This window comes from Sinorhizobium alkalisoli, from assembly GCF_008932245.1.
Taxonomy (GTDB): domain Bacteria; phylum Pseudomonadota; class Alphaproteobacteria; order Rhizobiales; family Rhizobiaceae; genus Sinorhizobium; species Sinorhizobium alkalisoli.
This window is the reverse complement of sequence record NZ_CP034910.1, coordinates 625169-682005: the sequence shown is the minus strand read 5'-3', so window position 1 is coordinate 682005 and position 56837 is coordinate 625169. Positions and strand designations below refer to the sequence as shown.

General features: G+C 62.5%; 49 protein-coding genes and 2 pseudogenes (1 of these 51 cut by a window edge). 23 read left to right on the top strand and 28 right to left on the bottom strand.

Annotated features, from left to right (window positions below; all coding sequences use genetic code 11):
* Positions 1 to 60: 60 nt before the first annotated feature.
* From csgH to bglB (EKH55_RS20785), 10 genes are all read right to left on the bottom strand, one after another.
* Positions 61 to 462 carry a curli-like amyloid fiber formation chaperone CsgH gene (csgH, locus tag EKH55_RS20830; protein WP_151612952.1) on the bottom strand — a complete coding sequence of 134 codons (402 nt, stop codon included), beginning with the start codon at positions 460 to 462 and terminating at the stop codon, positions 61 to 63.
* A gap of 11 nt (positions 463 to 473) precedes the next feature.
* Positions 474 to 908 (bottom strand): curlin, encoded by a 435-nt coding sequence (locus EKH55_RS20825; RefSeq protein WP_069457220.1) that lies wholly within the window; start codon positions 906 to 908, stop codon positions 474 to 476.
* Positions 909 to 1208: 300 nt separating this feature from the next.
* A complete protein-coding gene (gene kduD, locus EKH55_RS20820; RefSeq protein ID WP_069457221.1) occupies positions 1209 to 1985 on the bottom strand; it encodes a 2-dehydro-3-deoxy-D-gluconate 5-dehydrogenase KduD in 777 nt (258 codons plus the stop codon).
* On the bottom strand, positions 1951 to 3033 hold the full coding sequence (locus EKH55_RS20815; protein WP_069457222.1) for an ABC transporter ATP-binding protein: 1083 nt from the start codon (positions 3031 to 3033) through the stop codon (positions 1951 to 1953). The genes kduD and EKH55_RS20815 overlap by 35 nt, the downstream gene beginning before the upstream one ends.
* An 8-nt stretch (positions 3034 to 3041) precedes the next feature.
* Positions 3042 to 4094, bottom strand: a complete 1053-nt coding sequence (locus EKH55_RS20810; protein WP_151612950.1) for a carbohydrate ABC transporter permease — start codon at positions 4092 to 4094, stop codon at positions 3042 to 3044.
* Positions 4091 to 5104: a carbohydrate ABC transporter permease gene (locus tag EKH55_RS20805; RefSeq protein WP_425353218.1), complete on the bottom strand. Its 1014-nt coding sequence runs from the start codon at positions 5102 to 5104 to the stop codon at positions 4091 to 4093. The genes EKH55_RS20810 and EKH55_RS20805 overlap by 4 nt, the downstream gene beginning before the upstream one ends.
* 130 nt (positions 5105 to 5234) lie before the next feature.
* Positions 5235 to 6503 carry an ABC transporter substrate-binding protein gene (locus EKH55_RS20800; protein ID WP_151612948.1) on the bottom strand — a complete coding sequence of 423 codons (1269 nt, stop codon included), beginning with the start codon at positions 6501 to 6503 and terminating at the stop codon, positions 5235 to 5237.
* Positions 6504 to 6581: 78 nt separating this feature from the next.
* On the bottom strand, positions 6582 to 9065 hold the full coding sequence (locus EKH55_RS20795) for a hypothetical protein (RefSeq protein ID WP_069457226.1): 2484 nt from the start codon (positions 9063 to 9065) through the stop codon (positions 6582 to 6584).
* Positions 9062 to 9898 carry a 5-dehydro-4-deoxy-D-glucuronate isomerase gene (gene kduI, locus EKH55_RS20790; protein ID WP_151612946.1) on the bottom strand — a complete coding sequence of 279 codons (837 nt, stop codon included), beginning with the start codon at positions 9896 to 9898 and terminating at the stop codon, positions 9062 to 9064. The genes EKH55_RS20795 and kduI overlap by 4 nt, the downstream gene beginning before the upstream one ends.
* The gene (gene bglB / locus EKH55_RS20785; protein WP_151612944.1) at positions 9895 to 10995 is read right to left on the bottom strand and encodes a beta-galactosidase BglB; all 1101 of its coding nucleotides are present in this window, start codon (positions 10993 to 10995) and stop codon (positions 9895 to 9897) included. The genes kduI and bglB (EKH55_RS20785) overlap by 4 nt, the downstream gene beginning before the upstream one ends.
* Before the next feature lie 116 nt (positions 10996 to 11111).
* On the opposite strand from bglB (EKH55_RS20785), the gene EKH55_RS20780 reads away from it, so the two are divergent.
* The gene (locus EKH55_RS20780; RefSeq protein WP_151612942.1) at positions 11112 to 12161 is read left to right on the top strand and encodes a LacI family DNA-binding transcriptional regulator; all 1050 of its coding nucleotides are present in this window, start codon (positions 11112 to 11114) and stop codon (positions 12159 to 12161) included.
* A 169-nt stretch (positions 12162 to 12330) separates the two neighbouring features.
* Here the strand turns inward: EKH55_RS20780 and EKH55_RS20775 are convergent, their stop codons facing one another.
* The 5 genes from EKH55_RS20775 to EKH55_RS20755 form a co-directional block, all read right to left on the bottom strand.
* Positions 12331 to 13407: an ABC transporter ATP-binding protein gene (locus EKH55_RS20775; RefSeq protein WP_151612940.1), complete on the bottom strand. Its 1077-nt coding sequence runs from the start codon at positions 13405 to 13407 to the stop codon at positions 12331 to 12333.
* Positions 13404 to 15662, bottom strand: coding sequence for a glycoside hydrolase family 2 protein (locus tag EKH55_RS20770; RefSeq protein ID WP_151613900.1), 2259 nt, complete (start codon positions 15660 to 15662; stop codon positions 13404 to 13406). The genes EKH55_RS20775 and EKH55_RS20770 overlap by 4 nt, the downstream gene beginning before the upstream one ends.
* An 8-nt stretch (positions 15663 to 15670) precedes the next feature.
* The gene (locus tag EKH55_RS20765) at positions 15671 to 16492 is read right to left on the bottom strand and encodes a carbohydrate ABC transporter permease (protein ID WP_151612938.1); all 822 of its coding nucleotides are present in this window, start codon (positions 16490 to 16492) and stop codon (positions 15671 to 15673) included.
* A complete protein-coding gene (locus EKH55_RS20760; protein WP_069457231.1) occupies positions 16489 to 17388 on the bottom strand; it encodes a carbohydrate ABC transporter permease in 900 nt (299 codons plus the stop codon). Before EKH55_RS20760 ends, EKH55_RS20765 begins: the two co-directional genes overlap by 4 nt.
* Positions 17389 to 17469: 81 nt before the next feature.
* Positions 17470 to 18744 (bottom strand): ABC transporter substrate-binding protein, encoded by a 1275-nt coding sequence (locus EKH55_RS20755; RefSeq protein WP_151612936.1) that lies wholly within the window; start codon positions 18742 to 18744, stop codon positions 17470 to 17472.
* 323 nt (positions 18745 to 19067) lie between these two features.
* Between EKH55_RS20755 and EKH55_RS20750 the strand changes: the two genes are divergently transcribed.
* Positions 19068 to 19856 carry a pseudouridine synthase gene (locus EKH55_RS20750; protein ID WP_246231966.1) on the top strand — a complete coding sequence of 263 codons (789 nt, stop codon included), beginning with the start codon at positions 19068 to 19070 and terminating at the stop codon, positions 19854 to 19856.
* Between the two features lie 74 nt (positions 19857 to 19930).
* Here the strand turns inward: EKH55_RS20750 and EKH55_RS20745 are convergent, their stop codons facing one another.
* Positions 19931 to 21349: an aminotransferase-like domain-containing protein gene (locus tag EKH55_RS20745; RefSeq protein WP_192803855.1), complete on the bottom strand. Its 1419-nt coding sequence runs from the start codon at positions 21347 to 21349 to the stop codon at positions 19931 to 19933.
* A gap of 83 nt (positions 21350 to 21432) precedes the next feature.
* On the opposite strand from EKH55_RS20745, the gene EKH55_RS20740 reads away from it, so the two are divergent.
* Positions 21433 to 22296: a DMT family transporter gene (locus EKH55_RS20740; protein ID WP_069457235.1), complete on the top strand. Its 864-nt coding sequence runs from the start codon at positions 21433 to 21435 to the stop codon at positions 22294 to 22296.
* 274 nt (positions 22297 to 22570) lie between these two features.
* Positions 22571 to 23071 (top strand): hypothetical protein, encoded by a 501-nt coding sequence (locus EKH55_RS20735; RefSeq protein ID WP_151612930.1) that lies wholly within the window; start codon positions 22571 to 22573, stop codon positions 23069 to 23071.
* Positions 23072 to 23349: 278 nt separating this feature from the next.
* Here the strand turns inward: EKH55_RS20735 and EKH55_RS20725 are convergent, their stop codons facing one another.
* On the bottom strand, positions 23350 to 24621 hold the full coding sequence (locus EKH55_RS20725) for an ABC transporter substrate-binding protein (RefSeq protein WP_151612928.1): 1272 nt from the start codon (positions 24619 to 24621) through the stop codon (positions 23350 to 23352).
* Between the two features lie 190 nt (positions 24622 to 24811).
* Between EKH55_RS20725 and EKH55_RS20720 the strand changes: the two genes are divergently transcribed.
* From EKH55_RS20720 to EKH55_RS20695, 6 genes are read left to right on the top strand one after another with little or no spacing between them, the layout of a single operon-like run.
* Positions 24812 to 27334 (top strand): hypothetical protein, encoded by a 2523-nt coding sequence (locus tag EKH55_RS20720; protein WP_151612926.1) that lies wholly within the window; start codon positions 24812 to 24814, stop codon positions 27332 to 27334.
* 14 nt (positions 27335 to 27348) lie between these two features.
* Positions 27349 to 28440 carry a beta-galactosidase BglB gene (bglB, locus tag EKH55_RS20715; RefSeq protein ID WP_192803875.1) on the top strand — a complete coding sequence of 364 codons (1092 nt, stop codon included), beginning with the start codon at positions 27349 to 27351 and terminating at the stop codon, positions 28438 to 28440.
* Entirely contained in the window at positions 28440 to 29771 is a 1332-nt protein-coding gene (gene pglB / locus EKH55_RS20710) for a polygalacturonase PglB (RefSeq protein WP_151612922.1), read from the top strand. The genes bglB (EKH55_RS20715) and pglB overlap by 1 nt, the downstream gene beginning before the upstream one ends.
* Before the next feature lie 13 nt (positions 29772 to 29784).
* Positions 29785 to 30882: an ABC transporter ATP-binding protein gene (locus tag EKH55_RS20705; RefSeq protein WP_151612920.1), complete on the top strand. Its 1098-nt coding sequence runs from the start codon at positions 29785 to 29787 to the stop codon at positions 30880 to 30882.
* 1 nt (position 30883) lies between these two features.
* Positions 30884 to 31873 (top strand): carbohydrate ABC transporter permease, encoded by a 990-nt coding sequence (locus tag EKH55_RS20700; RefSeq protein WP_151612918.1) that lies wholly within the window; start codon positions 30884 to 30886, stop codon positions 31871 to 31873.
* A gap of 2 nt (positions 31874 to 31875) precedes the next feature.
* Complete coding sequence (locus EKH55_RS20695) at positions 31876 to 32934, top strand: carbohydrate ABC transporter permease (RefSeq protein WP_151612916.1); 1059 nt, start codon at positions 31876 to 31878, stop codon at positions 32932 to 32934.
* A gap of 3 nt (positions 32935 to 32937) precedes the next feature.
* Here EKH55_RS20695 and EKH55_RS20690 read toward each other — a convergent pair whose 3' ends face one another.
* A complete protein-coding gene (locus EKH55_RS20690; protein WP_151612914.1) occupies positions 32938 to 33978 on the bottom strand; it encodes a LacI family DNA-binding transcriptional regulator in 1041 nt (346 codons plus the stop codon).
* Between the two features lie 163 nt (positions 33979 to 34141).
* On the opposite strand from EKH55_RS20690, the gene EKH55_RS20685 reads away from it, so the two are divergent.
* The 6 genes from EKH55_RS20685 (at position 34142) to EKH55_RS20660 (ending at position 39972) form a co-directional block, all read left to right on the top strand.
* Positions 34142 to 34348 carry a hypothetical protein gene (locus tag EKH55_RS20685; protein ID WP_151612912.1) on the top strand — a complete coding sequence of 69 codons (207 nt, stop codon included), beginning with the start codon at positions 34142 to 34144 and terminating at the stop codon, positions 34346 to 34348.
* Positions 34349 to 34603: 255 nt separating this feature from the next.
* On the top strand, positions 34604 to 35662 hold the full coding sequence (locus EKH55_RS20680) for a homoserine dehydrogenase (RefSeq protein ID WP_192803853.1): 1059 nt from the start codon (positions 34604 to 34606) through the stop codon (positions 35660 to 35662).
* Positions 35662 to 37077, top strand: coding sequence for an aldehyde dehydrogenase family protein (locus tag EKH55_RS20675; protein ID WP_151612908.1), 1416 nt, complete (start codon positions 35662 to 35664; stop codon positions 37075 to 37077). The genes EKH55_RS20680 and EKH55_RS20675 overlap by 1 nt, the downstream gene beginning before the upstream one ends.
* A gap of 48 nt (positions 37078 to 37125) precedes the next feature.
* The gene (locus tag EKH55_RS20670) at positions 37126 to 37911 is read left to right on the top strand and encodes a phosphotransferase (RefSeq protein ID WP_151612906.1); all 786 of its coding nucleotides are present in this window, start codon (positions 37126 to 37128) and stop codon (positions 37909 to 37911) included.
* An 18-nt stretch (positions 37912 to 37929) separates the two neighbouring features.
* Positions 37930 to 38373 (top strand): Lrp/AsnC family transcriptional regulator, encoded by a 444-nt coding sequence (locus EKH55_RS20665; RefSeq protein ID WP_151612904.1) that lies wholly within the window; start codon positions 37930 to 37932, stop codon positions 38371 to 38373.
* A 171-nt stretch (positions 38374 to 38544) separates the two neighbouring features.
* Positions 38545 to 39972, top strand: a complete 1428-nt coding sequence (locus tag EKH55_RS20660; RefSeq protein ID WP_151613899.1) for an aldehyde dehydrogenase family protein — start codon at positions 38545 to 38547, stop codon at positions 39970 to 39972.
* Here EKH55_RS20660 and EKH55_RS20655 read toward each other — a convergent pair.
* Entirely contained in the window at positions 39956 to 40897 is a 942-nt protein-coding gene (locus EKH55_RS20655; protein ID WP_151612903.1) for a LysR family transcriptional regulator, read from the bottom strand. The two genes, EKH55_RS20660 and EKH55_RS20655, sit on opposite strands and share 17 nt — an antisense overlap.
* 92 nt (positions 40898 to 40989) lie before the next feature.
* Here EKH55_RS20655 and EKH55_RS20650 point away from each other — a divergent pair, with 92 nt between their 5' ends.
* The 5 genes from EKH55_RS20650 to EKH55_RS20630 all read left to right on the top strand — a co-directional run bounded on the left by EKH55_RS20650 (position 40990) and on the right by EKH55_RS20630 (position 45594).
* Positions 40990 to 42168, top strand: a complete 1179-nt coding sequence (locus tag EKH55_RS20650; protein ID WP_151612901.1) for a DSD1 family PLP-dependent enzyme — start codon at positions 40990 to 40992, stop codon at positions 42166 to 42168.
* Complete coding sequence (locus EKH55_RS20645) at positions 42168 to 42593, top strand: RidA family protein (protein ID WP_151612900.1); 426 nt, start codon at positions 42168 to 42170, stop codon at positions 42591 to 42593. Before EKH55_RS20650 ends, EKH55_RS20645 begins: the two co-directional genes overlap by 1 nt.
* A 29-nt stretch (positions 42594 to 42622) precedes the next feature.
* Positions 42623 to 43945 carry an NAD(P)/FAD-dependent oxidoreductase gene (locus tag EKH55_RS20640; protein ID WP_151612898.1) on the top strand — a complete coding sequence of 441 codons (1323 nt, stop codon included), beginning with the start codon at positions 42623 to 42625 and terminating at the stop codon, positions 43943 to 43945.
* A gap of 213 nt (positions 43946 to 44158) precedes the next feature.
* A complete protein-coding gene (locus tag EKH55_RS20635; RefSeq protein WP_151612896.1) occupies positions 44159 to 44512 on the top strand; it encodes a cupin domain-containing protein in 354 nt (117 codons plus the stop codon).
* 242 nt (positions 44513 to 44754) lie between these two features.
* Entirely contained in the window at positions 44755 to 45594 is an 840-nt protein-coding gene (locus EKH55_RS20630) for a GNAT family N-acetyltransferase (protein ID WP_192803852.1), read from the top strand.
* A gap of 193 nt (positions 45595 to 45787) precedes the next feature.
* Here EKH55_RS20630 and EKH55_RS20625 read toward each other — a convergent pair.
* The 4 genes and pseudogenes from EKH55_RS20625 to EKH55_RS20610 all read right to left on the bottom strand — a co-directional run bounded on the left by EKH55_RS20625 (position 45788) and on the right by EKH55_RS20610 (position 49844).
* A pseudogene (locus EKH55_RS20625) lies at positions 45788 to 46158 on the bottom strand (cupin domain-containing protein).
* Between the two features lie 73 nt (positions 46159 to 46231).
* Positions 46232 to 47221, bottom strand: coding sequence for a threonine dehydratase (locus EKH55_RS20620; protein WP_151612893.1), 990 nt, complete (start codon positions 47219 to 47221; stop codon positions 46232 to 46234).
* A 646-nt stretch (positions 47222 to 47867) separates the two neighbouring features.
* Positions 47868 to 48221, bottom strand: coding sequence for a cupin domain-containing protein (locus EKH55_RS20615; RefSeq protein ID WP_151612891.1), 354 nt, complete (start codon positions 48219 to 48221; stop codon positions 47868 to 47870).
* A 126-nt stretch (positions 48222 to 48347) separates the two neighbouring features.
* Positions 48348 to 49844: an NAD-dependent succinate-semialdehyde dehydrogenase gene (locus tag EKH55_RS20610; RefSeq protein WP_151612889.1), complete on the bottom strand. Its 1497-nt coding sequence runs from the start codon at positions 49842 to 49844 to the stop codon at positions 48348 to 48350.
* Between the two features lie 424 nt (positions 49845 to 50268).
* Between EKH55_RS20610 and ltaE the strand changes: the two genes are divergently transcribed.
* Entirely contained in the window at positions 50269 to 51228 is a 960-nt protein-coding gene (gene ltaE, locus EKH55_RS20605; RefSeq protein ID WP_246231964.1) for a low-specificity L-threonine aldolase, read from the top strand.
* A gap of 169 nt (positions 51229 to 51397) precedes the next feature.
* A pseudogene (locus tag EKH55_RS20595) lies at positions 51398 to 51831 on the top strand (Lrp/AsnC family transcriptional regulator).
* 129 nt (positions 51832 to 51960) lie between these two features.
* Here EKH55_RS20595 and EKH55_RS20590 read toward each other — a convergent pair.
* From EKH55_RS20590 to EKH55_RS20570, 5 genes are all read right to left on the bottom strand, one after another.
* A complete protein-coding gene (locus EKH55_RS20590) occupies positions 51961 to 52437 on the bottom strand; it encodes an Lrp/AsnC family transcriptional regulator (RefSeq protein ID WP_151612885.1) in 477 nt (158 codons plus the stop codon).
* 112 nt (positions 52438 to 52549) lie between these two features.
* Positions 52550 to 53884 carry an NAD(P)/FAD-dependent oxidoreductase gene (locus EKH55_RS20585; RefSeq protein WP_151612884.1) on the bottom strand — a complete coding sequence of 445 codons (1335 nt, stop codon included), beginning with the start codon at positions 53882 to 53884 and terminating at the stop codon, positions 52550 to 52552.
* Positions 53885 to 53968: 84 nt separating this feature from the next.
* On the bottom strand, positions 53969 to 55279 hold the full coding sequence (locus EKH55_RS20580; RefSeq protein ID WP_151612882.1) for an NAD(P)/FAD-dependent oxidoreductase: 1311 nt from the start codon (positions 55277 to 55279) through the stop codon (positions 53969 to 53971).
* 157 nt (positions 55280 to 55436) lie between these two features.
* Positions 55437 to 56315: an ABC transporter permease gene (locus tag EKH55_RS20575; RefSeq protein WP_151612880.1), complete on the bottom strand. Its 879-nt coding sequence runs from the start codon at positions 56313 to 56315 to the stop codon at positions 55437 to 55439.
* Positions 56316 to 56349: 34 nt separating this feature from the next.
* Positions 56350 to 56837, bottom strand: the 3' portion of a protein-coding gene (locus tag EKH55_RS20570) for an ABC transporter permease (RefSeq protein WP_151612878.1). Its footprint extends 463 nt past the window's final position; only the last 488 of its 951 coding nucleotides appear in the window; its start codon lies beyond the right edge, outside the window; its stop codon occupies positions 56350 to 56352.

Below are 56837 nucleotides of genomic sequence, written 5' to 3'. Positions count from 1 at the left end.
CTCCACCTCCCTGCGGCGCCGGCGCGTCTTGTCAGACGCGTGATGGCCGCTGTTTGAATTTCACTTCCTGCCTCCGACGCGCTCGGTGCAGCTGACATTGCTGCCACGGACGGTCACGTCGAGCGCCGCGTCATAGGCGGCACCGTTCGCACTGAGCGCGACGGTGCCGAGCACGGCGGGCCGGCCGGGCGCGGCATCGAAGGCGCCGCCCTGCTCGATATCAGTGCCGCCCATACGGCCGGCGCTTTTGACGCGGAAGGAATAGGTGCCGCTCACGTTCTTATCGGCGTGGACCAGCGCCTCCAGCGTCATCAGCGTGCCCTCGGGAGCGACACGGATCTCGCAGCGCACCGGCCCGTCGGCCTGACCGGCGGCTCCCATGGCCGCCAAGGCGACGGCCGGGAGCAGGACCAGAGCGAGTGCCGCCGTGGCACGGCGGGGATGATCGGCGATGCGGGGCATGGCTCGCCTCCTCACGGGCAGGTTTGGACGAAGGCGGCGACATTGCCACGGCCGCCCTGGCTGACATTGGCGTCGCAGCCACGGCCCACCTGCACGCCGGCAGCGACATTGCCGTTGCCGTCCTGGGTGAGGATCGCGTTGTGATTGGAGCCGAATTGGCCGACGCCGGCGACGTTGCGATTGCCGGTTTGATAGGTAGCGCCGTAGTTGCGATTGCCTTCCTGACCGATGGCGGACAGATTGCGGCGGCCGTCCTGCTGGCCGATCGCCGTGTTGTAGCGGCCGTTCTGATAGACGCGGATACGGTTTCTGTAGCCGCCCTGGGCGCCGCCGGCCGAGTTCGACCAGCCATATTGCTCGATGCGCACGTCGTTCGCCGACGCGGGAACAGCAGCGGCAATGCTGCCGAGAACGAAAAGGGCGGATGCGATGGATTTGCGGATCATGACAGCGTCTCCTTTGGCGGACGGGCCGCGTGTTGAACGGCTTCTTTGTAGATCACGCCGTTCGAACGGAGGCTGAAGACGCCGTTCAGTTGGGGTTCAGGTGATGATCGCGGCTGCTGCGCAATGCTGACCAGCCCTTTCAGCCTGTCCAGGACCCCGCCAGCGCAACAAAGGTGAGCGCCCATCCGGCAGAGTCGACGAGCTTGACCGGCAGAACGGCCGGCCGGCCTGCCGGACCAAGCTTGCCGCCGCCAGGTGTAGATCACCCCGGTCGAAACCTCGAAGGTTTTGGGATATTCACTACCGCACCATCCAACCGCCGTCGACCGGCAGCACGGTGCCGGTCACGTAGGACGAGGCGGGCGCCGCGAAGAACAGCACTGCGGTGGCCAGATCGTCTGGCGTCCCCCAGCGTCCTATCGGAATGCGCGCGGAAATCTGCGCGTTGCGATCGGGATCATGGCGCAGTGCCTCGGTATTGTCCGTTTCCATATAGCCTGGCGCAATGGCGTTGACGGTGATGCCGTGCGGTGCAAGCTCGTTTGCCATCGCCTTGGTCAGGCCTGCGATACCGTGCTTGGAGGCGGTATAGGCCGGCACGCGGATGCCGCCCTGGAAGGTCAACATAGAGGCCACGTTGACGATGCGGCCGGGCCGCTTCGTCGCGATCATGTGACGGGCGGCGGCCTGCGACAGCAGGAACACAGACTTCAGGTTGACGTCGAGAACGTCGTCCCAATCACTCTCCTTGTAGTCGAGCAGATCAGCGCGGCGGATGATGCCGGCATTGTTGACGAGGATGTCGATGCCGCCAAAGGCGCCAGCCACATTGCCGATGACGGCGGCCGCATCAAACGGTTTCGAGAGATCGACCTTCTGGACGTGGAAACGCCTGCCCGCGTCGCGGACAAGCGTTTCCGTCTCGGGCATTTCCGTGGAGCCGATCGCGGCGATGTCGGCGCCCGCTCGCGCCAGCGCGAGCGCCATTCCCCTGCCAAGGCCGGTTCTGGCGCCCGTCACGAGCGCGGTCTTGCCGGCAAGGTCAAAGAGCGTGGTCAAGGCGAAGCCCCTTGTCATCGAAGACATGGATGGGTGCCGCAGACAAGGACAGGCCGATGTCGGCGCCCGGCTCCAGATGATGCTGGCCGGGAGCGACGACGAGAACCTTCTGCCCGGCGACGTCAGCATGCAGTACGGTTTCCGCGCCGAGCGATTCTACCAGCCGGATCTTCGCGGGGATGCTGGCCTCGCCGCCGAGCGCGATGTGGTGCGGTCGCACGCCGAGAGCGATGCGCGCGCCCTTCGTCACCGCAGCGCTGCCAACCGGAACTTCCAGCCGATGGCCGCCGGCAAGCGTGGTGATTGCCCGCGACGAGTGAGTCGATTCCACGGTGCCTTCGAGGAAGTTCATGTGCGGCGAGCCGATGAAGCCGGCGACGAAGCGGTTGGCGGGACGATTGTAGAGTTCAAGCGGCGTGCCGACCTGCTCGATGCGCCCGGCGCGCAGCACGACGATGCGGTCGGCCAGCGTCATCGCCTCGACCTGATCGTGCGTCACGTAGATCATCGTCGCGGCAAGGCGCGCGTGAAGCGCGGCAAGCTCGGCGCGGGTGGAGCCGCGCAGTTCCGCGTCGAGATTCGACAGCGGCTCATCGAGCAGGAACGCGACGGGCCGACGCACGATGGCGCGGCCGATGGCGACGCGCTGGCGCTGACCGCCCGAAAGCTGGCCCGGGCGGCGGTCGAGATAGCTGTCGATCTCCAGCATGCGGGCCGCTTCGGCGATGCGTGCGGCGATCTCGTCCTTCGGCATGCGGGTGTTCTCGAGGCCGAAGGCGAGGTTCTGGCGCACGCTCATATGCGGATAAAGCGCATAGGACTGGAAGACCATGGCAAGTCCGCGGTCGGCGGCCGGCACGGTGTTGACCACCTTGCCGTCGATGGCAAGATCACCGCTCGACGGCCGGTCGAGGCCGGCGATCATGCGCAGCAGCGTGGACTTGCCACAGCCCGACGGGCCGACGAAGACGACGAACTCGCCGTCCTCGATCTCCAGATTGATGTCGTGGATGACGTCGACGGCGCCGAACGACTTCTTCACATTGGTGAGCTTGATATGGCCCATGATGCCCCCTATTTCAGTCCGGTGCCGGCGATGCCGGTGGTGATGAAGCGCTGCAGGAAGATGAAGACCAGCACGACCGGGATCATTGTCACGACGGTCATGGCGAGGATGAAGTGCCACTGCACGTTCAGCTCACCGGAATAGATGCTGAGACCGACCTGCAGCGTGTAGAGCTCCTTGCGGGATAGAACGATCAGCGGCCACAGGAAGTCGTTCCAGCGCCAGACGACGGAAAAAATCGCAAGCACGGCCAACGCTGGCGCCGTCAGCGGCAGGATGATGCGCCAGTAGATCTGCCATTCCGACGCCTTGTCCATGCGCGCGGCATCGACGAGCTCGTCCGGAATGGTCAGCATGTACTGGCGCAGGATGAAGACGCCGGTCGGCGTCGCTACCGTCGGGAGGATTACTCCCCAGAGATTGTTGAAGAGGCCGAGCGCCGAGACGATCGAATAAAGCGGTACCATGATGACGGAGAGCGGCACCATCAGCGTGGCGAGGATCACGAGCATCGCCACCGTTCGACCGCGGAACTCGTATTTGCTGAGCGCGAAGGCGGCCATGGAGTTGACGATGAGCGTGATTAGCGTCGCCGTTACCGTTACGAAGACGGAGTTCCAGAGGTAGCGCACGAAGTCGAAATGGGTGAAGGGTTCGGTGTAATTTGCCGTCGCGAAGGACATTTCACGCACCGGCGTGCGCTTGGCGATGTTGACCTTGATGATCTCGCCGGGCTTTGCCGGATCGACCATCTGGCTCGTCACGCCGATGCGGCGCACTTCGGCAAGTACCACCGTGCTGCCGTCCTCGAGCGTCGCCTCGTAGAGGTCGAGCGGCTTGTCGTAACCCTCCACCGTCACCTTCTGCGTGACATAGGGCAGGATCGTCGGCGGGAATTCGGCAAGCGCTGCCGGCGACTTGAAGGACGAGCCGACCAGCCAGACGGCCGGGCCGAACATGATGAGGAGACCGCCCACCAGCCAGGCCCAGGTGACGATATCGGTCCAGTGCCAGCCCTTGCCGCCCCGGCGGCGAGTGAGAAAGCGTACGATCGCGCTCATTTGCGGCCTCCCTTCTTTTCCGAGCGGCCGAGGCCGAGCTGAAGCAATGTGAGCACGACGAGCACGGCGCCCATGAGGATGGAGGCGGCGGCGGCAAGGCCGGGATTGCGCAGCTGCGCCGCGAAGCCGGTCTCGTAGATATATTGCGTGAGATAGAGCGTGCTGGTGCCAGGACCGCCGCCAGTCAGCACGTAGACCTCGTCGAAGATCTGCACCGCGCGGATGAGCACGAGCACGACGACGACGAGCAGGTTGGGCATGAGCAGCGGCAGGGTGATGCGCCAGAAGGCGCGCGCCGGGCGCGTACCGTCCATTTCCGCGGCCTCGTAGAGGTCCTTCGGGATTGCCTGAAGACCGGCAAGCAGGATCAGCGTGTAGAAGCCCATATGCGCCCAGATCGACACGCCGATGGTCGCGGCAAACGACCAGTTGCGGTCGTTGAGCCAGACATAGGGGTCAAAGCCGAGGCTATAAAGGCCGAAATTGAGGAGGCCCTGGCGCTGGAGTATCCACTTCCAGATGAGGCCGACAACGACCGGCGACAGGAGGACCGGGAAGAAGAAGACTGCACGCCAGAAGCTGCGCGCCATCAGCTCACGGTTGAGAATCAGCGCGGTGACGAGCGAGACGAGGATCATCAGCGTGACCTGGAGCACGACGAACCAGCCGGTGTTGCGCACCGCGGTCCAGAACGTGTCCTCCGCGCAGCTTCCAGGATCGATATAGCTTCCGCAGTCGAAGAGCCGCGCATACTGGTCCGCGCCGACGAAGCTGCGGTCCGGCAGGAAGAGGGCGGTGCCGCCGGTCATCGAATAGGCGAAGTTGATGAAGAATGGCAGCAGCACGAAGACGCCGAAGATCATCATGTTCGGCAGCAGGAAGAACGCCGCCATGCCATTGATGCCGGTAGCCCGCTGCAGCCAGCGCAACGGCGCATCCAGAACGCCCATAAGGAAGTGTATCGGCATCATGGCGATCTGGCCCAAACCGGATCTGCCGGATTCGTCCATTCTCATGTCGGTTTCCCTCCCAGGCCCGCCGATAGCGGCGGCGGGCGACCGTGACCGCATCCCGGTGCCGTCGGCAGCGTCATGCCGCCGGCGGATGTCCGAGGTTGGTTCGCCTCGCGGATCGGCCTGGTCAGAGGCCGGAGTCCTTCACCTTGGCCGCGATGTCCGCGTCGATGCGTGAGAAGGCTTCGTCGGCCGACATTTCCCCGGCAGCGGCCTGGCTGACACGGGTGACCATGGCGCCGTAGAAGGTATCGGACCAGAACCAGCCCGGCAGCTTCTGGGCGAGCTCGGACAGGGAGCCGGTTGAGGAGACAAAGACGTTGAGAGCTTCCTTCGCCTGGGCGTCATCGGTCTTGAAGTCGAGGCCCTTCGCCAGAAGACCCTTGTGCGCGGGCAGGAACAGCGTGCGCTCGGAAAACTCCTTCACGATGTCTTCGCGGGCGAGATAGTCCATCACCTTCGCGACTTCCTTCGGGTTCTTCGTGTACTTGATCGCGACGAGGCCTGCGCCGCCCGGCATGCCGGTGCAATTGACCGAGCCGCAGGGGCTGCCGGTCGCGACCCAGTCGAAGTTCGAGCCGATCTTCGTCGAGAAGTTCGGCACCTGCCACGACCCGGAATAATAGTAGACGAGCTGGCCGTTGATGAAGTCGTCGGCAGCCGCCCGGTAGGTGGAGCCCGCGGCCGAGACCCAGACGTCCTTGCTCATCGTCCCGTCTTCGATCCAGCCGATGAACTTGGTGAGGAAATCCTTGGAGCCCTGATCGAGCGGAGCGGGCTTGGCGTCCGCGCCGATGAAGTTCGCGCCGAAAGAGAGGACCGGACCGGTCAGGCGGTGGCCGGAGCGGTCGAGTGCCATCGCGAAGGGGACCTGCTGATTCTGCGCCACTTCGCTGGCAGCCTTCGCCCAGTCGTCCCAGGTCGCGTCCTTGCCCGGAATGGCGACGCCCGCTTGATCGAACAGGGTCTTGTTGGCAAAGCCGCCAGTCAGTGTAATCTGCGTCATGAAGCCGGAGATCTGGTTAGAGCCGTCCGGCCGCATCCAATCGGCCTGCGCGCCGAAGTTTTCATCCCAGTAGGCCGCATCGGCGACCAAAGGGCGCAGGTCGAGCCAATGCTGGCTCTGCGCCTTGAGGTTCGTCACGCGAGCGATATCCGGCCCGTCGCCGGCCTCGAGCTGCACCGGAAGCTGTTCGCGCACGACGCTGTAGGAGACGTTGTCGAGGATGACGTTGATCCCAGGATTCTCCTTCATGAAGCGATCGAGCAGGTCCTTCAGAACCTCACCTTCGACGCCGTCCGAATACCACATAATGCGAACGTCGCCCGCAAGGGCCGACGTGGATGCCAGAAGCCCGACGGCGAGCGCCGCCAGAATGGTCTTGGTCTTCGTCATGATCGTTCTCCTCCCTGAAGCGGGCCTCCCGCCCGCTGCGTTCAAAACCGCCTGCCCCATACAGGCGGCTCATGCCGGCTATGCTGCCGATAGCATCGTCGCCTCGCCGGCGACGGTGAATGCCTTCGGTACGATGATGCGTCCTTCCGCTTCTGCCGAGCCATCCGCTCGGAACCGCACCGGCCCATAATCGGGATCGTTGACGACAAGCGTTCCGTCGGCCTCTTCTTCCACGGAAAGAGCCGCGAAGCGTGCCTCGACCTCCGCAAGGCTTGATGATTCGCAGACGCGGACGATCCAGCGGGTCCTGCGGCCCCGTTGGCGCAGTTCGACATTGGCGGACGGGCCTACGGTCACGCTCTCGAACGGGGCGCTGCCCCTGAGAAGGACGGCACCGGACCCGCTGCGGGCAAGAGCGAGATTGCCTTTGACGCTGCTTTCGTCGAACTCCGCGACCGGGAACCAGGCATGGGTGAAGTCGGCCTGTTCGTCGACCGTCGTGAAGTCCAGCACCGCCAGACCGCGATATTGATGGGCGCGCGGCAGCGAGCCACAACCGCCCCAATAGGACGGACGGCCGTAGCCGAACTGGATCGTCTCGCCGGGGTGGTTGATCCAGACGGCGGCCTCCGGCCGCTCGCCGATGCGAAGATGCAGCACGGTCTCCTGGTATCCCCACTCGTTCCAGCGGTAGTGGGCGGCCGAGCCCATGGCGAAGGCGCGGCTCTTGTAGTGATAGAGCGCGGCAAAGCGGTTTTCGCCTTGAGAGAAGCACCATTCCTGATGCGCCTCGGCGCGATGGTTCGCGACGGCCTCGAAAGCTTCCGGAATCAGCAGGCCGTGGTCGCGCAGGCAGACGGCAAGCTGCGGCAGCGCGTGCACGCGCCGGCCGTACCAGCCCTTGCCCCAGAGCAGGCGGGCAACGCCCGAAAGCTCGAGCGACCGGCCGGCGCAGAGCGTGTGCTCATAGGAGCGCCCCTGCGCCGCCGTCACCATGCCGTGATGGGCGCAGCGCGCGACGATCTCGCAGAGCCGGACGATGCCTTTCTTGGCGCGCTCGGCAATGTCGGCATCAGGCGCCAGCGCGGCGAGCGCCGTCAGACCCTTGAGGTCGATCGGGAAATAAGGGGCGGAATTGAACTCCGCCATTTCCCAGGCTTCGAAATGGTCAAGCCAGGCCCGCACGCGGGCGGCACCGACGGCGCGCTGCTCGGCGCCCTTGCGACCGGAACGCAGGAAGGTCTTGTCCGTCAGCAGGTTGCCGGCGAGATAGGCCGAGGTGTGGAAGAGCAGCGCGTGGTTCTCGGAGAAATACCACTGCACGTCGTTGCCCGGCTCGTCCATCCAGTAGCGGAAGCCGAGGATGGCGCGGTCTATGCGCGTGCGGGTCGCCGCGCCAATCTCCGTGCCCCAGGCGGTGCGCGACCAGATGAGCGGCACGAGGGAGAAGTCGGCGCAGTCGTGGCAGTCCTCGATCGAGGGCAGGATTTCCTCGATCATCGCGTCCGTGTCCGCACCGCCGCGCCCGCTTGCCAGCCGCGCGAAGGCGCGCACCGTGTCGCGCTCGGAGAACTCAGAAATCTCGTCGAGTGTCTCGTCGATCCGTGCCGCAAGTGACGCGGGTGCGTTGCCTTGGCGGACGGAATCGCAGATTTCGACGCCAATCGAGCGGGAGGCGACGAAACCTTCCGCGTCGAGCGTCATCCGGAAATGGCGGAAGTCGGCTGGCATGTCGCGCGAGGGGCCGACGACGAGGCGGGTTTCGCCCGCCTTGAGCACGAAGCCGTAATCGAAACGTTCCGTCGACATGAAGTCGCCCTCGACCGCGACGTCGACCTTGACGTCCATCGGTAAGGGGGCGGCGAAGATCAGCGTCATGTCGCCGTCGAAATAGGCGGGCCGGTCGAAATGCATGCCGTCGAGCGCGGCTTCGACCGCATCCGCAGCCTCCCCGGTGCAGGGAACCGGCACCGCGACGGCGGCGCTCGGGCCCGAGAGATAGTCGAGCTGGATGAAATAGCGGGCGTCGCGCTCGGCAAGATCGTCGAAGAACAGGGTGATCTCGTTGAGGCCCGCGTTCAAGGGAAGGTCGAATTCCGCTTTTGCCTCGAGATTGCGGCTGTAGGGCGCCATCCAGCCGATTTCGGAGCCGTTCAGCCACAGGACAGCGCCGCCGCAGGTGCCGAGGCGAACCTTCGCCTCTCCGGCCGCGTCCGCTTCGATGAAGGTGCGCGCCCAGTTGGCAAGACGCGTCGGACGGAACCAGAAGCCCGAGAGGTCAAGCCGCGGCGAACCGAAGGGCAACCACCACCGCGCGGCATGGAATGCGCCACGTATGTCGGGTCGGTTTCCGCGGTGGCGTTCGGCAAAGATCGTGCGGCAGGGATATTCGTGCGGAATGAAGTTCTTGTGCTTCGTCAGGAAGAAGAACGGGTCCATTTCCCCTTTCATCGGGGCGTCCGGCACGTCGAAACGTTCTTCAGCGACAGCACCGAGCTGCCAGTAGCGGACCGCCTCGCCCGGCTTCAGCACCTTTTTGATATGTGATGTCGTTGTGGTCATTTCAGTTCCGCCAGAGCCACCGGGGCCACGTCGTTATATTCCTGGTTTTCGCCGGTCATGCCCCAGACGAAGGCGTAAGGTCCGGTGCCCGCACCCATGTGGATCGACCAGGCCGGCGAAAGCACGGCATCGCCGTTTGCGATGAGGAGATGGCGCGTCTCCTCCGGTTTGCCCATCAGGTGAATCACCCGGTCCGTGTCGGCCATGTCGAAGTAGCAATAGGCCTCCATCCGCCGTTCATGGACATGCGGGGGCATGGTGTTCCAGACGCTGCCCTCGGCAAGGTCGGTGATGCCCATGAGAAGCAGGCAAGACGGTGCCACCTCGGGATGAATATACATCGCCAGCCGGCGCTTGTTCGACCGGCGCGCCTCGCCAAGGTCGAGCGGCTTTGCTTCGGCCTTGGCTATCAGGCGATGCGGGAAATCCGCCCCGGCAGGAACGGAGTTCATGTAGAACCGCGCAGGGGCCTCCGCGGAAGCGCTCGCTACAGTGATTTCCTTCGCACCACGGCCGACGTAGAGAATATCGCGGTTTTGCAGCGTGAAAGCCTTGCCGTCGATGGTCACGGTCCCCTTGCCGCCGAGATTGGCAATGCCCATTTCGCGCGCAGAGAGCAGATAGGGCGTGCCGATCTCCGCGCCCGATCCGAAGGTCAGGCTCTTTTCGACCGGCATCGCGCCGCCGAGGATCAGGCGATCGACGTGGGTGTAGGAGAAGTTGACCGCATCCGCCGCAAAGAGATCGGCGATAAGGAATGCGCTGCGAAGGCGCTCCGTATCATAGCCTTTGACATCCTCGGGGGACGCTCCATACAAAACCTTCATCGTCATGCCGATTGTCCCTCTGCTCCGACGTGCTGCAGGGCCTCGGAAAGGCACAGGATCGCCAGGGCCTGTCCGTAACCCGTCGGTTGGATTGGAATGTCCTTGTAGAATTGCAGGTCGTGGCCCATGCGGGTGCCATAGGAGACATTGAGCACCGTGCCGGTCTCGTCGATGTTGCTCATTACCGCCTGCAGCGCCTTCAGTCCGGCGCTTCGCCATGCCGGCGTACCGAGGCCGAGACGATACCCCTTCAGGAGGCCGTAGCCGATGCCTGCCGTGGCGGAGATCTCCTCATAGGAGGTGGCATCGTCAAGCAGGGTGCGCCAAGCGCCGGACGTCGTCTGAAGCGGCAGCAAGGCATCGACCTGGGCCGTGAGCACGCCCAGCAGGTAGTCCTTCACCGGCTTTGCTATCTCCGCCAGATCGAAGAGGTCGAGTATGCCGGCCGTGATCCAGGCGTTGCCGCGCGCCCAACGGGCTTCCGCAAAATTGTGCCGGCCATCGAAGGTCCAGCCATGGAACCACAGGCCCGTGCGGGTGTCGGCGAGATAGCGGGCATGAACGAGGAACTGCCGCGACGCCTCATCGACCAGTTCCTGGCGACCGCTTGCCTGGCCATAGGAGGCGAGGAACAGCGCCACCATGTAGAGCGTATCGTCCCAGAGCTCGTTGTCATTGACCTTGTCGGAGACGTGATGCTCGAACCCGCCTTCCTGGGTGCGACCCATTTGCGAAATCACGCGGCTCGCCCAATTGTCGAGCACCGGCTGCCAGCGGGGGTCGCGCGTCCGTTCCCAAAGAACCGACAGGCCGAGCATCGGCGCCGTCGTGTTGACGTTGAGCTCGGGAAGCCCGGCGACGAGCCGGTCGGAATACCATTCTTCCACCAGCTGGCGCAGGTCGTCGCGCTCGGTGAAGAGCCACAGCCGGATGAGGCCGTAAAGTCCGACGCCCTGCGGCCATTCCCAGCTATCGAAGCTGATGTAGTCGCCGGCCGTGCCGTCGAGGTTCGGCTCGTGGAAGCGGCCGTCATGCTTGAGGCCGGTCATGCCGGTTACAAGGCGGTCGAGGCCCTCCCGAATATCGCGGCCGTCCGGGGCCATGGCATTCCTCCCATTCGCCCATGCCGGTGGGCGGCTCCATGAGAAAATAATGCACGATGTTTTTTCTTGCGCAATCTGAAAATTTTTCTCATGATGGCGGTATTGGAGATGGTGCGATGGCTGTAAGACCGCTGCCGGGTAAACGGGGCAGGAAGAGCCGCCGCGTGCGGCTGGAGGATATCGCCGCGGCCTGCGGCGTTTCGTTGAGTACCGCCTCGCGAGCCCTGGCCGGAGAAAAGGGCGTGCGTCCGGACATCCGCCAGCAGGTGCTCGAGGCAGCGAGAATCGCGAACTACGTCATTCCGACCGCTGTCGCGGGCCAGAAGGTCATTCTCGCCGCCTCAAGCGCCGCGATGCTCGACTACGTGCGCAACCAGTTCACACTCTACGTGCTGGACGGGTTGAAGGAGCGGGCGCAGGCCCTCGGTCTCGAGATCATTACCCGGCCCATTGCCGACAAGACCGAGGAACTCACCCTGCTCAAGGAGGCAAAGGGCGACCCGGAGATCGCCGGACTCCTTTTCCTCACCATCGACGACGAGGCGCTCCTGGCCGCGACACGCGACTTCGAGAAGCCGGTCGTGCTGCTCAACGGCGACGACCCGTTCATGCGGCTGTCGAGCGTCACACCATGCAACCGCTCGAGCGCGCGGCTTGCCGCCGATCACTTGATGGGCCTCGGTCACGAGCGCATCCTCTTCCTCATGCGGCCCGGCCGCCGCACCATCGAGCGTCGCTATGAGGGCTGGCGGGATGCACTGCTCCACCGCGGTCTTCCGGCCGACCCGGACCTTGTCGTCCCGGTTGATGACTGGCTGCCGGAACTCGCGACGCAGGCCATTGTTTCGCGAATCGAGAAGCGCGGGCTGGATTTCACTGCCGTCCTCGCAGCCGGCGACAGCCTCGCTGTCGGCGCCATGCTTGGCATCCAGCAAATGGGCTACAACGTGCCACGCGATGTTTCGGTAATGGGCATGGACGACCTGCCGCAGGCCGCCTTCCTCAATCCGCCGCTGACGACGATGCACATTCCGATGCGCGAGATCGGCTCGGCTGCCCTCGACCTCCTGCGCGACAGCCTTTCCAACCTGCCGTTTCCGCCCCGCCGGCTGGAACTCGCCTGCCATCTGGTCGAACGCTCGTCCACGGGGCCGGCTCGTGTCTGAATGATCCAAGCCCGGACCTGCCCGTCGAGACGAATGGCGGCCGATTGATGCACTCTGGCCCTTCTCGATGGTCGGCGGGACATGCAACCCTGCTTGAACGCCGGCTGCTGCGGTGAAAGAAGCTGCCGCGTCCCCCGTCTCGCGGTCGGCGCGGCCGCCGACCCGTCCGCTACCGCATCCTCTTTCCGCGCTCGTCGAACACAAGCGCGCAGGCCGGGTCAAATCGTGCCGCGATGCGATCGCCGGATTTGAGGCCTCGGCCGTTCTTCGTCTCAATCACGATCAATTCGCCGCTGCCATGGCGGGCATAGGCGAAGGTTTCGCCGCCAAGATGCTCGAGCATGTCGATCGTCAGATCGAGGCTCGCCGAACCATCCTCCTTGAAATGCTCGGGCCGGATGCCGATCGTCACCGGCATCCCCTCTTTGAGACCCTTGGGGTTAACGGTGATCTTCTCATTGCCATGGTCCGGCAGTCGTGCATAGGCCCGCCCATCCCCGCCGATCTCGATCATGCCCTTCAGGAAATTCATCTTTGGCGAGCCGATGAAGCCCGCAACGAAGAGATTGGCGGGGTCGTCATAGAGTTCCAGGGGCGAGCCCACCTGCTCCACCACACCGCTGCGCAAAACGACGATCTTGTCGGCCAGCGTCATCGCCTCGACCTGGTCATGCGTGACGTAAACGATGGTGGCGGCAAGCTGCTTGTGCAGTCTTGCGATCTCGATGCGCATGTGCACGCGCAGTTCCGCATCGAGATTCGAAAGCGGCTCGTCGAAGAGGAAGATCTTCGGGTGGCGGACGATCGCGCGGCCGATCGCCACGCGCTGGCGCTGGCCGCCGGAGAGCTGCTTCGGCTTGCGGTCCAGCAACGGCTCGAGCTCCAGGATGTTGGCGGCTTCCTTCACCCGCTTCTCGATCTCAGGCTTGGGGACACCGGCAAAACGCAAGGCAAAGCCCATATTCTCCCGCACCGTCATATGCGGATAGAGCGCATAGGACTGGAAGACCATGGCGATCCCGCGCTTCGACGGGTCGACATCGTTCACGAGGATATCGTCGATGGTGAGATCGCCGGAGGTGATATCCTCAAGCCCGGCAATCATGCGGAGCAGGGTCGACTTGCCGCAGCCGGACGGCCCAACGAAGACGACGAACTCGCCCGTCTTGATGTCGAGGTCGACACCCTTGATGACTTCGAGGCCGCCATAGGCCTTGCGGACACCGGTGAGTTGCAGCTCGCTCATGCCTCGGCTGCTCCTTCCGCCTCGGCGGACAGCTTGAGCTTCGTGGTGCCGAGCCGTGACGACGCGACGGTCACCAAAATTTCGCCCGCAGTTCCCGTCGATTCCAACCAGAAGCCGGTAGAGCCGCCCTGAAAGACGAGCCGGCTCGGACCGATTAGGCGTGCCGGCCCCTGCACGGAGACATCGACGGCGTCATTCAGGAAGGGCAGGACATTGCCGACCTGGTCGAGGGCGCGGACGATCACGCGGACGCTGTCGCGACCTTCGGCGCGGATCGTGCCACTGTCCGCTTGAAGCTTCAGCGTCATCGGCACCGGATCGGCGGCAATCCGGAGGTGGGCGACCGCTTCGCCGGCCAGGAAACCGGTGAATTCCGCACTCTCCCACTTCATGCCCCAGACGCCGAGCTCGTCCTTGGTGAAGTGGCGATGATCGATGATGACGGGCGGATGCGGCAGGTGTGGAAAATTCTCGCGGTCCGGGCCGACGCGCTTCGTGAGCGCGCCATATTTCAGTTCGACCTTGTCGCAGTTGGTGAGCACGATCAAGGGCAGCACCCCGCCAATATTGCGTTCGCCGCGCGCCCAGAAGGTCACGGGCTTCATCACCACTTCCTCCGACGGGTCGCACTGGCTCGCATAAACGTAAGCCGCGAATTTCGGTTCGCGAAACATGTCCATCACGCCGTGATAGCAGATCCGGTCGCCGGAACCGAAATCCTTGTGGGTATTGTAGTCGAACATGCACCAGCCGATGGCGCCGGAAATGCTCGCATCGCCATGGGCAGCGTTCAGCACCTCGAGGTGGCGGCGCACATGCTCGGCCTGCCGTTGCTCCTGGTCGTAGATCTTCGTCGGATACATGTGGCCGCCGAATTCCGTGATGAGGTACGGCACCTTGCGCGGAAGTCCGGTGCATTCCTGCTGTGGGCGCAAGGGCGTGCGCGGACGGTTCGAGCCGGGCAGTTCCTCATTGCCGAGGATGAAGTCGTTCATCGTATAGACGTCTTCGAGGAACTCGCTGTCGGTGATGTAACGTACGCCTCCCGTTTGGCGGGTCGGGTCGAGCTCGCGCGCAAGCCGATTGGTCTCGGTGTAGAAATCGTGGGAATCCTGGGATTCGTTGATGCGCACGCCCCATATGACGATCGATGGATGGTTCCAGTCGCGCTCGATCATACGGCGGACGTTCAGGATCGCCTCTTCTTTCCATTCCTCGCCGCCGATGTGCTGCCAGCCGGGGATTTCCTCGAAGACCAAGAGGCCGATGCGGTCGCAATGGTCGAGGAACCATTTCGACTGCGGGTAGTGCGATGTGCGCACCAGATTGCAGTGAAGCGTGTGCTTGAGGATCTCCGCGTCGCGCTCCTGCGCCGTGCGGCCCATGGCGTAGCCGACATAGGGAAAGGCCTGGTGGCGGTTGAGGCCGCGTATCTTCAGCGACCGCCCATTGAGGCGGAAGCCTTCCGCAGAGAATTGCGCCGTGCGGAAACCGAAATGCGCGGAATGAAGGTCGCGGCCGTGATCGGTCCGGAGCTGGATCTCCATCCGGTAGAGCACAGGATTGTCTATATCCCAGAGCGAAATGCCCGTAAGGCCCGTCATCTCAAGCGTAACACCCTCGCCGTGTGTTTCGCCGACCGCTTCGGCCAGCAATTCACCCTGGGCGTCCCTGAGGAGCGCCGTCACCGTGCCCGCAACGCTGAGTCTCTGCGGGTTTGCCAGATCGCAGCGAACGCCGACGGACTTGGTGTCGTTCAAGACGTCGCGGGTTTCGACCTTGATATTGGCGATCGACACCGCGTCGGTGACCTTGAGCCACACGTCGCGGTAGATGCCGGCATAGGTGAGATAGTCGATCCGTCCGCCGAAGGGCGGGATCTCCGGATTCTCGCTTCCGTCGATCTTGACGGTGATCAGATTGTCGCCGGTGCGCAGCCGTCCGGTCAGCCGCGCCTCGAAAGGCGTATAGCCGTCCCTGTGGGCGACGACCTCCTCACCGTTGAGATAGACGACAGCGTCCGCCATCGCGGCGTCGAAGACGAGCGAGACTTCCCGGGCCTCGAATTCCGGGCGCCAGGCAAGCACCTTCTGATAGGTGAAGGCGCGCTGGTAGCACGTTTCGTCGAAATAGTTGAAGGGAAGTTCGACCGCATTGTGCGGCAGGCTTACCGGCTCACCGCTCCTCAGCGTGCCGGCATCCGCGAAGCCTTCCGAGAAGACCCATTCATCATTGAAGGAGATAACAGAGCGCATCATCGTTCCTATTTGACTGAGCCCAGCATGCCCTGGACGAACTGTCGTTGCATGAAAAAGAAGACGGCAAGCGTCGGCAGCGTCGCGAGGATCGTGCCGACCATGACGACGCCGTAATCGGGATAGTAGGCGGAGGCGAGCGAGGAGATGACCAGGGTGATCGTCTTGGTCTCGTTGGACTGCAGGACGATCAGCGGCCAGAGATAATTGTTCCATGCGGTCATGAACACGATGATGAAGGCCGCCGCATAGGTGGAGCGCATCACCGGCACGTAGATATAAAGGAAGATCTGCCACTCCTTGAGCCCGTCCACCTTCGCGGCATCGCGCAGTTCCGAGGGGAACGCCTTGGTGCTCTGCCGGAAATAGAAGACGACGAAGGCAGAGCCAATCGTCGGCAGCACGACGGCGATATGGGTGTTGATGAGGCCGGCCTTACCCATCATGATGAAGAGCGGGATCATCAGCGCCGCGAACGGGATCATCAGCGTCAGCAGCATGGCGCCGTAGAGCCGTTCGCGCTGGCGCGAGCGGAAGATCTCGAAGCCGTAACCGGCAAGCGACGAGACGGCGAGCGTTAGCACCGTCGCGAGAATAGTGACCTTCGCCGAATTCCAGAAGACGAGCGGCACGTTCACCAGCGTGAAGAAATTGGCGACATTGGTCGCCAGCGCTTCACCCGGCAACATCTTGCCCTTGATGATGTCGATCGACGCATTGGTGGCACCGAGCACCATCCAGATGAACGGGAAGACGGAGAGGAAAGCCATCAGCCCGACGAAGCCATAGGTGAGAACCGCCGGGAGTATGTTCGTGGGTTTCGTCCTCATCGGTCGCGCTCCCGTGCCAGGAAGAACTGCAGGAAGGCAAGAAGGGCGACGAGCACGACGATGACGTAGGAGACCGTCGCCGCATAACCGAAACTCGGCATGAAGCGGAAGGTCAGATTGTAGATGTAGAGCGAGAGCGTCAACGTCGCGTTGGAGGGGCCGCCCTTGCCCTCGGTCAGGTTGTACACCTCGTCGAAGAGCTGCAGCGTGCCGATTGTCGAGATCACCGTGGTGAAGAGGATCACCGGTTTCAGCAGCGGAATGGTGATGTGGGTGAAGCGCGCCCAGGCCGGAACGCCGTCGATGCGGGCAACCTCGTAGATCGATTTATCGATATTCTGCAGGGCGGCGAGATAGAAAATCATGTTGTAGCCGGTCCAGCGCCAGGTGATCGCGATGATGACGAGCGTCTTCGCCCAGAAAGGATGCGTCAGCCACGGAATGGGCGTGGCAATCACTCCGATCGCCTGGAGCGTCGAGTTGACGATGCCATCGGGGGCGAACATGCCCTTGAAGAGCACGGAATAGGCCACGAGCGAGGTGACGCAGGGCAGGAAGATCGCGGTCCGGAACAGGCCGCGGCCGACGAGGCGCGGATTGTTAAGAAGCGACGCCAGGATCAGCGCCAAAAGGATCATGATCGGCACCTGCACCACGAAATATGTCATGGTGTTGGTAAGCGCCTTGATGAAGATGGGATCGTTCCAGAGGCGGACGATGTTGGCGAAGCCTGCGAACTGCATCGTCATGCCGCGGCCGGCCTGGAAGGACATCCAGAGCGACCACAGGATCGGGTAGACCATGAAAATGGCGATCAGCCCGAGCGCCGGCGCGACAAAGAGCCAGCCATTGACGTCATAATACCGGCCGATGCCGCCGCGGCGCGCCTGAACCATCGTCAACCTCATGAACATGGGAAGTCACTGGCCGTGGCTCGAGCGCCACGGCCGGGAGCGGTCGCAATCCGACCGGCGCGATTACTGGATCTGCCCGGCGATCTCGGCGTCGATCGCCTGCAGCACCTCATCGACCGGGGTGCCTTGGGTCAGGGCGGGCAATTGCGCAGTTACCGCGAGATCGGCCTCGTTGGTGAAGATGCCATAATTTACCGAGGGCACCTTCGCCAGCCAGTCCGAGAAGTTCTGCCAGACCTTCTCGCCGCCGAAGAAGGCATCGGCCTCCTCGTAGGCCGCGCCGCCGCGAGCCGCAAGCAGTGAGCCGACGGCACCGCGATCCTGCAGGATCGTCTGGTAGAAATCGATGTCCTTGCCATAGATTTCATTGAGGAAGTCGATGGCCTCGGCCTTTTCCTCGGAGCTTTCAAGCACGTACCAGCTCGATCCGCCGAGGTTCGAAGCATGGGTGGCGCCCTCGATGGAAAGAGCCGGGATCGGCGCGACACCCCATTTGCCGGCCTGATCCGGCTGTGCCTTGACGGTGCCGGTGATCCACACGCCGGTCACGACCGAAGCGACGTCGCCGGAGGTGAAGGTACCGACCCAGTCGGACCAGCCATTGGCCGGCTTGTAGATGTTGGCGGACATGATCTTGCCGATCGTCTCCAGCGCCGCCTTCAGCGCGGCGTTGCCGGTGATGTTCGGCTTGCCCTCTTTGTCGAAATACCATTGCCCGGCCGACTGCATCATGATGCGGACGAGCCCGGCATCGTTCGGGTCGAGGCCCATCATCTTCTTGCCTGTCTTGGCCTCGACCTCCTGGCCGATTTCGATGAAGCGGTCCCAGGTGATGTCCTGCATGTCCTCCGGGTTGAAGCCGGCCTGCTCGAGATAGTCCTTGCGGTAGTAAAGCCCGGTGACCCCGGAATCGAAGGGCATGCCGTAGACCTGACCGTCGAGGGTCATCACCTCGACCTTGTAGGGTGCGAAACCAGAATAGTCGACGGTACCGGAGAGGGGCGCAAAGGCGCCCGGGAAGGATTGGAGATATTTCTGCGCGCCGTAGTCCTCGATGAGCACGATGTCGGGCAGCGCGTCGGCCGTACCGGAGGCAAGACCTGTCTGCAGCTTCTGCTCGACGTCGGCCTTGGCGAAATCAACGACATTGAAGGTCACGTCCGGGTGCATCTTGGTGTAGCGCGCACCGGCTTCCTTCATGATGGCGACGTTGAAGTTCGGATCCCAGCACCAGATGGTGATTTCCTTCGCTTGCGCCGCGCTCACGGCCAAGAGGCTCGCGCCCGCAATGGCGAGGCCGGCGATACGCGGCAGATGGGTACGCACCAGTTTGTCCATTAACTCCTCCCAAGATTACGGTCCCGAGACGATCCTCACGTCTCGGAGGCGGAGTATTTCTCAAAAACTCGGCGGAGGCAATATTTTCAGTAAATTTTTACTAGAGATTTTTTGCGCTCGGCTGGAAGGGCGTATTTCCAGCGCAGACGGCGGCGTGCGCCTGCTCGGCGGAGCGATTTCCTCTTGGCCCCCGATCATGGATTATGCCAGATGAACCACAGTGCCTCGCGTCGTATCAGATGCGCTGGCGCATCGTCCCGAAAATCGGAGCCGATGTTCGGAAGGCTCGATGCACAGACCGACGAATGGTGGAGGATGAACGGGTGAAAGGGCGCCGCCCATCTGCGCTGAAGCGCGGCAGAGACGCACAGGACGGTGATCGGGCCGGCCAGCGCGTGACGCTCGCGCGGGCGATCTCAAAACTCGGCTATTGCTCCCGCAGCCAGGCCGAGAGGCTGATCGAAGAGGGCCGCGTCAGCGTAGGTGGCCACGGCACCACGGACCTGTCCCGCTGGGTGGACATCGAGAAGGACAGGATCGCCGTCGACGGGGTGGTGATCGCGGCGGAGGCCAAGGTCTATCTGATGCTGAACAAGCCGCGCGGGATCGTGACGACCCGAGACGACCCGGAGGGGCGGCCGACAGTGTTCGACTGCCTCGACCAGCGCGGCACCCGCTTCCTCTCCCCCGTCGGGCGGCTCGACAAGGCGAGCGAGGGCCTTCTGCTTTTCACCAACGACACGGTGCTGGCGCAGCGCCTGCTCGATCCCGAGACCCATCTCGGCAAGGTCTACCACGTCCAGGTGCGCGGCCAGTTCGACGAGGCAACGGCCGGGGCGATGATGGAGGGGGTGAGCGAGGGCGGCGAATTGCTGAGGGCCACACGGGTCCGGCGCTTGAGATGCGGCGATCGCAACAGTTGGATCGAGGTAGAACTCAAGGAAGGGCGCAATCGTCAGATCCGCCGCATGCTCGAGGCCCTCGGCTTCGAATGCCTTCGCCTCCTGCGAGTGTCGATCGGCGATATCATCCTCGGTGACCTGCCCAAAGGGGCAAGCCGCCCGCTGACGAATGCGGAAATAGGGTATCTTAAACGCCGCACCGGGACCTGACCGCGGGGATGGTTCGCCCACGCAATCGCGTCTGGCAGGCGCGTTCCACGGCATTTCGAAGGCCTGGAGCCGCCTCAGCCCATAAGCTCAGCAATTTCCCTGAACAGCCGCTCATCCACGCACTGGGCGACGTTGAAGCGCAGGAAACCGCCGGCCGTCTGCGCATGGCTGAAAGCGTTGCCGGGCGCGAGCACGATGTTTCTCGCAAGCGCATTTCTCGCGAGTTCGGCCGCATCGACGCCGTCCGGCAGCCTGCACCACAGGAACATCCCTGCCTGCGGCTCCAGCCAAGGGGTTATGCCGATCCGCTCGAGTTTTAACGCTGTCTCCGCCATCGCCTTGGCCAACCGGCCGCGCACGGCTTCCATATGCTTGCGGTAGCTGCCGTCCTTCAGGAGCGTCAGCATGAGCGGCGCGGAAAATCCCGTTCCGCCGAAGCTTGTGGCGATCTTGAGATCCGTGAGCGGTTCGATCCAGCCGCGCGGCGCCACGATGAAGCCGCAGCGCAAGGCCGCCGACAGCGACTTCGAGAAGCTGCCGATATGCACGACCCGCTCAAGCCCGTCGAAGGCCGCCAGCCGCGGCGCCGGCGTCTCTTCGAAATCGGCGAAGATGTCGTCCTCGATGATCGTCAGGCCCGACTGGTCCGCAAGCTTCAGCAGACGGTGGGCGACCAGCGGCGCCAGCGTCGCACCGGTCGGGTTGTGAAGGGCTGAATTGGTGATGTAGAGGCGCGGCCGGTGCACGGAAAGCGCCTCGGCGAATGCACCGATATCCGGTCCGGACGGCTCATAGGGAATTGCGACGATTTCCGCCTGATGCGCCCTCAAGAGCGCCAGGAAATTGAAGTAGCACGGGTCGTCGACGAGCACGACGTCACCCGGCTTCAGGAGGAAGCGGCAGAGAAGATCGATCGCCTGCGTGCCGGATTCCGTCAAAAGGATCTGCTCGGGCGAGGCCTCGATGCCGCGCGGCGCCAGGCGGCGGGCGAGAAGCTGACGCAGTGGCAGCAATCCGAGTGGCGGTCCGTAATCGACGAGGGTCGCGGCGTTGCCGCGGGCAAGCGCGCGCAGGCCACGCCTCAAGCCGTCCGCCGGCATCCAGCCTGGAGGCAGCCAGCCGCAGCCGGGCATCAAGACGGCATCGTCGGCCTCGAGCGCCTGCCGTGAAATCCAGAGGGGATCGACCTCGCGGTCCAGTTTCGGGCCGATCTCGGCAAGCGACAAGGGCGCAAGCGGCGCAGCGACGAAGAAACCGGAGCCCGGCCGCGAGCGGATCAGCCCCTCGGCCGCAAGCCTTTCATAGGCCTCCACCACCGTCGACTTCGACACTTTCATGCTCGTCGCGAAGGCGCGGATGGACGGCAGCCTGGCACCGGGCGTCAAGACGCGGCTGGAAATGCGATTCCTGACGGTCGCCATCACCCTGTCGATCAAGCTCTCGCCCTCTGCGTTCAGCGTCTCGACAACCATCCGTACCGTTTCCATGACCATAACAGTTTGGAGAAACTGTACCGGATTGTATCTGGAAGTGCCAACGACTTCGCCCGATACCCGACAGGAAAAAGGAGAGTTGCATGGAAAAGACGACGAGCGGTTTCGTCAACGGATTTCTGGGCGTTCTGGTCTTCAGCGGCTCGTTGCCGGCGACGCGTGTGGCGGTGATGGAGTTCGATCCGCTGTTTCTGACCGTCGCTCGCGCAGTGATCGCCGGGGCACTTGCCGGCTTACTCCTCCTCGCGTTCCGGGAACGGCGACCGGAGCGTGGCGATCTCCTGTCGCTTTTTCTGGTATCGCTGGGCGTCGTGGTCGGATTTCCGCTTCTGACGGCGCTCGCGCTCAAACAGGTCACCTCCGCCCACTCGATTGTGTTCGTCGGGCTCCTGCCGGTAACGACAGCCGTCTTTGGCGTCGTCCGCGGCGGCGAGCGGCCGCGGCCGGCCTTCTGGCTGTTCTCCGGCCTAGGCAGCGCCATCGTCGTCGGCTTCGCCTTGAGGCAAGGCTTCGCAGCGTCGCCGGCGGGCGACCTCCTGATGCTGGCCGCCATCCTTGCCTGCGGGTTCGGGTATGCCGAAGGTGCGAGCCTGTCGCGCAAGCTCGGCGGCTGGCAGGTGATCTCCTGGGCGCTCGTGCTCTCGCTTCCGGCCATGACCATGCTGATGCTCCTGACCATGCCCGTGAGCCTCGCACAATCAAGCGCGGCCTCCTGGATCGGTCTCGGCTATGTCTCGATCTTCAGCATGCTGGTCGGTTTTGTCTTCTGGTACCGTGGCCTTGCGCAAGGCGGTATCGTCGCCGTCGGACAGCTGCAATTGCTGCAGCCGTTTTTCGGCCTTGCTCTCGCGGCGATCTTCCTCGGCGAAAGCGTGAGCTGGACCATGCTTGCCGCTACGCTCGCGATCGTCGCCTGTGTTGCCGGTGCGAAGAAATTCGCAAGATAGGCCGCTAAACGGACGCAAGATGCCTCCACGGCACCGGGCGTCTTTTCACACGCGCAAAGGCCGCTGTAGCTCTTTGATCCGCGCGTCGAGCTTTCCGGATATCCGATACGATTTCGGCCCGATGCGTCAGAAGATTCGCCCCTGAAACTCGCTGCCTCCGTCCGGCGGGAACCTCGACGGTGGCCGCGCGTTTGCCCGATGCCGGCTGGACCACAGCGCGCGCATCTCATCTGGGGATCCTCGCGGCACAGTGCTGCAAATGGGAGATAGGAGAATGATCCGGAGACTTCTGCTTGCAGCCATATTGACCGTGCCGGCGGGAACCGCGCAGGCTGACGAACAGACCTTCCTGGCTTCTCTCGAAGGCGACTGGGTGGGACGTGGTTCCGTGCGCCTTCGCGCCGACTCCGCCCCGATCAACGTTTCGTGCAGCTTCGACACGAAAAGTGCCGGTCCTGCCCTTTCCATGCGAGGCAGGTGCCGCGGCCTGATCGTGGTCTCGCGCGCGATCAGTGCGGATCTCAGGTTTGACGGCAGGCGGTATCGCGGCACCTATGTCGGACCGAAGGGCGGCCGGTCGAGGCTGACGGGCGCGCGCCAGGGGAATGCGATCAATCTTGCCGTCCGCTGGGCGGAACCGGTGAATGGCGATCATCGCGCGAACATGGTTCTGCGAAAAGTGGGAGAGAACGGCATGCAGCTTACGACCATCGACGTCGATCCGAATACGGGAAACCGCGTGGCGACCAGCGACATAGACCTTCGACGGAGATGACGGATCCGCCCGCCCCGGAACCGCTGCGCGCTTGGGCGATATAAAATAGCGAAGGAGTTCGATGATGGCACCCGACCCGATCGGCCCAGGTCCAGGTCCAGGGCCAGGCCCAGGTCCTGGACCCGGGATCATCCCCCCGAACCCGGTTCCCCCGCTCGGCATTCCGGACCCGCCCGTCAAGGAACCGCGGCCCGACGAGCTTCCCGAAGGAGAGCCTGTCGAGCCGCCGGACCGGAAGGAAGAGCTTCCCCAGCCGCCGGACAGATCCGGCGCGCCGTCTACTGCGTCGAGACGGCCTCGTTGATCTTGCGGACGTCGTCCTCCAGCACCTTGTAGGTTTCTTCGAGCGACAATTCGCCGACGATCAGCTGGCTCATGCGCTGCACGATCTGCTGGTAAAGGGCGGTGCCGCCTTTCATGCGCTCGAATTCGCGCGCGGCCTCCGGCACATTCTTTTTATTGTCGAGGAAGACCGCCATGGATGCTTTGGCGTCTTCGCTCGAAAGCTTGTATTGCGGGTCCTTGATGTCCGCGCCCGTCAGGATGACGTAGTTTTCGGCGATCTCGCGCTGGATCTTCTCGGAGCCGAGAAACTCGATGAACTCGGCCACGACCTCGGGATGCTTGGTGCGCTTGAAGCCGACGATCGCGGTGCCGCCCGGCATGGCGAAGCAGCCGGCTTCGCCGCAGGGCGCATTGATCGCGGTCCAGTCGAAGCCGTCACCGATTTTGGTCTGGAACGGGTTCACCATCCAGTTGCCGGCAAGATAGGTCACCACATTGCCGTTGACGAATTCGTCGCCCATGTTCTTGTACTGAGAGCCGCCGGCCGCGCCCCACATCTCCTTGGGGAAGCTGCCGTCCTCGGCCCAGGCGTAGAGATCGGCGATATATTTCTTCGCCGCCTCGTCCGGGAAGCTGAACTTGCCGTCCTTCACATAGGTTGCGCCGTAGGAGAAGGCCCCACCCGAGAAGCGATGACCCGAGCGGTCCATGGTGAAGGGTATCTGCACGCCCGTCGCCTTGGCGACCCGTGCCGAGGCTTCGACGATTTCCTTCAAACTTGCCTTCGGTCCGGGCAGAGGCTCGCCGGCCTGCTCGAACAGGGTCTTGTTGACGAAGGGCAGATTGAGGGTCTGCGACGCCACATAGCCGTTTATGGAATTCGGATCGTTGATGCCCGGCAGGCGCAGTTGGTCGAGGCTTCCTCCATGCAGTTTGGCGAACGCCTCCGGGTCCTTCATGTACGGACGCATGTCGAGATAGTAGGGCGCGAGCTGCCAATCGGCGATCTTCGCCACGTCGGGGCCCTCGCCGACGGCAAGCTGCACCGGCAATTGCTTGACCACGGCATCGTATCCGGACGAAACGAAGTTGACCTTCACGTCCGGATGGGCGGCCTCGAACTCCTGGCTGAGTTCCGCCATGCGCTCGACATAGCCCTGGTCGTCATCGGTGAACACGAATGTGATCGTCTTGGTTTCGGCCTGCGCCGCGCCGGCCGCGACGAGGAATACCAGGGCACTTACACCCGAAAAAAGCTTCGACATACACACCTCCTCCGTGAAAATAATTTCATTGGCCGAGCCGGAATTCCTCATCCGTAGTCGGTTTTCTCTTTTTTGCGACTTGACAGAGCAAAGGTCAAGCCGTTTATTTTGCGACACCGCTCGAGCGACGTCGCGCTACAGCTCGAGACAGTAATGAAAAAGTTTTCATTGGATCCGCGGGAGGCGATCTATGGAGAGCAATCCCACGACGATCGCGGCCTCGTCCGAGCCGACCTATCGGGTTTCAAAGGGCGAGACGATCACCGCCTGGATCGTGTCCGCACTTATCCGCGCGGACTTTCCGGGCGTGGCTGCACCGGCCGAGGATCGCGTCGATTATCGCTTCCTCAACGGTTTCGTCGAGGTCGGGGACCTGCCCTGCCGCAAGGCCTTCTGGGCGGAGATGGTCGGCCGCGCGATCGAGCCGGAACGCAATTGGCCGGAGGCCCGCCTGAACCTGCCGGGCGCAAACCGCCGCGTGGAATTCACCGGTTTCTGGCACACCCCGACCCATGTCCGCCGCTGGCTCAAGGGCACGTTCCGATGTCAGACAGCGCGGAAGCTGAACCTCAGGCTCAGCACCTGCGGCGGCGTGCGCATCTGGGTGAACGGCACCGAGCAGGTCCGCTTCAAGCCGTTCCAGCGCAATGTCGAAAGCGCATGCGATCTGACGCTCGCACTAGAGGCGGGCGACAACGACATCCTGCTGCATACGGAAGATCTCGCCGAGCGGGACACGATCTGGTTCTTCGAACTCGAACTCCTGGACGAGGCGTCGCTGACGGTCGTGCTGCCGATTGCCCTCGACCAAGAGGAAGTCGGCCGTCTTGCCGCGCTTGCCCGCGACGTCCGTCCGAGCCAAGACGTCTTCGTCGACGAGGCGCTGGAAGTCATCTTCGACACCCCGCCCGGCCGTGACCTTCCTGTCCTTGTCGAGGTCGTCAGCCATGGCCATGACAGCGCCGTTCTCGCGCGGGCCGAGGTATTGCTGGGTGCGCACGAAACCCGTCTTTCGATCCCAGGAACGCGCGGGCTTCCCGACGGCTATCATGCGGTGCGGCTGACGATCGGATCGGGCGCGGGCACCATCACCCGTGTCATCGATGCTGCATTCCTCAGCCAGACCTCGCCAGGTGCGGGGGCTTCCTCAATCGAGGTGCGAAAGCGGACGGCCCTCGCTTACAGTGCTCGCTTCGGCGCCGAACGCATCGGCCGGGCCCTTGCCATGCTGGCTGCGGGCGATGACGACAAGCCGACGATCGACCGGATCTTCGCGGCAACGCTCCACGCGATCGGCCGGCGCGAGGATTGCTCCGATTTCGTCATGGTGCCGCTCCTCTGGCTTCTTCGTGGCTACGGCCGTCGGCTCGCGCCGGAGATCGCAGAGAAAATCCGGCAAACCGTGCTCGGCTATCGATACTGGATAGACGAGCCCGGCAACGACGTCATGTGGTTCTGGAGCGAAAACCACGTGCTCTGCTTCCATGTGAGCCAGCTGCTTGCCGGCGAATGCCTGCCGGACGCCCTCTTCACGGCCTCGGGCAGGACCGGGCGTCAACAGGCGGAACTCGCCACGGCGCGCCTCTCCCGCTGGTTCGACGCCGTCGAGGCGCATGGGCTCGCCGAGTGGAACTCGGCCGCCTATTACCCGATCGACTTCATCGGCCTCATGGCGCTCGAACATTGGGCGGAACCTGACCTTGCGGCGCGCGCCAGCCACCAGCTCGACCTGGTCTTCGAGATGATCGCGCTCCACACGCTTGCCGGCGTGCCGGCGGGGTCCCAGGGCCGCGCCTATGACAAGGAATTGCGCGCAGGTCCGCTGACCGAACTCGCCCCCTTCGCCGAAGTCGCCTTTGGAGAGGGCTGGCTGAACGGGGGCGTGGCGTCGCTGCCGATGTTCTGCTGTTCGAATTACGCCCCGCCGGCGCATCTCAAGGGGTTTGCACGGCTCGAACCCGGCCGTGCCATCGAAGCCCGCTACGCCCAGGGGCTCGATGCCGGCAAGCTCGTCCTCTTCAAGAACCAGTCGGCACAGCTCTCGACCGTCGTCGATCACAAGACCGGCCGCAAGGGTCATCAGCAGCATGTGATCGACATCCGCCTCTCGGGGCATCCGATGGCGCGGCTCTGGGTGAACCATCCGGGTGAAGACGATCCCTGGGGCACGCAGCGCCCCTCCTACTGGGCGGGAAGTGGCATGCTCCCGCGCGTGGCTCAACATCGGGATCTCGCACTGATGATCTTCGATACGCAAGATCATCGCAACGGCTGGACACATGCTTATCTCGGTCGGGACGGCCTCGACGAGGTGCTGATCGAAGACAAATGGCTGCTCGTTCGCTCCGGTGCCGGCTTCGCCGCCCTTCACGCCACCAACGGCCTGGAAATGATGGAGAAGGGCGCGACCGCCGGACGGGAGATCCGCTCGGAAGGACGACGTTCCGGCTGGATCGCCGCAGTCAGCTGCGGCGATCCAGCCGATTTCGAGCGCTTCCGCGAGCGGATCATCGCGACCGCCGTCGACTTCGACGCCGATCGACTGATGCTCTCGGTGACGCCACCCGATCGACCGGAATTGCGCCTCGCCTACGAGGGCACGTTCTCGGTGGGCGGGCAGCCGATGACATTCGATCACACGCAACCGAGACCGGAAATCACTTTCGACAGTGCCGCTCCCGGCAGGGATCCGGCGCCTCTCTTCTATTCATGAGTGAAAGCATGCAGATGAACCAGATCTCCATCGAGCGAGCGTCGCTCAAGATCACGATCGACAAGGTGGCGGCCGCGTTCAGCCGCCTGAAGGGGATAAAGGAAGGCCTTGTCGGCGCGGATCAGCCCAGCGGCATCCAGTTCGACGAATGGGACTGGGAGGTCGGCGTCGGCCTCTATGGTTTCCTGCGCCGAGCGCTCGCCACCGGTGACCGCAGGGCGCTCGATGAACTCGTCGCCTGGTATGCCTGGCAGATCCAGCGCGGGCTGCCGGCGCGACAAATCAACAGCACGGCGCCGATGCTGGCGCTTGCCATCCTGACCGAGCATGTCGACCGGCCGGATTTCCGCGCCCTGGTCGAGGACTGGGCCGACTGGCTCGTGCATCAGCTGCCGAAGACCGAGGATGGCGGCTTCCAGCATGTGGTAAAGGAGCGTCTTAACGACGGCGAGCTGTGGGACGATACGCTGTTCATGGCCGGCCTCTTTCTTGGCCGGGCCGGCGTGATCTCGAACCGCCGGGACTGGATCGATGAGGCGGTCTACCAATTTCTGGTCCATGCCCGCTATCTTTCCGATCCCATCACCGGCCTTTGGTATCACGGCTGGACTTTCAACGGCCGCCACAACTTCGCCAGGGCCTTCTGGGCCCGCGGCAATGCATGGATCACGGTGGCGATCCCCGAGTTCTTCGAGCTCGTGCCGTCGCTTTCCTCGAAGGACAAGCGCTTCCTCTCGAATGTCCTCAAGAGTCAGGTCAGCTCGCTGAAGCGCCACCAGCGCGACGACGGCATGTTCCACACCCTCGTCAATGATCCGACCTCGCCACTGGAGACCTCCGCCACGGCGGGGATCGCCTATGGCATCCTGCGCGGCATCGAGGCCGGCATTCTCCCCGAGGCGGATCGGGTCCATGCCGATCTGGCACTGATGGCGGTGTTGCGTCAGATCGACCAGGAGGGCGTCGTCCACGGCGTCTCGGACGGAACGCCGATGGGCCACGACCTCGATTTCTATCGCCGCATCCCCAACCTGCCGACGCCGTACGGACAAGCGCTGACGATGCTCTTGCTGATCGACGTGCTTCTCAAGGGCGGCACGACCTGATGGCGGGCCCGCAGCACATCCGCATTGAGGCGACGGGCCGCGACGCCACGGCCGCTATTCAGGAGGCGATCGACGTGGCGTCTGCGCATGGCGGTCGCGTCACGCTTGTCGCCGGCGAGCATGTGGCGGGTGGGCTGACCCTGAAGAGCGGCGTCGAACTGCACCTCGCGGAGGGCGCCCTGCTCCGGCCGATCCCGGACTATGAGGCCTATCGCGCCACGACGGTCCGCGTCATCGCGGAGAAATCGAACCGCGGCATGATCGTCGCCCGCGATGCGGAGAACATCGGGATCACCGGGCCCGGCAGGATCGAGGCGGGCGGCGAGCATTTCATCATCGGCGATGATGCGACGGTCGGCACCTTCGTTCCGGCGGAGTTCCGCCCGCGCGTCGTCGTCCTCGAAGGCTGCCTCAACGTTCTGCTCGACGGCTTTCACGTGACCGGCTCGCCGATGTGGACCCTGCACCTCGTGGACTGCGAGGATGCTACCATCCGCAATGTCTCGATTGCCAATGACCGGCGCCTGCCGAACACCGACGGCCTGGTGCTCGATGCCTGCCGTCGCGTGTTGGTCGAGGATTGCACGATATCGACCGCCGACGACGGCATCTGCCTCAAGACCAGCGCCGGGCCGGACGCAAAGGCGATCGGCACCTGCGAGAATGTCATCGTCCGCCGCTCGACCGTTTCGAGCCTCAGTTGCGCGCTCAAGCTCGGGACGGAATCCTTCGGCGACTTCACCAATGTCGTCTTCGAGGATTGCAAGGTCGTCCGGTCCAACCGCGGACTTGGCCTTTTCTCCCGCGACGGCGGCCACATGCGCAACATCCGCTTCTCGCGGATTGATGTCGATTGCCGCGAGACGCCGGACGGCTTCTGGGGCTCCGGCGAAGCGCTGACCGTGACGGTGGTCGACAGGCGGCCGGAACAGAGGGCCGGTGCGGTCGAGAATTTGCTCGTCGAGGAGATCGGCGGCCGAATGGAAGGTGCGATCAATCTCGTCTCCACCTCGAAGGCTGGCATTCACAACGTCGCGCTTCGCGGCATCACGCTGGCACAAGGGCCGGGGCCGCTCGGCACGGGGCGAAGCTTCGATCTCAGGCCAACATTCGCGGATATCGCCCCGCGCGTGGAAGCGGAGGGGCGGCCGAATGCCTGGACGCGCGGCGCCGACGGCAAGGTCGTCGGACTTTGCGACTATCCCGGCGGCGTGCCGGCAATATACCTCAAGGGCGTGCGCGGCTTTTCCGCTCACCAAGTGGCGGTCACGCGTCCGACGCGACTGCCGGAGGGCTGGAACCCGACGGATATCATCGAAGATTTGACCTGATGGGAGCAGGGCGATGGGAGATCTCAAACTTTCCAACCTTAACAAATCGTTCGGTTCGGTTGCCGCGCTCAACGACGTGAACCTTGACGTCGAGGATGGTGACTTTGTCGTCTTCGTCGGCCCATCCGGTTGCGGCAAGTCCACGCTGCTCCGCATCATCGCCGGGCTCGAGGACATCACCTCCGGCGGGATCGCGATCGGCGGGCGCGATGTCGCCGCGCTGTCGCCGGCCGAGCGCAAGATCGCCATGGTCTTCCAATCCTACGCGCTCTACCCGCATATGAGCGTGCGCAAGAACCTCGCCTTCGGCCTCGAAAACCTCAAGTTCAAGCGGGACGAGATCGAGGCGCGGATCGCGGAGGCTGCGCGGATGCTGGCGATCGAGCCCTATCTCGACCGCAAGCCGCGGCAACTCTCCGGCGGCCAGCGCCAGCGCGTGGCGATCGGTCGGGCGATCGTGCGCGAACCGGCGATCTTCCTCTTCGACGAGCCGCTTTCGAACCTCGACGCGGCGTTGCGCGTCCAGACGCGGGCCGAGATCACCAGGCTGCATCGCCAGATGAAGACGACGATGATCTATGTCACCCACGATCAGGTCGAGGCGATGACCATGGCCGACAAGATCGTCGTGCTCCGGGCTGGTCGCGTCGAACAGGTCGGCACGCCGCTCGAGCTCTTCGATCATCCGCGCAACCTCTTCGTCGCCAGCTTCCTCGGCTCGCCACGCATGAACATTTTGAAAGGCCGTGCCGTCGTCAGCGACGACTGCCGCGTGCTCGTCGACGTCGGCCATCCGGCCCTGCTTGCGAGCGATGCCGATCCGGGCGCGGTTTCCGCCGGACAGGAGGTGGTGGCCGGTATCCGCCCGGCGCATTTCATGCTCTCCGACGAAGGCTTGCCCTTCGAGGTGCAGTATCACGAGAGCCTCGGCACCGAGACCTATGTCTACGGCAATCTTCAGGGACAGTCGGAGCCGGTGATCATCCATCAGCCCGGCCATTTCGCGCCTGCGCCAGGCAGCATTCTCAAGATCATGCCGGAGCAGCAGCGCCTGCATGTCTTCGACCCGGCGAGCGAATTGGCTCTCGCCCGCCGCCGCGGGAGGACCTGATATGGCCGGGCCGGCAGGACTTGCGGACCGGGCGCTCGACGGTGCCATGGCCGTGGTGGAAGCGCCGATCAACGCCGTCGAGCGGCTGATCGGCAAGCGGCGGATGCCCTATGTCTTCCTTGCGCCGAACCTCGTGCTCTTCGGCATCTTCACCTTCCTGCCGATCGCCATCGCCATCGGCTATGCCTTCACCGGCGGCACCGATCTCCTTATCTCCAACCGCCCCTTTGTCGGGCTCGATAATTTCCGCAAGCTTCTCTCCTGCGCCGATTATCTCGCGCCGGGAAGCTGCGAGGAATCGCTCTTCTGGACGGCGATCTGGAACACGCTCTGGTTCGTCGGCTTCAATGTCGTCGCCACGCTGCTCGTCGCGCTGGTTACCGCACTGATCCTCAATCGCGCGATCTCCGCGCGCGGCTTCTTCCGGGCCATGTTCTTCTACCCGGTGCTTCTGTCGCCGGTCGTCATCGGTCTGATCTGGAAATGGTTTCTCGACCGCAACGGCCTGCTGAACGCCTTCCTCCAGATGCTCGGCGTGCCGCCGGAAATCTTCCTTCTCGATGTCGGCTGGTCGCGCTTCTTCGTCGTCGTGGTCTCCGTCTGGTTCCACATGGGCTTCTACACGCTGATCCTGCTCGCCGGTCTGCAGGCGATCCCGAAGGATCTTTACGAGGCGGCGGCGATCGACGCCGCCTCGCCGACCCGCACCCTGTTCCGGATCACCCTGCCGTTGCTCGGGCCGAACCTGCTGGTCGTACTGATCCTCCTGATGATCCGCTCGGTGCAGATCTTCGACGAGGCATGGGTGCTGACCAATGGCGGCGGTCCGGGCACGGCCAACACCTTCCTCGTCCAGTATATCTACCAGATGGCCTTTGCCGGGGATTTGAGGCTCTTCGGGCTCGCGTCCGCCGCCTCCGTCCTCATGGGGCTGGTTCTTCTCATCCTGACCCTCGGGCAACTGCGCCTGAGCCGCAAGGTGGAGTCCTGATCATGCACGGCACCTTCAACGCCATCGGCTTCCTGACCCGCACCCGCCGCCCCGGCCGGATCGACATCACCGATGTCCTCTCCTGGCTGTGGCTGATCGGCGGCACGCTCGCCGTTCTCGTTCCCGTCGCCTGGGCGGGCCTGTCTTCGCTGAAACCGGAGGCGGAGATCACCCGCTTTCCGCCGACCTTGCTGCCCGTCGCGACGGTGCTGGTGGAGGTTCGGGGTTACGACAAGCCGTTAAGCCTCTGGACTGCGACGATCGACGGCGAAACCCGCGAAATGGCGATGGTCCGCCGCATCGGACTCAAGGCGCAACTGGTCGATCCCGACAACCCCGCCAAGGCCGTCAGCGTCGACACTAAGAGCATTTCGCCGGTCCAGCGGCTGACGGTCGCAACGCAGAACTACACGGATCCGCTGACCCGCTTCAGCTTCCTGACCTTCCTGAAGAATTCGGTCTTCGTCACCTTGGTCGCGACGATCCTGACCTTGATCGTCAACGCGCTTGCGGCATTCGCACTCTCCAAGTACCGCTTCCGCGGCGAGAAGGCGATCTTCGTGCTGATCATCTCGACCTTGATGATCCCGCTCACCGTCGTCATGGTGCCGGCCTATCTCGTCGTCGTCGGGGTCGGCCTCGTCGACAATCTCTGGGGCGTCATCATCCCGACCGTGGCGACGCCGACCGGCGTGTTCCTGCTCCGGCAATATATGCTGACGATCCCCGACGAGCTGATCGAGGCGGCGCGGGTGGATGCGGCCAGCGAGTTTCGCATCTTCTGGCGCATTATCCTGCCGCTGACCGCGCCTGCGCTCGCGGTGCTGGCAATCTTCTCCGTGCTCTGGCGGTGGAACGACTTCCTCTGGCCTTTGATCGTGCTCAGCAGCCGCGAGAACTTCACCCTTCAGGTCGGCCTCAATGCGTTCCAGGGCGAGTTCTCGGTGCAATGGCACTATATCCTTGCCATGACCTTCCTCAGTCTCGTCCCGGTGACGATCGTGTTCCTGTTCCTGCAGCGCTACATCACTACGGGAATCGCCGGAACCGGCATGAAGTAATAACTATCTCGGGGGCGGCGCGACGCTGCCTCTCAGGATCAGCCGGCATCCGAGCTCGAGCCGATGGGCCGGGCGCAGCGGGTCGTTGGCGATCAGACGCTGCTCCAGCAGTGAAAGCGCGGCGGCGCCGAGCCGGTCGGCCGGCATCTGGATGGTGCTCAAGGCCGGCGTGCTGAATTCGCCCGGCACGATATCGTCGAAGCCGAGCACCGAGACCTCCTCCGGCACGCTGATGCCGGCCTCGGCGAACGCCTCCAGGCAGCCCAGCGCCAGATTGTCGGCAGCACAGAAGATCGCGGTCGCGCCACGCAGGCTGCGATCCGCCTTCAGAAGAGCCCGCATCACCTGTTTTCCATGACGCGGTTCGTAGCTTTCGGCGACCACGACCATGTTTTCCGGCACCGGCAGGCCCGTGACCAGATGGGCATCGACATAGCCGTCATAGCGCCGGCGGATGGTGGTGCGCCCCTGCCAGGTAAGATGCAGGATGCGACGGTGTCCGAGCGAAAGAAGATGCTCGGTGCCGAGCCGGGCGCCGAAGCGGTTTTCGACCGTCACCGTATCGACCAGCATCGAAGGGTCCTCGCCATTGAGAATCACCATTGAGCGGTTGAGTGCGGAAAGAGCCCGGATGAGTTCCGGCCTGTCGTCGTTCAGGATTACGATGCCGTCGGCCTTTTCGCTCTCGGCCGCATCGCGCACTTGCGCTGCATCGAGCCGCATGGTCGCGCTGACGAAGGGCACGATGCGAATTCCGCGCCTTTCGCATTCCCGCCGCAGGCCATTGAGGATCGTCCAGCTCACCATGTTGACGTCGCTCTGCGGCGCGGCGTCGCTGGTGAGCGCCAGCAGGACGACTTGCAATGTCGCGATCGTCGCCTTCTTCCGCCTGATTTCGAGATAGCCGAGCCGGCGGGCGGATTCGAGCACCCGCTCACGCACTTCGACGGTCAGCGGCGCGGTTCCATTGAGTGCATGCGATGCCGTGCTGAGGGAAACCCCCGCCTCCCGCGCCACATCCTTGAGATTCGTTTTCCGCTCCACGATCGGGCCGTTCACCTCACGCCGAATGTCTGATCCCTATCCCGTCACAAACCATAGCACCCCGGCGATCCGCAAGCATAAACCACCACGGCGACAGCGTTTTCCGGCCGGTTGACACGGCGCACCGCAAATGAGAACATAACAAGAACAAATGGAGGCATCCATGACTCATGCAGAGCAAGTCATTGAGCGCGCAATGGCGGCCGTGGCCGCAGCCCGCCGTCAGCGGGAACGCGATCAGGAGCGGCGCAGGCAGACCTTCGGTCGCATTCAATTGAGCCCGCCCCTGCCGATGCCGAAACGTGGCCTACAGCTTTCCCTTAAGCTCGACGGTCGACCAGCGCGAGACGATGCGCCGGCCGGCCACTGACCAAACTCGCTGCCTTCGCTGGAGCGTCATGGACGTCAATAATCCTTCCTCAGCCGAATCCATCCATTGATCCGAGTTCTGTCTGCCCGCGCGCTGCGGCGTTGGACACGGTTGCCGACGGTTCAACCCCGGGCCACCAGCCACGACGGCGGTGATACGAGCAAAACGCACTGCAGATTGGTCTGTTTGTGCCGTTCCGACTGAGCGATCCGCATCTCATCATTGCGGAACACAATGCTTCACCGGAGGATCCAAATGCCAATCTACAACATTGCTCTTATCGGGTTTGGTGGCGTCAATCGCGCTTTGGCCGAACTCATTGCGACGAAGAATCCGCTCTGGGAACGCGACCTCGGCTTCCGCCTGAACATTGTTGCTGTCAGCGACCTTTATCTCGGTTCCGTTATTTCGCCAAACGGCCTCGACGCTAAGACCCTCGTTGAAGCGAAGTTCGCGAAAGGCGGCTTTGGCCAGCTCTCCGGCGGCAGTGCGGAAGCCGACAACGAAACAATCATCAAGACGGCGCCTGCTGACATCATCGTGGAAGCAACATTTACAAACCCGAAGGACGGCGAGCCGGCTGTTTCGCACTGCCGCTGGGCCCTGCAGTCCGGCAAGCATGTCGTCACCACGAACAAAGGGCCGGTCGCGATCGCTGCCCAAGAACTGAAGGCCATTGCAAAGGCGAACGGCGTTCATTTCGAATACGAGGGCTCCGTCATGAGTGGCACCCCTGTCATCCGCATGGCGGAAAAGACGCTTGCCGGCGCAGAGGTGAAGGGTTTCGAGGGGATCTTGAACGGTACTTCGAACTTTGTCCTCGGCCGTATGGAAGCTGGTCTTGACTTCGCCACAGCGGTCAAGGAAGCCCAGATCCTCGGCTATGCGGAAGCCGATCCGACCGCTGATGTCGAAGGCTTTGACGTTCGCCTTAAAGTGGTGATCCTGGCAAACGAGCTGCTGGGGGCAAGCCTCAAGCCCGAAGAGGTCACGTGCAAGGGGATTTCCGGGCTGTCTCCTTCCGATATCCAAACCGCGGCAGCAACAAATAACCGTTGGAAGCTGATCGGATCGGCGGTTCGGAATGCGGACGGGACGGTAACTGGCAGTGTTTCTCCGAAGCAACTTCCCTTCGATCATCCACTCGCTGGTGTAAACGGCGCGACCAATGCCGTATCGCTTAACACCGAACTACTCGGCTCTGTTACCATCACCGGCCCCGGCGCCGGCCGGATTGAGACCGCTTATGCGCTGCTGTCCGATATTGTCGCCATCCACAACGCCCAGGCCACTGCTAAGAGGGAGGCCGCCTGATGCAGAGCCTCGCCATCAGCAAGAAGACATCCGTGGACGAGATCATTATCAGCAATCCCTTCGACGGCAGCTTTGTCGGGACAGTCGCTGTGACCAGTGCCGACAGTGTGAACCTGCTGCTTCAGCGCGCCAATCGTGGTGCGCAGATCGCACGTTCCCTACCCCGTCATAGACGCTCCGCAATTCTCGAAAAGGCGGCAGCGATTGTTGAAGCCCACAAAGAGGATTTTGCACTCCTTGTCGTAGGGGAAGCGGGGAAAACAATCACGCAAGCCCGCAAGGAAGCTACAAGATGTGTCAATACTTTGAAGCTCTCGGCGGACGAAGCCAAGCGGAATGCTGGCGAGGTGATCCCCTTCGATTCCTATGCGGGCTCAGAATCCCGTCAAGGCTGGTACACACGGGAGCCGCTCGGCATCATCACTGCGATCACGCCTTACAATGACCCGCTCAATCTCGTGGCCCACAAGCTCGGCCCCGCGATCGCCGGCGGCAATGCGATACTCCTGAAGCCCTCGGAGCTTACGCCTCTTTCGGCCATCAAGCTGGTTGAAGCGTTGATCGAAAGCGGCTTGCCCGAGGAAGTCATCACCGTAGCTATCGGCGGGGCGGACCTGGGCAAGGCGCTCGTTTCGGCCAAGGACGTTCGGATGATCTCCTTCACAGGGGGTTTTACGACCGGCGAGGCCATCGCGAAGAGTGCCGGCATCAAGAAGCTCGCGATGGACCTCGGCGGAAATGCACCGGTTATCGTCATGGAAAACAGCGATCTTGACGCCGCGGTCGAAGGGTGCGTGTCGGGTGCATACTGGGCGGCGGGCCAAAACTGCATCGGCACGCAGCGGATTCTGCTCCAACGACCGATCTATGAACGGTTCAAGGCCGAGTTCGTGGCTCAGACCGCCAAGCTCAAGACCGGCAACCCGTTGGAAGCAGATACTGACGTGGGGCCGATGATTTCCGAAAAGGCGGTCGGTCGAGCTGCTGCCATGGTCGAGCGCGCAATCGCCGCTGGCGCCACTCTCCTTTGCGGGCATAGGCCATCCGGCACTCTCTACCCCCCAACAGTGCTGGAGAACGTGCCAGCAACGTGCGACCTGTGGAATGAGGAGGTCTTTGCGCCGATTGTCATCCTGCAGCCGTTCGATGGACTGGATGAGGCAATCCAGCTGGCGAACAGCCCGGAATACAGCCTCCACGCTGGTATTTTCACCAACGATCTGGAGGAGGCCCTTGATGCCGCCAATCAAATCGACGCCGGCGGTATCATGATCAATGACTCGTCCGACTATCGGTTCGACGCAATGCCCTTTGGCGGATTCAAATTCGGCAGCATGGGACGTGAAGGCGTTCGGTTTGCCTACGAAGACATGACACAGCCGAAGGTCGTCTGCATCAATCGGCTGAAGCGGTGACGGGCGCCGCTTCCTCCATCTCACTCCATCTCTCACAAGGGTAGGGAAATGGCTGTTTTTACCGAGCTTTCTGACGAAGATCGCCAATCGATCACTGCAGTTTATGGTTTTACGTCGCTTTCGTCAGTGATTGGGATCGCTGACGGCGACAGCGAGACGACCTACCTGTTTCGCGCCAAGGAAGGGGAATTCATCGTTACGCTTTTCGAGAGCGGAGCCCAGCCATTAGATCTGGAAAGAGCCTTCGAAACCATGGAGGAGCTCTATCGAAAGGGCGTACCCTGCCCCAAGCCGCTGCGCACCGTCGAGGGCCACGCCACGTGCCGGGCCGCGGGTCGATTGGTTGCCGTCGTCAGCTTCGTACCGGGCTCCTCATCCACCATTGCAGGCGCGGCAAAATGCCGAAGCCTGGGCCGTGTGATGGCTCAAATCCATGCGGTCTTGGAACGAAAGGTAAGACGCACAGCATCGGATCTTCCAACCGGGGCAGTTCATGGCGCGCTGGCCCAAGAGAATGTCTTTTTTCTTGGAGAGGAAGTAAGCGGCGTCATCAACTTCAGGCTTCGGCACGATGATGTGCTGGTCTCGGAGGTTGCCGATGTGCTTGTCGGTTGGGCGGGGGAAACCAACGGAGAACTGAACGAGGAGCGGGCACGCGCGCTACTGCAGGGTTATGAAGAGATTCGAAGCCTGAGCGGCGCGGAAAAGGAAGCTTTGCCGGGCCTCATAATGGCTTCGACATCGAGGCGATTTGCCAGTCAGAAGGAAAGAACCTTCCTACCGGAAGTCGCCGTGGTAGCTTATCGGTCGGTAACGCCCGACATTCTAGGCTAAACGACCGGCACCGACCCCATGAAATATCTTCTCGATCGAACTGACGAACAGATCATCGTCGAATTGAAGGCAAACGCCCGCATCTCGCATGCGGAGTTGTCGGCGAAAGTGAATCTCTCGCGTAACGCCGTGCGAGTACGGATCGAACGACTGGAGCGAGAAGGCTTCATCAAAGGATATACGATCGTCACCGGCGATGGAGGGAGTAACCAACACGTGACGACCGCGCTGATCTTCGTCTATCGGAACGATCGCATGAGGGGTGGCGACGTTATTCAGGCGTTGCGGAGGATCCCGGAAGTCGTGGCTTGCGACGTCATGACTGGTGACTTCGATCTCCTCGTCAGGGTTGAGTCTCCCGAGGCTGACCGCATCCGGCAGATTTGGCAGCTGATAGCCGAGATGCCCGGGGTACGCGATACGCTGACCGCCTTTGCGCTCTCCTCTGTGATCCGAAAATAGAGTGCCGCAAAGCAAAGGCGCATCTACTTTTTGAGCTTGCCGTCGACTCTTTTGTTAACGCCCCTCTTAAGCCGACATTCAGGCGACATGAATTGTCGCCTTCAAGTGGAATGGGGCATGCTCCTGACATTGGCGCGCCCCGGCCGCATTGCACTGTCGAAAGGTTCAAACATGATAACCGAACGAGGAACCCAGTTCTATATTGGCGGGGAGTGGCAAGAACACGCGGACGCAACGAGTCTGCCCGTCGTTGATCCCGCCTCGGAACGGGTTATCGGGCATATTGCCGCCGGAGACGCAAACCACGTCGATCGCGCGGTTGCGGCAGCGCGCAAGGCCTTCCCCGCCTTCTCTCAATCATCTGTGTCCGAGAGGCTCGAGCTGCTCGGCAGGGTGCATGCGCTGCTGAACGAGAGAGCGGAACTCTTCGCCGAGACCCTCGTCATGGAGATGGGCGCGGCGATCAGCTTCGCGCGCGCCTCGCAGGTTTTTTTCGCTGCCGAGCACGTTCGCGTCCAGATGGAGGTCCTTCAGAACTATCCATTCCTGGCGATTAATGGGCACACCGCAACGGCCAAGGAGCCGATTGGCGTTTGTGCTTTGATCACGCCGTGGAACTGGCCGCTCTACCAGATCACCGCCAAGCTTGCCCCAGCGATCGCGGCGGGCTGCACCGTCGTCCTCAAACCCAGTGAGCTGTCACCCTACAGTGCCTTGCTTTTTGCCGAACTGATGCACGACGCGGGTACTCCGCCAGGCGTGTTCAACCTGGTCAACGGCACTGGAGATAGTGTCGGTGCAGCCCTCTCCAGCCATCCAGATGTCGACATGATCTCGATCACCGGCTCGACGCGGGCGGGGGTGCTCGTCGCGCAGGCGGCTGCCCCGACGGTCAAGCGGGTGGTCCAGGAACTTGGCGGCAAGTCACCCAACATACTGCTCGATGACGCCGATTTTACCGAGGCGGTGCCCAAGGGCGTGCTTGCCGGAATGCGCAATGTCGGCCAGTCATGCAGCGCCCCGACACGCATGATCGTACCCGCCCATCGGCTCGCCGAAGTCGAGGATCTGGCCAGCAAAACCGCGCACGCCATCCACGTCGGCGATCCACGCGATTCCGAGACCGCCATGGGTCCGATTGCCAATCGCGCCCAGTATGAGCGGGTGCAGGCCATGATCCGGGCCGGAATCGACGAAGGCGCGAAGCTCCTGTGCGGCGGACTGGGTCGCCCACCAGGCCTCGATCGAGGCTTCTTCACGCAGCCGACGATTTTTTCCGAGGTTCAGCCGGACATGCGCATCGCTCGCGAGGAGATTTTCGGGCCCGTGCTGGCGATCATGCCGTACCGGGACGAAGAAGAGGCAATCGCGATCGCAAACGACACCGATTATGGACTGGGAGCCCATGTCCAGTCCTCGGATCGGGAGCGGGCACGGAGGGTTGCCTCCCGGATCCGCGCCGGGCAGGTTCATATCAACTATCCGGCGTGGGACGGGGCGGCCGCATTCGGTGGCTATAAGCGCTCAGGCAACGGACGCGAATATGGCGTGCACGGGCTCGAAGAGTATCTCGAGACGAAGGCTATCCTGGGCTATTGACGAGACCCGGTTCCGGGCGCCCGGCTTGCCAGGGCGGCGGCTTCAGCGCCTGTCGAAGCATCGTCAGGAAGGCGGCAGTCCGGGCGCTTCGCCCGTGGCGCGAGCCGAGCATCGCGACAATGTCGGCCGGTGGGAGTTTCCAGTTGGGCAGCACCTGCCGCAGCCGTCCTTCAGCGAGATCTTCTGCCACGTTCCACTCGGAACGGATCATGATGCCCTGACCGGCAAGCGCCCACTCCCGGATGACGGCACCATCATTGCTCGACATGACTGGATTGACGCGCACCGTCGCAATCTCCTGCCGCGGCCCCTTGAACCGCCACAGCGTCACGTCCTCTTCGTTCTCGCGAACGGCTAGGCAACGATGTTGAGCAAGATCGGCAGGCGCTGAAATGGGCGGTGCCGAGTCGAGATACCTCGGACTTGCGCAGAGTATTCGAGGGTTGGGGGCCAATGTCGTAACGACCTGGTCCAGATGCCCCGGCGCCCCAATGTGAACAACGACATCATAGCTTTCGACGAGCAGCGCCGCCGGATGGTCGGACAGCTGCAGGGTAGCGGTCGCGCCGCCGTGCTCTCGTGCGAACGCTTCCACGACCGGCGCCACATGAAGCCGTCCAAATCCGTGTGGTGCGGCGACCCTGAGATGTCCGCGAACCGCACCCCTGCGATCAGCCAGGGCTTCGGCAAGCGAATCGATGGCCTCGCTGACGATAACGCTGTGCGAAGCGACCAACGAGCCCTCTTCCGTAAGCCGCAGCCGCCGTCCGGAGCGGTCAATCAGCCGCACCCCGACTTTCTCCTCCAGGGCGCGCAGGCGCTGTGTCACCGCCGGTGGCGTAACGTTCAGCTTTCTCGCGCTCTCGGCCAGAGATTTCGAGCCTGTCAGCACTGAAAAGAAGGCAAGATCGTCGGACGTCAACATTAATCGGAACCTGAAGCGATCATTCACATGTCATTAATTGTCATCTTCATGGTTTGATCGCAAGGTGAAATCCAGAATTGGAGATCAGATTCATGGCTCTAGCCACGACCGACCCCACCTCCCGGCTGGCCGCCTCGACCCGCCTTGAGGACTTGGAAACACCCTGTTTGATCCTGGACGCCGACCGAATGGACCGGAATGTTCAGCGGCTCAGGAGCCGCCTTGACGCCCTGGGCGTGTCACTCCGGCCGCATCTGAAGACCGCCAAGTCGATCGAAGTGGCGCGGCGGGTAATGAACTCGCCGGCGGGCCCGGCGACCGTCTCTACCCTGAAGGAAGCTGAACAGTTCGCGGCGGCAGGCGTCCGGGACATGATCTATGCGGTCGGCATCACCCCAGCGAAGCTCGAGCGTGTCGCGGAGCTGCGGGCGAACGGCGTCGATCTCGTAGTCACTCTGGATGCTGTTCAGCAGGCACAAGCGGTGGCCGAGGCGTCTCGGCGGACCGGGACGCGCATCCCGGCCATGATCGAGATCGATTGCGACGGCCACCGCTCCGGTGTGCGACCCACTGATCACGCGCAGCTGGTGGAAATCGGGCAGGCGTTGACGGCAGGTGCCGAGCTGCGTGGCGTGCTCACCCATGCCGGCGACAGCTATAAGGGCGGAGGCGTCGAGGCGCTGCGGCTCTACGCGGAAACCGAACGATTGGCCGTCGTGGAGGCCGCGCGCATTTTGCGGAACGCGGGGCTGCCGTGCCCGGTCGTCAGCGTCGGCTCGACACCGACGGCCCATCACGCGACGGATCTCGCGGGAGTGACGGAAGTCCGCGCGGGCGTGTTCGTCTTCTTCGACCTGGTGATGGCTGGGCTTGGTGTTTGCCAAATCGACGATATCGCGCTCAGCGTGCTCGCAACCGTCATCGGACACCAGCGCGAGAAAGGCTGGATCATAACCGATGGCGGATGGATGTCGCTGTCGCGGGACCGCGGCACTGGCAAGCAGGCCGTCGACCAGGGCTATGGTCTGGTCTGTGACGTGGATGGCACGCCTTATCATGACATCATCGTTGCCGACGCGAACCAGGAACATGGAATCATAGCGGTGCGCCCCGGATCGAATGCACGGCTCCCGGATCTTGCGGTCGGAGACCGGGTGCGGATCCTGCCGAATCACGCCTGTGCGACCGCCGCGCAGCACGAAACCTATCACGTGGTCCGCGGCCGCTCGCATGCTGTCGAGGCCCGTTGGACCCGCTTTGGAGGCTGGTGATGTCCAAGTCCATGACTGTGAATACCGGTCGAGTACCAAGCCCGGCGGGCCACTACTCACAAGCGAAGCTCGTCGGTCAGCACCTCTACATTTCGGGCCAGCTGCCGATCCGACCCGGTGGAGAAGCCCTGCCGGATGACAGCTTCGAGACCCAGGCGGTGCAGGCCCTCGACAACCTGCTGGCGATCCTGGAAGCCGCAGGCGGAACCTCGGCCGATCTCGTCAGGGTGACCGCCTACATCGTCGGCGTGGCCAATTGGCCCCGCTTCAACCAGGTTTATGGGGCGCGACTAGGGGATTCCCGCCCGGCTCGCACCGTCGTTCCGGTGCCGGAACTTCACTATGGCTATCTCGTCGAAGTCGATGCGATAGCCGTCATTGCCTCGGATGCTCCTGCCGGAGGGGCAGGAAACAGTGCCGTATAGATCGGCCGCCAAAGTTCAGGTCAGCCCCCATGTCTCCAATCGTCAAACGCATACAGAACGATCAAGAGCTTCCCGCCCAGGCGGATGTCGTCGTCATCGGCGGCGGCATCGTCGGTGCAACGGCAGCTTTCTTTCTCGCAGAGCGGGGACTGTCCGTCGCTCTGGTCGAAAAAGGCCATGTCGGCTGCGAGCAGTCGAGCCGCAACTTTGGTTGGTGCCGGCGGCAGATGCGGGATGCGCGCGAGTTGCCGCTCTCAGGCATCGCGTTGCAAGCTTGGGATGAGTTCGCGGCGAAGATCGGTGACGACGTCGGCTTCCGCCGATGCGGTCTGCTTTACGCCACGGACAATCCGAAGCAGCTGGCGGAATGGGAAGCATGGCGTGAGACGGCCCGCCCGTTCAACGTCAATACGAAGATGCTGAGCGCCAGGGAAGCGGCTGCCGCAATTCCCGCGAAAGGCCGCCAATGGCTTGGGGGGGTCCATTCGATCAATGACGGCAAGGCCGAGCCCGCCATCGCCGCGCCGACGATCGCGAACGGCGCTCGCAAATTTGGGGCGACGATCCACCAGGAATGCGCGGCGCGAGGCCTCGATATGGTCAATGGAGCGGTGGCGGGGGTTATCACGGAAAAGGGGACCATCCGGACGCAAGCCGTTCTTTGCGCCGGCGGTGCCTGGACGTCGATGTTTTGTCACCAGTACGGAGTCCTGTTCCCGCAGGCGAGCGTGCGCCAGACGGCGCTGCGTACCCGACCCACAACGGACCTGGGTGAGGCGATCTATACGCCGGAGTGCGCGTTGACCCGCCGGTTGGATGGCAGCTACACGCTTGCGATCAGCGGCAGGGCTACATTGGATATCACCCCACAAGGCCTTCGCTACGCCCGCTCGTTCATGCCGATGTTCATGAAGCGTCTGAAGGCGGTGCAAATAGGCATCAACGGGTCCTTCTTTCGTGGTCCGGAGGCATTCGCTAGCTGGAATAGCGACACGACCTCGCCGTTCGAGCGGATGCGCGTTCTTGACCCGGCGCCGAGCCGCCGCACGATCGCGGCTATTCTGAAAGGTGTCACAAAGCAGTTCCCTGCACTGACGGGCATCGAAGTCGCCGACAGTTGGGGAGGCTATGTGGATTGTACGCCGGACGCGGTACCGGTCATCTCGCCGGCCGATGGTGTGAAAGGCCTTTACCTTGCCGCGGGCGGTTCCGGCCACGGCTTCGGGCTCGGGCCGGGCATCGGCCGCCTGGCAGCCGACCTGGTTGCCAATGATGCACCCTGTGTCGACCCCACGCCCTTCCGGCTGTCGCGCTTCTTTGACGGCTCCAGAATAAAGGTGGGCGGAATTTGATGGTGTAGATGAAGCGCGTGTAAGGTCGGCGCAACAGATTTCGCCTGGGCGAGGAGCCCCGATGCGTCACCTGTTCCCCGCGACGCGGGCCAATTCGAATATTGCCAGTGGGGGAGCATGCTGTCTCGTCGAAGTCGATCAATAGCCATCATGCATTCGTTTCTAACGACGACGCGGATCTCACTTTCACTCAGGTAAAAAACGGAGAACTAGATGTCACTACTGAAAACCATCGACCCGAACCCATCGTTTGAACCGAAGCATAGGACTGCCGAGCCGGATCGCCTGATCGCCGGCAGCCCCGCGTTCAAGACCTGGTTGCAGGACACCGCCAAGGAGGGCAGAGTCAATACCGGCGTTTACGAGGCGACGCCCGGTGAGACGCACTCCATCAAGGGCGAAACGTTTGAATTTTGCCACCTCGTCCATGGTGTGATCGAGTTGACCGAGAAGGGTAAGGAGCCGGTCATCTATCGCGCGGGCGACAGCTTCGTGATGAAGCCCGGCTATGTCGGGGTTTGGAAGACAATTGAGACGGCGCGGAAAATCTTCGTCACGGTCACCTGATCCTTTGAGCGAGGGGCAGACACGGCCCTTCGATCGGCTCAATCCCGAAATTGGATGGGCGGTTTATCCGCCCATGCCGTCTTGCAAACCCGGCTCGCGCGCGCAGCCAAAACCTCTTCAGGGGCTCGTGCATCGCTGTCGTCGCGGGATACAGCCTGAAACTTCAATACTTCACCCGGTATCGCGACAACCGCCGCCGCTGTTCCGAGGTGAGCTTAGAGACCAACGAAATGGATCACCCCATGCAAACGGAAACGGTTACTCTCGCGCCTTTCGAGGCTCACCATCTGGATGGTGCTCTGGCGCTGTCGCGTGCAGCGGGCTGGGCGCACAGGAGAGAAGACTGGGAAATGATATGGTCGATAAGCGAGGGACGCGTTGCCCTCGCGGATGACCGTGTGGTGGGCACGGCTCTCATGACTCCCTTCGGCAACACCTGTTCAGCGATCAACATGATTATTGTCGACGAAAACCAGCGCGGCCGGGGACTTGGAAGAAAATTGACCAGCGCCGTGATCGAACTCGCCGGGGATCGGGAATGCCGTTTGACGGCAACGAGCGACGGCTTACCACTTTATGAAAAGCTGGGCTTCGTTGCGACTCACCAAATCTTCCGCCACCAGGGTGTTGTTGGTCAGGTCGATACACCGGAAAATGTCGGGTGGATAAGGCCCGGCGACGCCATGCCGGCAATCAAAGCGCTCGACCATGCGGCTTTCGGCGCCGACCGCGGCGCCCTCTACGATACGCTGGCGAAGGAGGGTCCGTTTGCCGTTATCCGGAACGGTGACAACATCGCCGCCTTCGCGGCCACGCGATCTTTCGGGGTAGGCGAAGTCGTCGGGCCGGTCGCGGCAGAAAACGCCGACCAGGCGAGGGATTTGATTGCCTTTATCCTCTCCGGGAAGGAAGGTCGTTTCGTGCGCATCGACATCCCTGAACAGAGCGGCCTTTCGTCGTTGCTCGAAGGCTGGGGGCTGCCTCACGAGGGCGGAGTTGTTGCGATGACTCGGGGTGCTATAAGCGAGTCGCAATCGCCGGAGGTTCAAACTTTCGTCCTGGCCAGCCAGGCTCTCGGCTGACTGAATATCTCCAGGGGAAACTGCTGGAAGCACGAGCTGGGTTTAGCGGATGCTTGGGCGAACAATCCGCCCCGGCATTTTGGGCATTGCCGACGGCCAGACCTCCCCTGTCAGGTCGCTCCGTCGTCGCCTCAAAAATAGGAGGTAGGGTGCGTCGGACAGGGCTTCTTGGATGCAACGATAAGAGACCGTGTTAGAATTTCCACACCGTCTTGATCGTTTTCCGGACCCCGACATAGCCGGGTTGCATCACAAAGCTGTCGCCTGCGCGATGAATGACCGGTTCCTTACCCTTCTCTGTCAGTTCGACCACGCCCTGCAGGATATGGCAGAATTCAAAAGTCTCGTCCTTGATGGAGTGCGTCTCGCCGGGAGTGGCCTCCCAGACGCCGGTGTTCACCGTGCCCTCTTTGTCGCTGTCCTGCGCCCAGGTCTTGAAGGCGGATGCACCCGCGATCCGGCGCGGGGGTCGCGTGCTTCGTGCTTCGGTTAAAACGATGGATTCGGGTCGATGGTTTTAGTTCTCCTTCCTTGCCTGAGTAAATGCGATAGAAACGGATGTATGACGGCTATCGCATCGACTTCGACGAGATAGCCATAGTGAAAACTCTGCCTGAAGCTCTCGTGCCGCCGACTGTCACTTGCTTGCCGTCGCCACCGGTGGTGTCTCCCCACCCAGTACTTTCTGGAAGATCTCGGCGTCCACATTTGCGCCGCTGAGGATTAGTCCGACCTTTTTGCCGCGCATGGCAGCGCCGTCCTGGAGGAGCGCAGCGAGCGGCGCGGCGCCGGCACCCTCGGCGACGTTGTGGGTGGCGCGGTAGATGAGGCGCATCGCTTCGGCGACCTCCTCGTCGCTGACGGCGACGATCCGCGAGGCGCCCTTCGAGTAGATTGCGAAAGCGTCTTCGACGGGAATGCGCACGGCCATGCCGTCGGCGAACGTCAGCGCCGTTTCGGTTTCGATCAGCCGTCCGGCCTCGAAGGAGAGCTTCGCCGCAGGCGCGTGCGCCGAAACGACGCCGATCACTTCCGTCTTCAGGCCCAGGGCCTCGCGCGCGGCGATGACGCCGCAAATCCCCGAACCGCAGCCGATCGGCACATAGACGGCGTCGAGATCGGGCACCGCGGTAAAGAGTTCCAAGCCGTAGGTCGCGACACCCCGGACGATCTCCTCATGAAAGGGCGGTACAAGGAAGAGACCGGTTTCGGCGGCAAGGCGCCGGGCTTCGGCACGGGCCTCGTCAAAGTCGCGGCCGTACTCGATAACCTCGCCGCCGAAGCTCCGCATGCCTGCGTTCTTCTCGACGGAATTGCCGTGCGGGACCACGATCTTGGCGGCAAGACCGGCTGCCCGCGCGGCACGGGCCTGGCTCTGGCCATGATTGCCGCGCGTTGCCGTGACGATCCCTCTGGTCGGACGACCGCTGCGGCGGAGCCACTCCATGAAGGTGATCCCGCCGCGGACCTTGAAAGCGCCGGCCGGCGTATGGTTCTCGTGCTTGATCCAGACCACGGACCCTGCCTTTTCCGAAATCTGCGGCCACGCATATTGCGGAGTGGGTGACATATGTCGATAGACGAGTGTGGCGGCTTCCTCGAGGTCCTTGCGTGCGAACAGATGCATGCCTTGCTTCCATGTTTCTTCGACGCGTAACCGGCGTCGTTTATCAGTCCAATAACGTGGTGAAGGTCTCTGCCACCTACGGCATCTCCACCGTGATCCGCCCAGGCGTCTACTCTTGCCTGGGTTTGCATCAGCTTCTCAGGTTCGGGCCCGTCGGAACTGCTTGAGCGCTTTCCATTGCGGCTCACCACACCCCACTGAAATATCGGCCCTTCTTCAGGTATATATAGGATGCGCCCTGCCTTGGCAGGCTTGGTCTGCACGCTCTGCTGCTGACAAGCTTTGCATACCGGTTCATATCCGAGTTAGCGCCCGCGTCGCTGGCGAACGGGTGACGATGCGGGCTCCTCGCTCAGGCGATCAAGTCGAAATCTGACGCACGGACCTCACACGCGCGTCATCTTATCCGACACGATCAAATTTCGCCCACCTTGATTCTGGAGCCGTCAAAGAAGCGCGACGGCTGACTGCATCTCTCCAGGGGATACTGCTGGAAGCACGAGCTGGGTTTAGCGGATGCTTGGACGAACAATCCGCCCAAGCATTTTGGCCTTGCCGACCCGGCAGACCTCCCCTGCCAGGTCCCCCCGTCGCCGCCGTAAAAATCGGAAATAATGTGGTCGGAACGGTCTCTTTGGTGCAACGATTAAGTGACCGTGACGTAGATCTTCCGTACCGTCTCGATCGTTTTCCAGACCCCGACATAGCCGGGTTTCATCACGAAGCTGTCGCCTGCGCGATAAATGACCGGTTCCTTACCCTTCTCGGTCAACTCGACCACGCCCTGCAGGATATGGCAGAACTCAAAGGTTTCGCCCTTGATGGAGTGCGTCTCGCCGGGAGTGGCCTCCCAGATGCCGGTATTCACCTTGCCCTCTTTGTCGCTGTCCTGCGCCCAGGTTTTGAAGGCGGGTGCACCCGCGATAAGGCGATCCGGCGCGGGGGTCGCGTGCTTCGGCTCGAACGAAGGATTCGGGTCGATGGTTTTGAGTAGTGACATCTGATTCTCCAATTTTACCTGAGTGAAAGCAAATCCTCGCTGTGGTTAGGCGAGATGCACGCGAGCCGGCCCCGGCCTTGCTACGAGATTGTCGATAACGGTAGCAGCACGAAGCGGTCCGGGCGCCTACCAGCTTGCGGCGATGTATTTCGTTTCGAGATATTCGAGCATGCCGTGATGGCTTCCCTCGCGGCCGAGGCCGCTCTGCTTCGTGCCGCCGAATGGTGCGGCAGCGTCGGAGACTACGCCCCGGTTGATACCGACCATGCCACTTTCCAGCCGTCCGGCGACCGCAAGCGCACGTTTGAGGTCGCCGCTGAACACATAGGACACCAGCCCGTATTCGGTGTCGTTGGCGATCCGGACGACCTCGTCCTCAGTTTCGAAGGCGATGACTGGCGCCACCGGTCCGAAGATTTCCTCGCGGAGGATCTCGGCGTCGGGAGAAACGTCGGCCAGTACGGTGGGCTGATAGTAGAAGCCGTCGCCGTTCCACCGGCTGCCGCCGGTAACCAGTCGGGCTCCCTTCGCAACGGCGTCGTCCACCAGGCGTTCCACCTTGGCGACAGCGGCCTCGGTGATCAGTGGCCCAAGCTGCGTCTCCGCGGCCAGTCCTGGTCCGACCTTGAGTGCCGCCATCTCTTCCGCGAAGCGCCGCGTAAAGTCCGCCAGAATACCCTTCTGCACATAGAAGCGGTTCGCGGCCGTACATGCCTCGCCGCCATTGCGCATCTTGGCAACCATCGCGCCGGCGACGGCGGTCTCCAGATCGGCATCGTCGAATAAAATGAAAGGCGCATTGCCGCCGAGTTCCATGGAGCAACTGACGACCTGGTCCGCAGCCTCGCGGAGCAGTGTCCGGCCGACACCTGTCGAGCCGGTGAACGACAGCTTCCGTACCCGCTTGTCATGCAGCATGGCGCTGACCACGGGGGCGGCCTTCTTCGTTGTCACGATGTTGACCACGCCGGCCGGAACGCCTGCCTGGCGCATAATTTCGCCGATCGCCAGCGCCGTAAGCGGGGTCTCCGCTGCGGGCTTCAGGATGCACGTACAGCCCGCGGCCAATGCGGGAGCGATTTTTCGGGTCGCCATCGCTGCCGGAAAGTTCCAGGGCGTCACCAATACGGCGATACCAATCGGTTCATGGTTGACGATGATCTGATTGGCGCCTGAAGGTGCAGGTCCGAATTCGCCCGGTGCCCGTACAGCTTCTTCCGCATACCAGCGGAAAAACTCGGCCGCGTAGGCGACCTCCGACCTGGCGTCCGCGAGTGCCTTGCCGTTTTCCACGGTGATCAGTTGCGCGAGCCATTCCGCCTGTTCGAGCACGAGGTGAAAACACTTCATCAAAACGTCCGAACGACGCCGCGGCGGGGTTGCTTTCCAAGCCTCGGACGCTTTTTCCGCTGCGTCGACCGCAGATATTCCATCGGCGATGTCGCCATCGGAAACGGTGGCGATTACATCTCCGGTCGAGGGATCGACCACTTCAAAGGTGCGGTCTTCTTTTGCAGAAACCCAATCGCCGCCAATAAGCAGTTGTGTAGGAGCATCTCGAACTACGGCAGCCGAGGCGGGAGAGACAAGCGGGGTTGTTTTTTGCGCGGGAGTTGGCTTCACGTTCAGCACCTTCGCTACCAATCAGGTTTTTCACGCGATCAATATAAGATTGGTTTTGCAATTGGTGTCAATATAGATCAAATTGGTTGCGGCAATAATTTGCGACGCTCATGAACGCCCTACCCCCACGAAACACTAGGCCCGTCGACTAAAGCATGACCCGACCGGAATGCATGCGCCTCGCTATCAGTCCTCGGTAATAATAAACCGTCGCGCCAACCATCAATCGAGGAAATATTGATCGCCTTATCGGTGATACTGCATCACCAAAAGCCGTCAGCAAAATTCGATAGTCCGGCCGGGTCGTTTGGCTGTATCAGCAAGAAAGCCTCATCAATGGACCTGGACTATGCAAACCCCTGTCATCCGCCTTGATTTCCGTTCCGATACGGTCACTCGTCCGACCCTGGGGATGCGTGCGGCAATGGCTGCCGCCGAGGTGGGCGACGATGTCCTCGGCGACGACCCCACGGTCAAGGCGCTCGAGGCCCGACTTGCCGCAATGCTCGGCAAGGAAGCGGGACTGTTCGTGCCAACCGGCACAATGTCCAATCTCGCTGCGATAATGAGCCATTGCCAGCGCGGCGAGGAATTCCTCTGCGCAACCGGAGCTCATACCTATTTGTGGGAAGCCGGAGGCGCTGCGGTGCTGGGCTCGGTCCAGCCCCAGCCCTTGCCGGTGCGCGCCGACGGCACGATCCCCCTCGAGGACCTTCACGCCGCGGTGAAGGACGACGATCCGCATTTTGCGATCACGCGACTGGTGACCATCGAGAACACGTTCGCCGGACGTGTCCTGCCGCGCGATCATCTGGCCGAGGTTGCCGACTTTGCGCGGGAGCGGAAGCTCGCCACCCATCTCGATGGTGCGCGGCTGTTCAACGCGGCCGCGGCGCTTGGCGTTGACGTCGGGTGCCTGGCCGAAGGCTACGACAGCGTGTCGCTGTGCCTGTCGAAGGGACTCGGTGCGCCGCTCGGATCGGTGCTGGTCGGGGATTCCATCTTGATCGCGCGCGCCCGCCGGTGGCGCAAGATGCTCGGCGGAGGGATGCGGCAGGCAGGAATAATCGCAGCGGCGGGGCTGTACGCGCTCGACCATCATGTCGACCGGCTGGTCGAAGATCACGCCAATGCTCAGGTGCTCGCGCAGGCATTTGCGGGAATCGAGGGGTTGAAGGTGACTCCGCCGCAGTCCAACGTGGTCTTTGTCGAGCTCGCGCCCGATCTGGCGACCCGGCTGTCCGAGGCGCTACGTGAGCTCGGCATCGCGGCGAGCTTCTGGCCCGGTGGGCGAATGCGCTGGGTCACCCATCTCGATGTGAACCGCGCCGCTGTCGATGAGGCCATCGCGGCAGTGCGCGAGATCGCTGAGGGCTCGACGTGAGAGGCGTCATCGATCCGCAATTGATTGTCGGAATAACAATCGCCTCTGTCGCACCAAACAGCCCCTGCGCCGTCATGGCCCCTTGACTGCGCCGCGTCCGAAGGGGTGATGTTTGGTCGGACCGAAGGCGCGACGCAGTCCGAGGGACGCCGCAAGCTCGCCCGCAGGATTGTCGATTCCGCCCGCTGGTGTTTTGCAGACAAACAACCGGCACAGCTATGAGGAACTTGGTCAACATGTGGGGCTGTCGCCAACGGCCGTGTAGAGGCGTGTGAAACGCCTGAGGGAGCAGGGGTCATCGAGTCGGATGTCTCGATTGTGGAGCCGAAGATGATCGGTCGGCCGATCGCCATGCTGGTGCTTGTGTCCTTGGAGCGGGAACGCGCCGACACAGTGTACCGCTTCAAGCAATCCGTCCGCCAAACACCGGAGGTCATGAACGGCTATTATGTGACCGGCGAGTCGGACTTCGTTTGAGCGTAACGGCACGAAAGCATGGAAGACTACGAAATCTTCACGCGCAAGTTCTTCTATGAGAACCCGGATATCAGAGGATTTCAGACAATGGTGATAATGGACAGAGTGAAGACCGGCTTTGCATAGCCAATCGACCTTGCCGAATTTTAAGTTCTGTTTCGATCAGCGTAGACAGCTCTGCTGGCTCGGCACTGCGGCTGTTTCGCCTTCCGGACCTGCGCTAGCCTCTGAGCTGTTTAGCCCAGCCACGGCCCACTAAAGGTCGAACAGGCTCGCCAGCGGCATGTGGTACTTCGTTATCGGCGATTTAAGGACGACGAAGCTGAAGTATTTCTCGATTCCGACGTCCATTTCTACCAGCCGCTCCATCAGCGACTGGTATTCTCCTATGCTGTTCGCCACAAACTTGACGAGATAGTCGTAGTCGCCCGAGACGATGTGGCATTCGATAACCTGCTCTATATTCTGGATGGCTGACATGAAGCGGGCGATGTCGGCCTGGCGATGGTTCCTCAGGGTTATCTCTGCAAAGACGGTCAGAACCTGGCCGAGCTTTCCCATGTTGATCAGCGCAGAATAGCCGCCGATATAGCCTTCCGACTGCAGCTTCTTCACGCGCACGAGGCAAGGGGTGGCGGATAGGTTAACCAGCTCAGCGAGCTCGACATAAGTCATGCGTCCGTTCTTCTGGAGCTCGGAGAGGATCTTGATGTCAATTCTGTCCAGTTTCATGTGCAACCACCCGATTGTTGCCACGACCTTGCATGAGCGGTGGGAGTCTCGTCAGTGGGCGAGGCTCGGTGACAATAATCCATTGGGTTCCAAACGGCAGCCGATCTAACGGCTACATCATTTCCGGTCTTCGGATCGCCGAGCCATCGCTGAACCGGCTCAGCCTGTAAGGCGAGATGTCGGTCAGTGGCTCCTTATTCAAGACGATCTCGCTCACCAGCCGGCCAGCCCCCGGTCCGATCGCGAAACCGTGTCCGCTGAAGCCCGCTGCGATTACGTAGCCGGGAAGTTCCTCCACTCGCGAAATAACCGGCACTAGGTCCGGAGAGGTATCGATGAGCCCGCCCCAGGCACGCTCGACCCCGATCCCTTTAAGCGCAGGGTATTCGCTTTCAAGGTTCTTCACCGCGAGCTTGACGAGTTCGGCATCGGGCGCCGGATCCAGAATGCGGCTCTTCTCAAACGGCGAGATCTCGTCGTTCTCCCAGTTGCCGAAGGCATCGGGGCCATTCCAGAAGCTGCCGTTGAGGCGGTATTTGAGTTTCTTGCCGATCTTGCTGCGATACATCTCGTAGAACTTGAATGCATATCGCATTCCGCGCGGCGTGATATCGAGCGTACCGCGTCCGGGTACGGCAATGGTGTAGGAGCCGTCAATCCGACGCCGCAACACGAAGTTCGAAGCCGATAGGCACCCCGCTTGAACGATTTCGGGCGCCGGCGTTGTCTTGATCGCCGTCCCGGCGATGTTGGCGACCGGAAGTTCGATTCCATAGCGATGAGAAAAGCGGGAAGCCCATGCCCCGCCGGCGCAAACAACGGTGCTCGCTTTTACAATTCCCCGCTCCGTCCACACCCCGGTTACCCGGCCATTCGTAACGTCGAGACCGCGAACGGCGCAGTTCTGATGGAGCGATACGCCGTTTTCCTTGGCGGCCTCGGCGATGGCTGGCACGGCAAGGCTGGGCTCAGCCCTCCCGTCGGTCGGAGACCAGACGCCGCCGACCCACAAGGACGTGCCGCCCGAGGCCCGCTCGTTGGCCTCTGAAGCAGTGAGTATTTGGCTCTGAAATCCCTGAATGCGTGCGGCCTTCCCCCACTTCTCCCACCTGGCGATATCCGCCTCACTCCTGGTGCAGTAAAGAATCCCGCTTCGACGGAACCCGAGATCGCGGCCGATCTCGGTGCTCAATTCCTCCCAGCGTCGCAGACTGTACATGGCAAGGGCAAGCTCATGGAGATCGCGGTTCTGCTGACGAACCCATCCCCAGTTGCGGCTTGACTGTTCGCCGCCAACGATGCCCTTTTCGAGCAGAGCAACGGAGACCCCTTGGTGGGAGAGTTCATAGGCCGTGCATGTACCGACGATCCCTGCCCCGATGACGACGACATCCACCTGGGTTGGAAAAGAGGTACTGTTACGGACTTTCTGGACCTCGACCGACATGATCTATGTATTCCTCTGCAATCGTGTATGCGTTTCTCGAACAGCGCCCCCGTAGGAGCACTGGGGTCCTCAAACGGTTAAGCTCTATCGGCGGGCGCGGTATAGGGCGATGCGGTCCTGCATCCGATAGCCTTGGATGATGGCCGGCATGAACCAAGGATTGCCACGGTAAAGGGGGATGAACGCAGGCGGACGGAAGTCGAAAGCTGTGCGCGATTGCTCGGCATGTCCCAGCAGCTTGTGAGCCGCATGCATTCCGATCCAGGGCGCCCAGACTACCCCCGAACCGCAGAAACCCGTCGCATAGACCACGCCGTCATTCTCGAAGATGCGAGGCAGCATGTCGCGGTGCATCGCCACATTGCCAAACCAGCTGTGCGACAGGCGCACGTTCTCCAGCTCTGGGAAAAGATTGACCAGGCCCCGGCGCAGAAACAACTTCGGCGCGGCCGGATCGCCTGCGCGAGAACTGTCGCGACCGCCGAGCAGGATGCGCTTGCCGTCCGGTGTCGGGCGATAATAGAAACCCAGCTGCCGGCCCTCGATCATCATCATCCGTTTTGGCATCAGCCGCGCCATTACTTCAGGCGCAAGTTCCTCGGTGGTTATGATACGGCTGCGCACCGGGACCAGCCGGCGGCGCAGGAAGGGAACCGCACCGTCGGTATAGCCATTTGTGCAGACCAGGACCTGCCGCGCTTGAACCGTTCCGGCCGAAGTCACGACCCGGAACTCCGAGCCATCCCTCTCTACCGAAGTCACGCGCGTACCTGCATGGACGGTCAGTCCCGAAGCCAGCGCCACCCGCAGGAGCTCGGCGTGGAACTTGGCCGGGTGCAGCCCACCGATATCCATCCGCACCATGCCGCCGCGATAGAAATCCGTCCCAATGTAATTGCGTTGTTCGGAAAACGGCACCGCGTGGGCCTCGATCCCCAATCTCTTCGCCAGTACTTCGGCGCCACGGGCCGTCTTCTCGTAATCGTCATATCCGATTACGCCCTTGAATTGACCAACCAGCTGAAAGTCGCACGCGAGTCCTTCGGTCCGGATGAAGTCATAGAGGAATTCGCGGGCGATCTTGCCTTCGGCCTCGATGGCCAGCGCCTTCTCTTCGCCGAAGCGCCGGGCAATCGTGGCGAAGTCCGGCCGAATGCTTCCGCTGGTGATTCCGCCGTTGCGCGTCGAGGCCCCCTCGCCCGGCTTCATCGCATCGAAGGCTGCCACCGAACGGCCCTCGCGCGCCAGAACCAGGCCGGCCGATAGCCCCGCGTATCCGGCGCCGATGATCGCCACATCTAGCTTCTTGGCCAGCGGCTGCCGCGGCAGCGGTTTGACAGGTGCCTCTTCCCACCAGTACGGCGTGTTCTTGTCTGCAATTCTGAATGCTTCCATGAGCTTAACTTCTCATCGTTGCCGCCAAGGCTCTTCGGATTGCTGCAAGAGAGAGGTGACCACGCTCATCGATGCAGTAGCCGCGGTAGACTGAACCCATTTACAAGCGGGTGTGCCTTTCTCCAGGCTGCCGCGACCCGCCCGAGTGCTTATTTCCTCAGTTGTGATCGCCGCGAACATCGAGCGCATCCCTGAGCCCGTCGCCGATGAAGTTGAAGCTGGTTACGGCGATGGTAATGGCGGCACCTGGAATGATCGCCAACCAGGGGGCGCTACCCAGATACTGTTGCGCGCCGTTCAGCATGTTTCCCCAACTGGGCAGCGGCGGCTGAATTCCATAGCCGAGGAAGCTGATATAGGCCTCCATGAGGATCGCGCGGGCGACGGTCAAAGTGGCCGCGACGATGATCGGACCCATGGCATTGGGAAGGATTTCGCGGAACATGATATGGGTTCCGCTCAAGCCCAACATACGACCGGCCTGGACGAATTCCCGCTCGCGAAGGGAGCGAACCTCGGCCTCGACGATCCGGGCAACCTCCATCCAGCTCGTGGCAGCGATGACAACCGTAATCATCATCGGGCTGGGTTTCAGCGCTGCGGCAAGCGCCAGTACTAGGAAAATCGACGGAAACGACAGGAACCCATCCACCGTGCGCATCAGCGTCGTACCGATCCAGCCGCCCCGGTAGCCGGCAATCACGCCCACGAGGGTTCCGATCAGCGTCGACAAGAGCATCGCGGAGAAGCCGACCAGCAGGGAAACCCGCCCCGCCATGAAGAGCCGCGCCGCTAGGTCCCGGCCGAGCGGATCTGTGCCGAGATAATGGTCGCCGATCAGCGGCGGAGCGAAGCGGGCGCGCAGGTCGATATAGAGTGAATCATAGGGCAGCAGGTGGGGCCCCAGGACGCATGCGAGCGTCAGGACGGCGATCATCACCATCCCGATCAGGGCCAGATGGTGGCTCATGAAGCGGCGCGCCGTCCGGCTGTTCCACCAACGGTCCTGGGCTGAATTTGCGACAATGGCGGTCATTATGGTGGCCTCCTGTTGAGCGTCCATGAGGCGCTTAGCTCAGACGGATTCGGGGATCGATGATAGCGACGACGATGTCGGCGATCAGGTTGCAGAGCACGACGAGGATTGCCGAGAACATCAGCAGCCCCATCACCACGGGGTAGTCGCTGTAGCCGAGACTATCGAGGAACAGCCGGCCCATTCCCGGCCAGGTGAACACCGTCTCGGTGACCAGAGCGCCGGTCAGGACGCTCGGAAGCTGCATTCCGGCCAGTGTGATCATTGGCAGCAGCGCATTGCCGACGACATGTTTCATCAAAATCCGCCGCTCGCTCAGCCCCTTGGCGCGTGCCGTCTTGACGAAATCCTGGCTGATGACATCGAGCGTCGCCGTGCGCATGTAGCGGCTCCAGATGGCGACATGGACCAGCGCCAGCACAATGCTCGGCATGATCAGGTGATGAAGATAGTTCAGGGCCGAGCCGTCGCCGATCGTGTACATGTTGCCCGCCGGCAGCCAGCCGAGCTGCAGCGAAAACA

What these genes read in the sequence shown, in the direction of transcription:
- EKH55_RS20780 (WP_151612942.1), top strand. Translation starts at nt 11,112, where the DNA reads ATGGCTGTAAGACCGCTGCCGGGTAAACGGGGCAGGAAGAGCCGCCGC.
- EKH55_RS20645 (WP_151612900.1), top strand. Translation starts at nt 42,168, where the DNA reads ATGTCCAAGTCCATGACTGTGAATACCGGTCGAGTACCAAGCCCGGCG.
- kduI (WP_151612946.1), bottom strand. Translation starts at nt 9,898, where the DNA reads ATGACGATGAAGGTTTTGTATGGAGCGTCCCCCGAGGATGTCAAAGGC.
- EKH55_RS20815 (WP_069457222.1), bottom strand. Translation starts at nt 3,033, where the DNA reads ATGGGCCATATCAAGCTCACCAATGTGAAGAAGTCGTTCGGCGCCGTC.
- pglB (WP_151612922.1), top strand. Translation starts at nt 28,440, where the DNA reads ATGGCGGGCCCGCAGCACATCCGCATTGAGGCGACGGGCCGCGACGCC.
- EKH55_RS20660 (WP_151613899.1), top strand. Translation starts at nt 38,545, where the DNA reads ATGATAACCGAACGAGGAACCCAGTTCTATATTGGCGGGGAGTGGCAA.
- EKH55_RS20675 (WP_151612908.1), top strand. Translation starts at nt 35,662, where the DNA reads ATGCAGAGCCTCGCCATCAGCAAGAAGACATCCGTGGACGAGATCATT.
- EKH55_RS20635 (WP_151612896.1), top strand. Translation starts at nt 44,159, where the DNA reads ATGTCACTACTGAAAACCATCGACCCGAACCCATCGTTTGAACCGAAG.
- EKH55_RS20615 (WP_151612891.1), bottom strand. Translation starts at nt 48,221, where the DNA reads ATGTCACTACTCAAAACCATCGACCCGAATCCTTCGTTCGAGCCGAAG.
- EKH55_RS20805 (WP_425353218.1), bottom strand. Translation starts at nt 5,104, where the DNA reads ATGGACGAATCCGGCAGATCCGGTTTGGGCCAGATCGCCATGATGCCG.
- bglB (WP_192803875.1), top strand. Translation starts at nt 27,349, where the DNA reads ATGAACCAGATCTCCATCGAGCGAGCGTCGCTCAAGATCACGATCGAC.
- kduD (WP_069457221.1), bottom strand. Translation starts at nt 1,985, where the DNA reads ATGACAAGGGGCTTCGCCTTGACCACGCTCTTTGACCTTGCCGGCAAG.
- EKH55_RS20575 (WP_151612880.1), bottom strand. Translation starts at nt 56,315, where the DNA reads ATGACCGCCATTGTCGCAAATTCAGCCCAGGACCGTTGGTGGAACAGC.
- EKH55_RS20755 (WP_151612936.1), bottom strand. Translation starts at nt 18,744, where the DNA reads ATGGACAAACTGGTGCGTACCCATCTGCCGCGTATCGCCGGCCTCGCC.
- EKH55_RS20670 (WP_151612906.1), top strand. Translation starts at nt 37,126, where the DNA reads ATGGCTGTTTTTACCGAGCTTTCTGACGAAGATCGCCAATCGATCACT.
- EKH55_RS20775 (WP_151612940.1), bottom strand. Translation starts at nt 13,407, where the DNA reads ATGAGCGAGCTGCAACTCACCGGTGTCCGCAAGGCCTATGGCGGCCTC.
- EKH55_RS20680 (WP_192803853.1), top strand. Translation starts at nt 34,604, where the DNA reads ATGCCAATCTACAACATTGCTCTTATCGGGTTTGGTGGCGTCAATCGC.
- EKH55_RS20655 (WP_151612903.1), bottom strand. Translation starts at nt 40,897, where the DNA reads ATGTTGACGTCCGACGATCTTGCCTTCTTTTCAGTGCTGACAGGCTCG.
- EKH55_RS20720 (WP_151612926.1), top strand. Translation starts at nt 24,812, where the DNA reads ATGGAGAGCAATCCCACGACGATCGCGGCCTCGTCCGAGCCGACCTAT.
- EKH55_RS20700 (WP_151612918.1), top strand. Translation starts at nt 30,884, where the DNA reads ATGGCCGGGCCGGCAGGACTTGCGGACCGGGCGCTCGACGGTGCCATG.
- EKH55_RS20665 (WP_151612904.1), top strand. Translation starts at nt 37,930, where the DNA reads ATGAAATATCTTCTCGATCGAACTGACGAACAGATCATCGTCGAATTG.
- EKH55_RS20685 (WP_151612912.1), top strand. Translation starts at nt 34,142, where the DNA reads ATGACTCATGCAGAGCAAGTCATTGAGCGCGCAATGGCGGCCGTGGCC.
- EKH55_RS20735 (WP_151612930.1), top strand. Translation starts at nt 22,571, where the DNA reads ATGATCCGGAGACTTCTGCTTGCAGCCATATTGACCGTGCCGGCGGGA.
- EKH55_RS20695 (WP_151612916.1), top strand. Translation starts at nt 31,876, where the DNA reads ATGCACGGCACCTTCAACGCCATCGGCTTCCTGACCCGCACCCGCCGC.
- EKH55_RS20740 (WP_069457235.1), top strand. Translation starts at nt 21,433, where the DNA reads ATGGAAAAGACGACGAGCGGTTTCGTCAACGGATTTCTGGGCGTTCTG.
- EKH55_RS20810 (WP_151612950.1), bottom strand. Translation starts at nt 4,094, where the DNA reads ATGAGCGCGATCGTACGCTTTCTCACTCGCCGCCGGGGCGGCAAGGGC.
- EKH55_RS20705 (WP_151612920.1), top strand. Translation starts at nt 29,785, where the DNA reads ATGGGAGATCTCAAACTTTCCAACCTTAACAAATCGTTCGGTTCGGTT.
- EKH55_RS20725 (WP_151612928.1), bottom strand. Translation starts at nt 24,621, where the DNA reads ATGTCGAAGCTTTTTTCGGGTGTAAGTGCCCTGGTATTCCTCGTCGCG.
- EKH55_RS20650 (WP_151612901.1), top strand. Translation starts at nt 40,990, where the DNA reads ATGGCTCTAGCCACGACCGACCCCACCTCCCGGCTGGCCGCCTCGACC.
- EKH55_RS20620 (WP_151612893.1), bottom strand. Translation starts at nt 47,221, where the DNA reads ATGCATCTGTTCGCACGCAAGGACCTCGAGGAAGCCGCCACACTCGTC.
- bglB (WP_151612944.1), bottom strand. Translation starts at nt 10,995, where the DNA reads ATGGCCCCGGACGGCCGCGATATTCGGGAGGGCCTCGACCGCCTTGTA.
- EKH55_RS20640 (WP_151612898.1), top strand. Translation starts at nt 42,623, where the DNA reads ATGTCTCCAATCGTCAAACGCATACAGAACGATCAAGAGCTTCCCGCC.
- EKH55_RS20585 (WP_151612884.1), bottom strand. Translation starts at nt 53,884, where the DNA reads ATGTCGGTCGAGGTCCAGAAAGTCCGTAACAGTACCTCTTTTCCAACC.
- EKH55_RS20580 (WP_151612882.1), bottom strand. Translation starts at nt 55,279, where the DNA reads ATGGAAGCATTCAGAATTGCAGACAAGAACACGCCGTACTGGTGGGAA.
- EKH55_RS20760 (WP_069457231.1), bottom strand. Translation starts at nt 17,388, where the DNA reads ATGGTTCAGGCGCGCCGCGGCGGCATCGGCCGGTATTATGACGTCAAT.
- EKH55_RS20825 (WP_069457220.1), bottom strand. Translation starts at nt 908, where the DNA reads ATGATCCGCAAATCCATCGCATCCGCCCTTTTCGTTCTCGGCAGCATT.
- EKH55_RS20800 (WP_151612948.1), bottom strand. Translation starts at nt 6,503, where the DNA reads ATGACGAAGACCAAGACCATTCTGGCGGCGCTCGCCGTCGGGCTTCTG.
- csgH (WP_151612952.1), bottom strand. Translation starts at nt 462, where the DNA reads ATGCCCCGCATCGCCGATCATCCCCGCCGTGCCACGGCGGCACTCGCT.
- EKH55_RS20795 (WP_069457226.1), bottom strand. Translation starts at nt 9,065, where the DNA reads ATGACCACAACGACATCACATATCAAAAAGGTGCTGAAGCCGGGCGAG.
- EKH55_RS20590 (WP_151612885.1), bottom strand. Translation starts at nt 52,437, where the DNA reads ATGAAACTGGACAGAATTGACATCAAGATCCTCTCCGAGCTCCAGAAG.
- EKH55_RS20765 (WP_151612938.1), bottom strand. Translation starts at nt 16,492, where the DNA reads ATGAGGACGAAACCCACGAACATACTCCCGGCGGTTCTCACCTATGGC.
- EKH55_RS20745 (WP_192803855.1), bottom strand. Translation starts at nt 21,349, where the DNA reads ATGGTCATGGAAACGGTACGGATGGTTGTCGAGACGCTGAACGCAGAG.
- ltaE (WP_246231964.1), top strand. Translation starts at nt 50,269, where the DNA reads ATGGCTGCCGCCGAGGTGGGCGACGATGTCCTCGGCGACGACCCCACG.
- EKH55_RS20630 (WP_192803852.1), top strand. Translation starts at nt 44,755, where the DNA reads ATGCAAACGGAAACGGTTACTCTCGCGCCTTTCGAGGCTCACCATCTG.
- EKH55_RS20770 (WP_151613900.1), bottom strand. Translation starts at nt 15,662, where the DNA reads ATGCGCTCTGTTATCTCCTTCAATGATGAATGGGTCTTCTCGGAAGGC.